This window comes from Streptomyces sp. 3-6 (assembly GCF_056323165.1).
Map to the genome: position 1 here is coordinate 173,015 of NZ_JBWHZP010000002.1, position 57,092 is coordinate 230,106.

48 protein-coding genes and 1 pseudogene (2 of these 49 running past the window's edge) are annotated in these 57,092 nt (G+C 74.8%); 21 read left to right on the top strand and 28 right to left on the bottom strand.

Translation table 11 applies throughout. The annotated features are described in order from the left end of the window. Both AC02VZ_RS04965 and AC02VZ_RS04970 read left to right on the top strand, forming a co-directional pair. Nucleotides 1–573, top strand: partial view of an ABC transporter permease gene (locus AC02VZ_RS04965; RefSeq protein ID WP_432058143.1) — the 3' portion only. Its footprint begins 93 nt before the window's first position; only the last 573 of its 666 coding nucleotides appear in the window; its start codon lies beyond the left edge, outside the window; the stop codon is at nucleotides 571–573. Nucleotides 574–730: 157 nt separating this feature from the next. Next, nucleotides 731–1,687: an ABC transporter substrate-binding protein gene (locus AC02VZ_RS04970; RefSeq protein WP_476474611.1), complete on the top strand. Its 957-nt coding sequence runs from the start codon at nucleotides 731–733 to the stop codon at nucleotides 1,685–1,687. Between the two features lie 112 nt (nucleotides 1,688–1,799). Here AC02VZ_RS04970 and AC02VZ_RS04975 read toward each other — a convergent pair whose 3' ends face one another. From AC02VZ_RS04975 to AC02VZ_RS04995, 5 genes are all read right to left on the bottom strand, one after another. Then, nucleotides 1,800–2,396 carry a GTP-binding protein gene (locus tag AC02VZ_RS04975; RefSeq protein ID WP_432058145.1) on the bottom strand — a complete coding sequence of 199 codons (597 nt, stop codon included), beginning with the start codon at nucleotides 2,394–2,396 and terminating at the stop codon, nucleotides 1,800–1,802. After that, the gene (locus tag AC02VZ_RS04980) at nucleotides 2,383–2,742 is read right to left on the bottom strand and encodes a DUF742 domain-containing protein (protein WP_432058146.1); all 360 of its coding nucleotides are present in this window, start codon (nucleotides 2,740–2,742) and stop codon (nucleotides 2,383–2,385) included. Before AC02VZ_RS04980 ends, AC02VZ_RS04975 begins: the two co-directional genes overlap by 14 nt. 1 nt (nucleotide 2,743) lies before the next feature. Further along, nucleotides 2,744–3,175: a roadblock/LC7 domain-containing protein gene (locus AC02VZ_RS04985; protein WP_362097525.1), complete on the bottom strand. Its 432-nt coding sequence runs from the start codon at nucleotides 3,173–3,175 to the stop codon at nucleotides 2,744–2,746. Between the two features lie 39 nt (nucleotides 3,176–3,214). Then, nucleotides 3,215–5,911, bottom strand: a complete 2,697-nt coding sequence (locus tag AC02VZ_RS04990) for a sensor histidine kinase (RefSeq protein WP_476474612.1) — start codon at nucleotides 5,909–5,911, stop codon at nucleotides 3,215–3,217. A 132-nt stretch (nucleotides 5,912–6,043) separates the two neighbouring features. After that, a complete protein-coding gene (locus AC02VZ_RS04995) occupies nucleotides 6,044–7,054 on the bottom strand; it encodes a substrate-binding domain-containing protein (RefSeq protein WP_432058149.1) in 1,011 nt (336 codons plus the stop codon). Nucleotides 7,055–7,823: 769 nt separating this feature from the next. On the opposite strand from AC02VZ_RS04995, the gene AC02VZ_RS05000 reads away from it, so the two are divergent. From AC02VZ_RS05000 to AC02VZ_RS05025, 6 genes are all read left to right on the top strand, one after another. Continuing rightward, nucleotides 7,824–8,471 (top strand): ScbR family autoregulator-binding transcription factor, encoded by a 648-nt coding sequence (locus AC02VZ_RS05000; protein WP_362097533.1) that lies wholly within the window; start codon nucleotides 7,824–7,826, stop codon nucleotides 8,469–8,471. Nucleotides 8,472–8,518: 47 nt separating this feature from the next. After that, on the top strand, nucleotides 8,519–9,700 hold the full coding sequence (locus tag AC02VZ_RS05005; RefSeq protein ID WP_476474613.1) for a damage-control phosphatase ARMT1 family protein: 1,182 nt from the start codon (nucleotides 8,519–8,521) through the stop codon (nucleotides 9,698–9,700). A 237-nt stretch (nucleotides 9,701–9,937) separates the two neighbouring features. After that, nucleotides 9,938–12,307, top strand: coding sequence for a germacradienol/geosmin synthase Cyc2 (gene cyc2 / locus AC02VZ_RS05010; protein ID WP_476474614.1), 2,370 nt, complete (start codon nucleotides 9,938–9,940; stop codon nucleotides 12,305–12,307). A gap of 273 nt (nucleotides 12,308–12,580) precedes the next feature. Next, nucleotides 12,581–13,147, top strand: a complete 567-nt coding sequence (locus AC02VZ_RS05015) for a PDZ domain-containing protein (RefSeq protein WP_476474615.1) — start codon at nucleotides 12,581–12,583, stop codon at nucleotides 13,145–13,147. Nucleotides 13,148–13,259: 112 nt separating this feature from the next. Further along, nucleotides 13,260–14,387: an aminopeptidase P family protein gene (locus AC02VZ_RS05020; protein ID WP_476474616.1), complete on the top strand. Its 1,128-nt coding sequence runs from the start codon at nucleotides 13,260–13,262 to the stop codon at nucleotides 14,385–14,387. A gap of 49 nt (nucleotides 14,388–14,436) precedes the next feature. After that, nucleotides 14,437–15,387 carry an aminoglycoside phosphotransferase family protein gene (locus AC02VZ_RS05025; RefSeq protein ID WP_476474617.1) on the top strand — a complete coding sequence of 317 codons (951 nt, stop codon included), beginning with the start codon at nucleotides 14,437–14,439 and terminating at the stop codon, nucleotides 15,385–15,387. A 324-nt stretch (nucleotides 15,388–15,711) separates the two neighbouring features. On the opposite strand, the gene treZ is transcribed toward AC02VZ_RS05025, so the two are convergent. Continuing rightward, nucleotides 15,712–17,457 carry a malto-oligosyltrehalose trehalohydrolase gene (gene treZ, locus AC02VZ_RS05030; RefSeq protein ID WP_432057881.1) on the bottom strand — a complete coding sequence of 582 codons (1,746 nt, stop codon included), beginning with the start codon at nucleotides 17,455–17,457 and terminating at the stop codon, nucleotides 15,712–15,714. 178 nt (nucleotides 17,458–17,635) lie between these two features. On the opposite strand from treZ, the gene AC02VZ_RS05035 reads away from it, so the two are divergent. Together AC02VZ_RS05035 and AC02VZ_RS05040 are read left to right on the top strand one after the other, a co-directional pair. Beyond that, complete coding sequence (locus tag AC02VZ_RS05035) at nucleotides 17,636–18,187, top strand: FHA domain-containing protein (protein ID WP_476474618.1); 552 nt, start codon at nucleotides 17,636–17,638, stop codon at nucleotides 18,185–18,187. A gap of 200 nt (nucleotides 18,188–18,387) precedes the next feature. After that, nucleotides 18,388–18,894 carry an SSI family serine proteinase inhibitor gene (locus AC02VZ_RS05040; protein WP_476474619.1) on the top strand — a complete coding sequence of 169 codons (507 nt, stop codon included), beginning with the start codon at nucleotides 18,388–18,390 and terminating at the stop codon, nucleotides 18,892–18,894. Nucleotides 18,895–18,924: 30 nt separating this feature from the next. On the opposite strand, the gene AC02VZ_RS05045 is transcribed toward AC02VZ_RS05040, so the two are convergent. The 3 genes from AC02VZ_RS05045 to glgX form a co-directional block, all read right to left on the bottom strand. Then, complete coding sequence (locus AC02VZ_RS05045; protein WP_476474740.1) at nucleotides 18,925–20,175, bottom strand: M14 family zinc carboxypeptidase; 1,251 nt, start codon at nucleotides 20,173–20,175, stop codon at nucleotides 18,925–18,927. A 135-nt stretch (nucleotides 20,176–20,310) separates the two neighbouring features. Continuing rightward, on the bottom strand, nucleotides 20,311–22,704 hold the full coding sequence (treY, locus tag AC02VZ_RS05050) for a malto-oligosyltrehalose synthase (protein WP_476474620.1): 2,394 nt from the start codon (nucleotides 22,702–22,704) through the stop codon (nucleotides 20,311–20,313). A 91-nt stretch (nucleotides 22,705–22,795) separates the two neighbouring features. Further along, nucleotides 22,796–25,084: a glycogen debranching protein GlgX gene (glgX, locus tag AC02VZ_RS05055; RefSeq protein WP_476474621.1), complete on the bottom strand. Its 2,289-nt coding sequence runs from the start codon at nucleotides 25,082–25,084 to the stop codon at nucleotides 22,796–22,798. A gap of 406 nt (nucleotides 25,085–25,490) precedes the next feature. Between glgX and AC02VZ_RS05060 the strand changes: the two genes are divergently transcribed. Together AC02VZ_RS05060 and AC02VZ_RS05065 are read left to right on the top strand one after the other, a co-directional pair. After that, nucleotides 25,491–26,729 (top strand): SAV2148 family HEPN domain-containing protein, encoded by a 1,239-nt coding sequence (locus AC02VZ_RS05060; protein ID WP_432057887.1) that lies wholly within the window; start codon nucleotides 25,491–25,493, stop codon nucleotides 26,727–26,729. A 220-nt stretch (nucleotides 26,730–26,949) separates the two neighbouring features. Then, nucleotides 26,950–27,681: a 3'-5' exonuclease gene (locus AC02VZ_RS05065; RefSeq protein WP_432057888.1), complete on the top strand. Its 732-nt coding sequence runs from the start codon at nucleotides 26,950–26,952 to the stop codon at nucleotides 27,679–27,681. Between the two features lie 128 nt (nucleotides 27,682–27,809). Here AC02VZ_RS05065 and AC02VZ_RS05070 read toward each other — a convergent pair whose 3' ends face one another. Further along, entirely contained in the window at nucleotides 27,810–28,673 is an 864-nt protein-coding gene (locus tag AC02VZ_RS05070) for a phosphotransferase enzyme family protein (RefSeq protein ID WP_476474741.1), read from the bottom strand. Between the two features lie 147 nt (nucleotides 28,674–28,820). Here AC02VZ_RS05070 and AC02VZ_RS05075 point away from each other — a divergent pair, with 147 nt between their 5' ends. The 4 genes from AC02VZ_RS05075 (at nucleotide 28,821) to AC02VZ_RS05090 (ending at nucleotide 32,383) form a co-directional block, all read left to right on the top strand. Continuing rightward, the gene (locus tag AC02VZ_RS05075; protein WP_476474622.1) at nucleotides 28,821–30,023 is read left to right on the top strand and encodes a glycosyltransferase; all 1,203 of its coding nucleotides are present in this window, start codon (nucleotides 28,821–28,823) and stop codon (nucleotides 30,021–30,023) included. A 562-nt stretch (nucleotides 30,024–30,585) separates the two neighbouring features. Continuing rightward, complete coding sequence (locus tag AC02VZ_RS05080) at nucleotides 30,586–31,134, top strand: DUF1697 domain-containing protein (protein WP_476474623.1); 549 nt, start codon at nucleotides 30,586–30,588, stop codon at nucleotides 31,132–31,134. After that, nucleotides 31,127–31,501, top strand: coding sequence for a nuclear transport factor 2 family protein (locus AC02VZ_RS05085; protein WP_432057892.1), 375 nt, complete (start codon nucleotides 31,127–31,129; stop codon nucleotides 31,499–31,501). Before AC02VZ_RS05080 ends, AC02VZ_RS05085 begins: the two co-directional genes overlap by 8 nt. Before the next feature lie 252 nt (nucleotides 31,502–31,753). Next, nucleotides 31,754–32,383, top strand: a complete 630-nt coding sequence (locus AC02VZ_RS05090; RefSeq protein WP_432057893.1) for a mycothiol-dependent nitroreductase Rv2466c family protein — start codon at nucleotides 31,754–31,756, stop codon at nucleotides 32,381–32,383. Nucleotides 32,384–32,480: 97 nt separating this feature from the next. Here AC02VZ_RS05090 and AC02VZ_RS05095 read toward each other — a convergent pair whose 3' ends face one another. The 16 genes and pseudogenes from AC02VZ_RS05095 to AC02VZ_RS05170 all read right to left on the bottom strand — a co-directional run bounded on the left by AC02VZ_RS05095 (nucleotide 32,481) and on the right by AC02VZ_RS05170 (nucleotide 49,628). Then, nucleotides 32,481–33,218, bottom strand: a complete 738-nt coding sequence (locus AC02VZ_RS05095; RefSeq protein ID WP_476474624.1) for a sirohydrochlorin chelatase — start codon at nucleotides 33,216–33,218, stop codon at nucleotides 32,481–32,483. Between the two features lie 8 nt (nucleotides 33,219–33,226). Beyond that, nucleotides 33,227–34,117: an ABC transporter permease gene (locus AC02VZ_RS05100; protein WP_432057895.1), complete on the bottom strand. Its 891-nt coding sequence runs from the start codon at nucleotides 34,115–34,117 to the stop codon at nucleotides 33,227–33,229. Continuing rightward, nucleotides 34,104–34,919 (bottom strand): ABC transporter ATP-binding protein, encoded by an 816-nt coding sequence (locus AC02VZ_RS05105; RefSeq protein ID WP_476474625.1) that lies wholly within the window; start codon nucleotides 34,917–34,919, stop codon nucleotides 34,104–34,106. Before AC02VZ_RS05105 ends, AC02VZ_RS05100 begins: the two co-directional genes overlap by 14 nt. Before the next feature lie 34 nt (nucleotides 34,920–34,953). After that, nucleotides 34,954–36,057: an aliphatic sulfonate ABC transporter substrate-binding protein gene (locus AC02VZ_RS05110; RefSeq protein WP_476474626.1), complete on the bottom strand. Its 1,104-nt coding sequence runs from the start codon at nucleotides 36,055–36,057 to the stop codon at nucleotides 34,954–34,956. Between the two features lie 252 nt (nucleotides 36,058–36,309). Beyond that, nucleotides 36,310–37,644 carry a sulfate adenylyltransferase subunit 1 gene (locus AC02VZ_RS05115; RefSeq protein WP_476474627.1) on the bottom strand — a complete coding sequence of 445 codons (1,335 nt, stop codon included), beginning with the start codon at nucleotides 37,642–37,644 and terminating at the stop codon, nucleotides 36,310–36,312. 2 nt (nucleotides 37,645–37,646) lie between these two features. Further along, nucleotides 37,647–38,600, bottom strand: a complete 954-nt coding sequence (cysD, locus tag AC02VZ_RS05120) for a sulfate adenylyltransferase subunit CysD (protein ID WP_476474628.1) — start codon at nucleotides 38,598–38,600, stop codon at nucleotides 37,647–37,649. Further along, a complete protein-coding gene (gene cysC, locus AC02VZ_RS05125; protein WP_476474742.1) occupies nucleotides 38,597–39,133 on the bottom strand; it encodes an adenylyl-sulfate kinase in 537 nt (178 codons plus the stop codon). Before cysC ends, cysD begins: the two co-directional genes overlap by 4 nt. 26 nt (nucleotides 39,134–39,159) lie before the next feature. Continuing rightward, nucleotides 39,160–39,870: a phosphoadenylyl-sulfate reductase gene (locus AC02VZ_RS05130; RefSeq protein WP_432057901.1), complete on the bottom strand. Its 711-nt coding sequence runs from the start codon at nucleotides 39,868–39,870 to the stop codon at nucleotides 39,160–39,162. Next, nucleotides 39,867–40,046, bottom strand: a complete 180-nt coding sequence (locus AC02VZ_RS05135; RefSeq protein WP_476474629.1) for a hypothetical protein — start codon at nucleotides 40,044–40,046, stop codon at nucleotides 39,867–39,869. The genes AC02VZ_RS05130 and AC02VZ_RS05135 overlap by 4 nt, the downstream gene beginning before the upstream one ends. After that, on the bottom strand, nucleotides 40,043–41,740 hold the full coding sequence (locus AC02VZ_RS05140; protein ID WP_432057903.1) for a nitrite/sulfite reductase: 1,698 nt from the start codon (nucleotides 41,738–41,740) through the stop codon (nucleotides 40,043–40,045). Before AC02VZ_RS05140 ends, AC02VZ_RS05135 begins: the two co-directional genes overlap by 4 nt. Before the next feature lie 232 nt (nucleotides 41,741–41,972). Continuing rightward, nucleotides 41,973–42,056, bottom strand: coding sequence for a putative leader peptide (locus AC02VZ_RS05145; protein WP_360594463.1), 84 nt, complete (start codon nucleotides 42,054–42,056; stop codon nucleotides 41,973–41,975). 127 nt (nucleotides 42,057–42,183) lie between these two features. Then, complete coding sequence (locus AC02VZ_RS05150; protein ID WP_432057904.1) at nucleotides 42,184–42,756, bottom strand: GNAT family N-acetyltransferase; 573 nt, start codon at nucleotides 42,754–42,756, stop codon at nucleotides 42,184–42,186. A gap of 212 nt (nucleotides 42,757–42,968) precedes the next feature. Further along, entirely contained in the window at nucleotides 42,969–44,318 is a 1,350-nt protein-coding gene (locus AC02VZ_RS05155) for a hypothetical protein (RefSeq protein ID WP_476474630.1), read from the bottom strand. 202 nt (nucleotides 44,319–44,520) lie between these two features. Then, nucleotides 44,521–45,726 carry a calcium:cation antiporter gene (locus AC02VZ_RS05160; protein WP_432057906.1) on the bottom strand — a complete coding sequence of 402 codons (1,206 nt, stop codon included), beginning with the start codon at nucleotides 45,724–45,726 and terminating at the stop codon, nucleotides 44,521–44,523. 545 nt (nucleotides 45,727–46,271) lie between these two features. After that, nucleotides 46,272–47,537, bottom strand: a pseudogene (locus AC02VZ_RS05165) (helix-turn-helix domain-containing protein); the annotation flags it as partial. 456 nt (nucleotides 47,538–47,993) lie between these two features. Further along, entirely contained in the window at nucleotides 47,994–49,628 is a 1,635-nt protein-coding gene (locus AC02VZ_RS05170) for an acyl-CoA dehydrogenase family protein (RefSeq protein ID WP_476474631.1), read from the bottom strand. Nucleotides 49,629–49,791: 163 nt separating this feature from the next. Between AC02VZ_RS05170 and AC02VZ_RS05175 the strand changes: the two genes are divergently transcribed. From AC02VZ_RS05175 to AC02VZ_RS05185, 3 genes are all read left to right on the top strand, one after another. Next, a complete protein-coding gene (locus AC02VZ_RS05175; RefSeq protein WP_432057908.1) occupies nucleotides 49,792–50,958 on the top strand; it encodes a YihY/virulence factor BrkB family protein in 1,167 nt (388 codons plus the stop codon). A 137-nt stretch (nucleotides 50,959–51,095) separates the two neighbouring features. Beyond that, the gene (locus tag AC02VZ_RS05180; protein WP_476474632.1) at nucleotides 51,096–52,070 is read left to right on the top strand and encodes an AraC family transcriptional regulator; all 975 of its coding nucleotides are present in this window, start codon (nucleotides 51,096–51,098) and stop codon (nucleotides 52,068–52,070) included. 213 nt (nucleotides 52,071–52,283) lie between these two features. Then, nucleotides 52,284–52,979 carry an AraC family transcriptional regulator gene (locus AC02VZ_RS05185; RefSeq protein ID WP_476474743.1) on the top strand — a complete coding sequence of 232 codons (696 nt, stop codon included), beginning with the start codon at nucleotides 52,284–52,286 and terminating at the stop codon, nucleotides 52,977–52,979. A 170-nt stretch (nucleotides 52,980–53,149) separates the two neighbouring features. Here AC02VZ_RS05185 and AC02VZ_RS05190 read toward each other — a convergent pair whose 3' ends face one another. After that, on the bottom strand, nucleotides 53,150–53,557 hold the full coding sequence (locus AC02VZ_RS05190) for a VOC family protein (RefSeq protein WP_476474633.1): 408 nt from the start codon (nucleotides 53,555–53,557) through the stop codon (nucleotides 53,150–53,152). Nucleotides 53,558–53,900: 343 nt separating this feature from the next. Between AC02VZ_RS05190 and AC02VZ_RS05195 the strand changes: the two genes are divergently transcribed. Then, nucleotides 53,901–55,454, top strand: coding sequence for a carboxylesterase/lipase family protein (locus AC02VZ_RS05195; protein WP_476474634.1), 1,554 nt, complete (start codon nucleotides 53,901–53,903; stop codon nucleotides 55,452–55,454). Between the two features lie 125 nt (nucleotides 55,455–55,579). On the opposite strand, the gene AC02VZ_RS05200 is transcribed toward AC02VZ_RS05195, so the two are convergent. After that, complete coding sequence (locus AC02VZ_RS05200) at nucleotides 55,580–56,143, bottom strand: dihydrofolate reductase family protein (RefSeq protein WP_476474635.1); 564 nt, start codon at nucleotides 56,141–56,143, stop codon at nucleotides 55,580–55,582. A 259-nt stretch (nucleotides 56,144–56,402) separates the two neighbouring features. Between AC02VZ_RS05200 and AC02VZ_RS05205 the strand changes: the two genes are divergently transcribed. Further along, a protein-coding gene (locus AC02VZ_RS05205) for a hypothetical protein (RefSeq protein WP_476474636.1) crosses the window boundary here: on the top strand, nucleotides 56,403–57,092 show its 5' portion. Its footprint extends 240 nt past the window's final position; 690 of the gene's 930 nt are visible here — the first part of the coding sequence; the start codon lies at nucleotides 56,403–56,405; its stop codon lies off the right edge, out of view.

The window sequence follows — 57,092 nt, forward strand, 5'->3', positions numbered from 1 at the left end:
CAGTACACGCTGCTCGCCCTCGCCGTCGCCGCCGCGATCGGGCTGCCCGTCGGCCTGCTCACCGGCCACACCGGGCGCGGCGGGAACGCGGTCGCCTTCGTCGCCAACGCCGCCCGCGCCCTGCCCAGCTTCGGCCTGCTGGTGCTGGTCGTGCTGCTCATCGGCTTCGGCCTGCTGCCCGTGATGATCCCCCTGGTGGTGCTCGCGGTGCCGCCGATCCTGGTGACCACCTACGAGGCGGTGCGCTCGGTCGACCCCTCGCCGGTGGACGCCGCCCGGGGCATGGGCATGCGGGAGTCGCGGATCCTCTTCCAGGTCGAACTGCCGGTGGCGCTGCCGCTCGTCCTCAGCGGACTGCGGTCGGCCGCCATCCAGATCGTGTCGACGGCCACCATCGCCGCCTACGTCAGCCTCGGCGGCTTCGGCCGGTACATCATCGACGGGCTCTACCAGCGCGACTACACCAAGGTGGTGGGCGGCGCCACCCTGGTCGCCGTGCTGGCGCTGGCCACCCTCGCGGTGTTCTGGGCCGCCGGCCGCCTGGCCGTCTCGCCCGGGGTGCGGCGGCGCTGACCGTCCGCACCCGCCGCCCGTCCCGCCCCGCGCCGCGCGGTGGATGACGGGCCGTCACCCCCGGAGTCCCGGGGTCCGCACACCCGCCGGGACGGGTGCCGGAAACCGTGACCACGACGTAGTTGACCGCACCTGAGCGGCTGGATTGGATCGGTGAATGACTTCTACCGCGCAGAGCAGTTGGACGAGGACGAGGCACACCGGCGTGACGACCGTCGCGCTCGCCGCCGCGGCGGCGCTGCTCGCGGGCTGCTCCTCCGGGGACACCGGCGACAACCCCCTGGCGGGGGAGAAGGCGGAGGCCGGGACCGTCGTCGTCGGCTCGAACAACTTCGCCGAGAGCACCCTGCTCGCCGACATCTACGGCGAGGCCCTGCGGGCCCGGGGCATCAAGGTCACCTACAAGCACAACATCGGCAGCCGGGAGACCACCTACGGCCTGATGAAGAACGGTTCCATCACCGTCCTGCCCGAGTACAACGGCTCGCTGCTCGCCTACCTGGACCCCGAGGCCGAGCAGCGGACGGCACAGGACGTCGCCACCGCCGTCGAGGCGGAACTGGACCAGGGCCTGACGCTGCTGGAGTCGTCCCCGGCCGAGAACAAGGACTCGGTGGCCCTCAACGCGCGGACGGCGAAGAAGTACGGCCTCACCGAGGAGTCCACCCTCGCCGACCTCCGGAAGGCGGCACCGGAGCTGGTGATCGGCGGTTCGCCCGAGTTCCAGACCCGCAAGCAGGGGCTGAAGGGCCTGAAGGACGTCTACGGGCTGGAGTTCAAGTCCTTCAAGGCGCTCGACGCGGGCGGTCCGCTGACCCAGGAGGCGCTGATCCGGAACACCGTGCAGGCGGCGGACATCTTCACCACCGACCCGACCATCGTCAAGGAGAAGTTCGTCGTCCTGAAGGACCCGGAGAACCTCTTCGGGTTCGCCAACGTGACCCCGCTGGTCAACGAGGACGCTCTGCCGAAGGAGGGCGTCGACGCCCTGAACGCGGTCTCGGCGGCGCTGGACACCGAGACGCTGCTCGACCTGGACGCCCAGGTGCAGCTGGAGAAGAAGGACCCGCTGGACGTCGCCAGGGCCTGGCTGAAGTCGGCCGGCCTGGACTGAGCGGACTGAGCCGAACGGGACGCCCGGAGCACGTCCGCGCGGGTCAGGGAGGCGGAGTGCGGGGGCGGAGTGCGGGGGGCGGATTCCGGGGAGCGGGGACAGGGCGTCGGGGTCAGGGTGCCGGGGCGGCTGCCGCGATCAGCCGGTCGATCAGGGCGATCAGCACGTCCCGGCACGACTCCCGCTCCCGCGCGTCGCACAGCAGCACCGGCACGTCCGACGGCAGGGTCAGCGCCTCCCGGATGTCCTCCGCGGGGTAGGGGTGCTCGCCGTGGAAGCCGTTCACGGCGATCACGAAGGGGATGCCCCGCCGCTCGAAGAAGTCGATCGCGGCGAAGCTGGACCGCGGCCGGCGCACGTCCACCACGACCACCGCCCCCAGCGCGCCGAGGGCCAGGTCGTTCCACATGAACCAGAACCGCTGCTGGCCCGGGGTGCCGAAGAGGTACAGCACCAGGTCGTCCGAGACCGTGATCCGGCCGAAGTCCAGGGCGACGGTGGTGGCACGTTTCTCCTCGATGCCGTCCAGGTCGTCGACGTCCAGTCCGGCCAGGGTCAGCGGCTCCTCGGTGCGCAGCGGCACGATCTCGCTGACCGAGCCGACCAGGGTGGTCTTGCCCACGCCGAAGCCCCCGGCGATCAGGATCTTGACCGTGTCGGGTGCCCGGCGCGGGTGCGGTGCCTCGGCGGTGGCGTCAGAGGCGGCCAAGTCCGTCCCTCACTTTCTGCAGCAGGTCCAGGTCCGGGGTGGTGCGGGTGACCGGGTGCGGGGGCCGCGCGGTGATCCGGCCCGCCTCCAGCAGGTCGCAGAGCAGGATCACCACCACGCTCACCGGCAGGTCCAGCCGGGCGGCCACCTCCGCCACCGCGACCGGCTCCGCGCACATCCGCAGGATCCGGGTGTGCTCCGGCTGCGGGCGGGCGCCCGTCTCGGGCTGCGGATCGACCGCCGTGACCGTGGTGATCAGCGTGAAGTCGGCCCGGCTGGGCCGGGTCCGGCCGCCCGTCAGCGTGAACGGGCGTACCAGCCGGCCCGCCGGATCGCCTCCCTCCACCTCACACGCCGGGGTCGACGGCGGGCCCCGCGGTGCCCCTCGGCGCCGCGCTGAGGTGCTCACCGATCTTCTTCACCAGCATGTTCATCTGGTACGCCACCACCCCGACGTCCGCACCCGGACCGGTCAGCACCACCAGGTGCGCGCCGGGGCCGGCCGCGGTGAGGATCAGGTAGCCGTTGGCCATCTCGATGAGCGCCTGGCGCACCGGCCCGCCCCGGAAGTCCATGCTGACGCCCTTGCTCAGGCTCATCAGGCCGGAGGCGGTCGCCGCGAGGCGTTCGGCGTCGTCCCGCAGGAAGCCGGTCGACTTGCTCACCACCAGCCCGTCCTCGGAGAGCACCACGGCCTGGTTGACGTCGGCGACCCGCTCCACGAGTCCGGTGAGCAGCTGGTCGAGCTGGGTGTGCGTGGCGGGGATGGGGCGTGTCATGGCGGTGTTCCTTCGTGAACGGTGGTCGGCGATCGTCGGTCAGCGATCGGCGGGAGGGGTCGTGAACTCGGGGGTGGCGGCGGGCGGGTGCTCCGCCACGGGGTCGGTGTCACCCGGGCGCGTGCCGTCGGTGCCACCGGTGCCGTCGGTGTCGTCGACGGCACCGGCGTCGGACGACCGGCCGTTGTCGGACGACCGGCTGTCGCCGGATGACCGGCTGTCGTGGCCGTTCGCGTGCTGCCGGGCCGGCCGATCCGGTCGGTCCGGTCGGTGCTGCCGGTCGCCCTGGTGGTCCGGCCGGTCGTCCTGGGGGCCCGGGTCGGCTTCCGCCTTCCGGTCCCGATCCGGCCCGTCGTCCCGGTCGTGCCCGTCGTCCCGGTCCGGCAGGCCGTCCCGGTCGTTTCGTGCGCGGGACGTGCCGTGCTGGAAGCCGGACAGGGAGGAGGCGGCGCGCTCCGCCGTGAAGTCCTGGTCGGCGGACGTCTCGCCGGACTCCGGTACGGCCTCCTCGCGCAGTTCCGCCGCCAGGCTGGTCTGCGGCACGCGGCGGGGGAGCGGGGTGAGCCCGCCCCGGCGGTCGGCGCCCCCGGTCGCGTCCGCGCGGCGCGCGGGAGCCGGGGCGGGGGCGCGGCGGGACGGGCCGCCGCCGGGGGCGGGGCCGGGTTCCCCGGACGCGGTGTCGCTGTCCGGGGCCGTGGCGTCCGGCGCTGTGGCGTCCGGCGCGTCCGGTCCCTGCGGGGACCGGGACGGCGTGTCCGGGGCCGTGGCGGTCGTCCCCGCGCCCGGAGCGGCGGGGCGGTCCTCCGGGGACTCCCGGACCACGATGTCGTGCGGGACCAGCACGATCGCGGTGGTCCCGCCGTAGGGCGAGGGGCGCAGGGTGACGGCGATGCCGTGCCGGTGCGCGAGCTGGGAGATCACGAACATGCCGAGCCGCAGGTCGTCCGCGAGGGCCACCACGTCGAACTGCGGCGGGGTCGCCAACTGGGCGTTGAAGGAGGCGTAGTCCTCCTCCGACAGCCCGAGCCCCCGGTCCTCGACCTCGACCGCGAGGCCCTTGGCCACCATGGCCGCCCGCACCACGACCGGGCTCGGCGCCGGCGAGTAGGCCGTCGCGTTGTCGATCAGCTCGGCCAGCAGGTGGATGACGTCGGCCACCGCGGGCGGGGCGATCGCGACGTCCTCCTCCTCGGTCTGCACCTCCACCCGCTGGTACTCGGCGACCTCGCCGACGGCGCTGCGCAGGATGTCGATCAGGGCGACCGGCCGGCTCCAGGTGCGGCCCGGCCGTTCCCCGCTGACGATGACCAGGTTCTCCTCGTAGCGGCGCAACTGGCTGGCCGTGGAGTCGAGTTCGTACAGGCCCTTGAGGACGTCCGGGTCGGTGTGCCGGCGTTCCAGCGCGTCCAGCTTGCTCAGCTGGAGGTTCACCAGGTTCTGGCTCTGCCGGGCGATGCCGAGGATGATCTTCTGGAAGCCCCGTCGAGCGTCGGCGAGTTCGACCGCCGTGTGCACGGCCGTGCGCTGCGCGGTGTTGAACGCCTGCGCCACCTGGCCGAGTTCGTCGTGGCCGTAGTCCAACGGCGTCGTCGCGGACTCCGGGTCGACCTTCTCGCCGCGCTCCAGCCGGGCCACCACGTCCGGCAGCCGCTCCTCGGCCAGGCTCAGCGTGGCCATCCGCAGACCGCGCAGCCGCCGGGACAGGGACCGGGTGATCCGCCAGGACACGCCCACGCACACCAGCAGGGCCGCCAGCCCGCCCGCGCTCAGCGCGGCGGCCGTCAGCAGCAGACCGCGGGCCTCGTCGGCGCTGCGGGTGAGCAGCCCGTCGGTCTCCTCCCGGATCAGCGCGGTGTACTGCGCCGACACCTCGTCCCAGGCCGCGTCCCACCGGCGCTGCGCGTCCGGCAGGGCGACGCGGCCGTCCTCGCCGGAGGGACGCCCGGTGAGCACCTCGTCCTCGATCTCCTCCAGGGTCCGCCACTCGGGGCTCGCCAGGATCCTCTCCGTCCGCGCCCTGGCGCCGTCCCGCAGCGACGGCAGGATCTGGTCCTGGACGAGCCAGCGGCGGGTGCTCACCAGCGTCGCGAAGTCGGACCGCTCCCCGCTGTCCAGGTGCCCGGCCGGCCACGCCAGGGTGAGCAGCGTGTCGCCCCGGGACATCAGTTCCGCCGCCTGTTCCATCGACACCAGCGGTCCGGCCTGCGAGGTGAGGTCGCCGTCGTCGACCTGGGACAGCTCCCGGAAGGCGTGGATCTGCTCCTCGATGATCGACGTGTAGTGGTCGAGCGCCTGCTCGGGCGTGATGTCACCGGGATCGTCGATCTGGTCCCGGTAGTACTCCAGGCTGCCCACCGAACCCAGCACCGAGTACATCCGGTCCGACACCCGCGCCGGGGCGTCGGCGATCGCGTCCGCCCGGCCGACGAGCCCGGCCACCGCCCGGTCGGTCCGTTCCCGCTGGGCGTCGAGCGCGCCGCGGGACGATCGGGGCGAGGCCAGCCAGGCGGCGGTCAGGCCGCGCTCCCGCTGCAGGGCGAGCGCCGCCTCGGTGCCCATCGCGCCCGTCGAGCGGCTCAACTCCGTCTGCGCCCGCAGCCGCAGCCCCTCCGAGAACATCTGCGTCGTCGTCACACCCCACATCGCGGCGAGGGTGACGCCCGGCACCAGTGCCAGGAGCACCAGCGAGAGACGTATGGAGCCGAGTCGGCGCCGGGCACCTGTCCGTGGAGACATCGTCGTCCTAGAGCGGTCGGGTCGAAGGGGGCGGAGGCGGTGCGCAGGATGCTATCCGCACGGGTGAGCGCGCGTCCCGGGCGGTACCGAAAACTTTCGACACGTTCCGGCGGACCCGGCGGGCCCGGAGGGTCAACGGGTGCCGTCGGCCGCGAACTTCGCGACCGAGGCGACATTGGCCTTGGTGACGAACGCCGGACCGGTGAGCACGGGCGCCGCCCCGCCTCCGCTGATGTTGCCGTTCGTCCGGTACAGCCACAGCGCGTCGACGGCCAGATAGCCCTGCAAGTAGGGCTGTTGGTCCACGGCGAACCGGACGTCACCGCGACGCACCGCGTCCACCAGGTCCGCGTCGACGTCGAACGTGGCGACACCGGCCTTGCTGCCCGCCTCCTTCACCGCGTCGACCGCGGTGACGGCGTACTGGGCGCCCAGGGTGACGACGTGGTCGATGGAGCGGTCCTGGCGCAGCCGGGCGGCGACGATGCCGGAGAAGGCGCGCATGTCGGTGCCGTCCACGTACAGGTTGTCCGTCGTCCCGGCGAACGTCTTCCGCACGCCGGCGCAGCGCGCCTCCAGGGCGACGTTGCCGCGTTCGTGGACCACGCACAGGGTGTGCCGCGCCTTCAGGCCGTTCAGCTTCTCGCCGACCGCCCGGCCGGCGACGCTCTCGTCCTGCCCGAAGTACGCGAGCAGTCCCGCCGGCTTCCAGGCGTCGATACCGGAGTTGAGCCCCACGACGGGGAGGCCGGCGGCCCGCGCCTCGTTGACGGGCCCCTTCATCGCCTGCGGTTTGGCCAGGGTCACGGCGATGCCGTCGACCCCGTCCTCGACGGCGTCGCGCATCAGCCGGGCCTGGCCGGCCGGGTCGGCGTCGCTCATGTACGTCAGTTCGATGCCGTCCTTGGCCGCCGCCGCCTCGGCGCCCTTGCGCACCAGGTCCCAGAAGGCGTCGCCCTCGCCGCCGTGCGCGATCAGGGCCACCTTCATCCTTGCCTCGCCGCCCGCCCCGTCGGCGCCCCGGGAGTCCTCCCCGCCGAACGCCGAGCAGCCCGCCGCCAGCAGGACGACGGCGACGGCCAGAACGGCGAGGCGGGCGGGGCGTCTTCCCGGGGTGCGGTGGAACCGGGAGGGAGTGTTCATGGGAACGCGGACCTCGCTGTACGGCAGAGCAAGAGCAGGGGGAGAGCGGGGCCGGAGCAGCACGGGCGTACCGGCCGGGTGACTCTCACTGGCCCGGAGCCAACCCTGTACCGCCACCGGTCGTCAAGTGACCGGCCACGGGAAGTGAGGCGCCGCTGCCGCATTGTGATGAACCGTGACACCCGAGGTGGGAGGGGGTCCGGCGCCTCCGGTGAAGGAACCGCGCGGACGGTACGGTCCGAGCGCACGCACCCCGTGCGGACCCGGTGGCGAGGGCCCGGTGGCCGCGGTGACGTGCGGGGGAGGCCCCCGCTCGGGGGAGAGGGAGCCCGGTGGCGGCCCCTCCGTCCCGGCCGCCACCGGCGCCGCACCGAGGGTGTCGCGGGGGCGGAACGAGGGTTTCCCCCGTATCCCGGCGGCCCCCGGGCTGCCTATCGTTCGAGCGCGGCCGAACCGGCGGGTAACCCCCGTTCGGTTCCCGGCACCCCGCACGGCGGGGTCCCGGTCGGGGCCGCCACCGGCCGGCGGGCCGGCCGGGCGCGGATGGGGCCCCGGCCGGCCCGCCGTTTCACGTGCGCCCGCGCGGATCCGGCCGTTGAATACCGGACGTGCTGTTTCCTGTCGCCGTTTCCCTCCCGGTCCGCCGGATGTGTGCCAGGTGGGACCCGACAGGGGTGACTCCCGCCGCCGGACGGTGAGTTATCGTGTACACCGGGTGAGAAACAAACGGCATGACCCGTTCCTTTTTCCGGGCTCAGGAGTGCAGTCGATGGCCAGGCAGGTACGCGCCGAGCAGACACGTTCGACGATCATCACGGCGGCCGCCGAACTGTTCGACCGGCAGGGCTACGAGTCGACCAGTCTCAGCGACATCGTCGAGCACGCCCATGTCACCAAGGGGGCCCTGTACTTCCACTTCGCGGCCAAGGAGGACCTGGCGCACGCGATCCTGGAACTGCAGTCCCGTACCTGCCGCACCCTGGCCCGGGAGACCGAGGCGCGGGGGCACACCTCCCTGGAGGCGCTGATGCGCCTCACCTTCTGCATAGCCAGGCTCTCCGCCGACGACCCCGTCCTGCGCGCCGGACTCCGGCTCGCCACCGGCGGCACCCGGCCCCGCCCCCCGCTCACCCACCCCTTCACCGAGTGGCTGGACATCGTCACGGCCCGCCTGCTCGGCGCGGTCAAGGAGGCCGACGTCCACCCCGACGTCGACATCGACGTCGTCGCCCACTCCCTGGTCTGCTTCTTCATCGGCACCCGCGTGGTGGGCCGCTCCCGCGAACCCGTCGCCCGGCAGCCGCGCCGCACCGCCGAGATGTGGCAGATCCTCATCCGCGGCCTGGTGCCGGTCACCCGCCGCGCGCGCTACCTCAGCCTGGCCGCCCGCCTGGAACGCGAGATCGCCCCGGTCTGAGACCGGCCACCGGGCCCGGTGCCGCCGCGCGCGTTACGGTGAGGCACATGCCCCACACCCCCGCCGCCGACGTGATCCTCGGCAACGAACCCGGCTCGTTCCCCCACAGTGTGCTGGCGGAACGGCACCCGGCGATCATCCGGCAGGTGCGCGAGGCCTTCCCGTACGAGCCCGAGCAGCACCGCGCCCTCGACGCCCTGCTGCACGGGTGCACCGAGGGCGTCGTCGAACCCCTCCCCGCCGACGCGCCCGACCGCCACCACTGGCTCGCCTGGGGCATGGAGAAGTACGCCGGCCAGTCCTGGTTCGACGTGCCCTGGCTGTGGTCCGAGAGCTGGTTCTACCGGCAACTCCTGGAGGCCGTGGGCTGGTTCGGCCCCGGCCCCTGGCAGGGCATCGACCCCTTCCGCCCGTCCAAGCTGGCCGAACTCCACTCGCCCGCGACCGACGAGGAACTGGCCGCCCTCGACGACCTCGCCGACCGCACCCCCGCCGAACGCGACCGGGCCCTGCTGCACGGCTCGTTGTGGGGCAACCGCGCCGACCTCGGCTTCCTGCTGTCCGCCGAGGGCGCCGACCCGGCCGACGCCGCGCCCGGCCTGGTCGCCGACGACAGCGCGCGCCTGTGGGCGCTGCTCGACGCCGCCCCCCGCGCCGGCACCCTCGCCCTGATCGCCGACAACGCCGGCCGCGAACTCGTCCCCGACCTGCTGCTGGTGGCCCACCTCCTCGCCCACGGGCGCATCGGCCGCGCGGTGCTGCACGTCAAGCCGTACCCCTACTACGTCTCCGACGCCACCACCGCCGACGTCGTCGACGCCCTCCGCCGGCTGCGCGACGCCGGGGGAGCGGCGGCGGAGTACGGGCGCGAACTGTGGACCGCGCTCGCCGACGGCCGTCTGCGGATCGGCGCGCACGCCTTCTTCTGCTCCCCGCTGCCGTACGCGGAGCTGCCCGGCGACCTCCGTGCCGAACTGGCCGCCGCCGACCTCACCGTCGTCAAGGGCGACCTCAACTACCGTCGCCTGGTGGGCGACCGGCGGTGGCCGCCCACCACGCCGTTCGCGGACGTCACCGCCCACTTCCCCGGACCGGTGGCCGCGCTGCGCACCCTGAAGTCCGACGTGATCACCGGTCTGGACCCGGCCACCGAGGACGCCCTGGTCGCGGCGGAGGACCAGCGGTGGCGGACCAGCGGCACCCACGCCCTCATCCAGGTACGGGAGTAGAGCGTGAGGGTCCGGTCCCGCCCGGCTCGGGAGGAGCGCGTGAGGGTCCGGTCCCGGCACGGGAGTAGGGCATGAAGGTCCGGTCCCGGCATGAGAGGAGCGCGTGAAGGTTCGTTCCCGGCACGGGAGTAGGGCATGAGAGCGCCCCGGACCGCCGCATCACCACCGGTTCACGCGATGGTGTGATCATGTCCGGGCCGGTGGATGCCGCCGGAGGGCCACGGGTAGGGCCCGGCCATGACGCAGCCGTTCGAACTCCCGCACTTCTACCTGCCGCACCCCGCGCGGCTCAACCCGCACGTCGACGAGGCCCGGGCCCACTCGACGGCGTGGGCGCGCGAGATGGGCATGCTGGAGGGCTCCGGAGTCTGGGAGCAGGCCGACCTCGACGCACACGACTACGGCCTGCTCTGCGCCTACACCCATCCCGACTGCGACGGACCCGCGCTGTCCCTCATCACCGACTGGTACGTGTGGGTCTTCTTCTTCGACGACCACTTCCTGGAGAAGTACAAGCGCACCCAGGACCGTCCCGCCGGCAAGGCCCACCTCGACCGGCTCCCGCTGTTCATGCCCGCCGACCCCGCGACCCCGGTCCCGGAGCCGGAGAACCCGGTCGAGGCCGGCCTCGCCGACCTGTGGGCGCGCACCGTGCCCGCCATGTCCGCCGACTGGCGCCGCCGGTTCGCCGTCGCCACCGAGCACCTGCTCAACGAGTCCCTCTGGGAACTGTCCAACATCAACGAGGGCCGGATCGCCAACCCCGTCGAGTACATCGAGATGCGCCGCAAGGTGGGCGGCGCGCCCTGGTCGGCGGGGCTCGTCGAGTACGCCACCGCCGAGGTGCCCGCCGCCGTCGCCGGGACCCGGCCGCTGCGCGTCCTGATGGAGACCTTCTCCGACGCCGTCCACCTGCGCAACGACCTGTTCTCCTACCAGCGCGAGGTCGAGGACGAGGGCGAGAACAGCAACGGCGTGCTCGTCGTCGAGACCTTCTTCGACTGCACCACCCAGGAGGCCGCCGACATCGTCAACGACGTCCTCACCTCCCGGCTCCACCAGTTCGAGCACACCGCGTTCACCGAAGTGCCCGCGATCGCCCTGGAGAAGGGGCTCGCACCGCACGAGGTGGCGGCCGTCGCGGCGTACGCCAAGGGGCTCCAGGACTGGCAGTCCGGCGGCCACGAGTGGCACCTGCGGTCCAGCCGCTACATGAACGAGGGCGCGCGGACCACCGCCCCGTGGAGCGCCCCGGGCGTGCCCGGCGTGCCCGGTGTCCCGGCCTGGCCGGGCGGCCCCGGCGCCTCCGCCGCCGACGTGCGGGCGCTGCTCACCGCCGCGGGCGCCCAGCGGCTGCGCGCCCACACCCACGTGCCGTACCAGAAGGTCGGCCCGTCGGTGATCCCCGACATCCGCATGCCGTTCCCGCTGACGCTCAGCCCCCACCTCGACGGCTCCCGCGCCCTCCTCACCGACTGGTGCCGGCGCATGGGCATCCTCGCCGAGGGCGTCTGGGACGAGGACAAGCTGGACGCCTACGACCTGGCGCTGTGCTCCGCCGGCATCGACCCGGACGCCACCCCCGAGGCGCTCGACCTCAGCGCCCAGTGGCTCGCCTTCGGCACCTACGGCGACGACTACTACCCCCTGGTCTACGGCCACCGCCGCGACCTGGTCACCGCCCGGGTGACGACCGCCCGCCTGTCGGACTGCATGCCGCTCGACGGCGAACCGGTGCCGCCCCCCGCCAACGCGATGGAGCGCTCCCTGGCCGACCTGTGGGCGCGCACCACGGCCGCCATGACCCCCGAACAGCGGGTCCCGCTGAAGAACGCCGTGAACGTCATGACCGAGAGCTGGCTGTGGGAGCTGGCCAACCAGATCCACCACCGCGTGCCCGACCCGGTGGACTACCTGGAGATGCGCCGCCAGACCTTCGGCTCGGACCTCACCCTGAGCCTGTGCCGGACCGGCCACGGCCCGGCCGTCCCGCCCGAGGTCTACCGCAGCGGCCCGGTGCGCTCCCTGGAGAACGCGGCGGTCGACTTCGCCTGCCTGCTCAACGACGTCTTCTCCTACCAGAAGGAGATCGAGTACGAGGGCGAGGTCCACAACGCGATCCTCGTCGTGCAGAACTTCTTCGGCTGCGACTACCCGTCCGGCCTGCGGGTCGTCCACGACCTGATGAGCCGCCGCCTGACGCAGTTCGAGCACGTCGCGCAGCACGAACTTCCCGTCGTGTACGACGACTTCGAGCTGTCCGGGGAGGCCCGGGACATCATGCGGGACTACGTGGAGGACCTGCGCAACTGGATGGCGGGCATCCTGCACTGGCACCGCAGCGTCGACCGCTACAAGGACGAGTGGCTCTCCGGCCGGGCCCACGGCTTCCTGCCGGACCGCCCGCCCGTCCTGTCCCTCCCGACGGCTCCGTCGGTCCCCTCCGTCCCGTCGGGCTCGTCCGCCGCCTCCCTCCCGTCCGTCCTGTCGGTCCCGTCGGGCCCGTCCGCCGTGCCGGGACGGTCGCGCACTGCGGTGCCGTCCCTTCCGTCCACGGGCCCGTCCTGGCGGACCGGGGCACCCGGCGGGGCCGCTTCCCCCGTCTGACCGCCCGCCAGTCTCACTCGTTCGTGGCTCGTCGGCCGGCCGCCCGCCGGGTAGCTCTCCCGACGGAGGCGATCGATGGAACAGACAGCGTTGCGGCCCCGGCCGATGCCGGGCCGGGAACCCGGCGGCGAACGGACGGGCGGGACCGGCGGCAGCCCGGAGCCGGACCGCGGACCGCGGACGACGGGAGAGGAACGGAGGGACGGCCCCGGCACCGGCCCCGCTCCCACGCGGACCCGGCCGCACGCCACCCGTCGGCGCGGGCGGCGGCTGGTGTCCGTACTGGTCACCGTGGTCGTCGGTACGGTGCTGGTCCTCGCCGGGGTCGCGCTGGGGGCGACGGGCGCCGCCCTCATCGGGGCCGACGGCCTGGCGGAGCTGCGGCGGCAGGCGGGCCTGCCGGTCACCGTGCCGTCCCCGGCCTCCCGCCCCGACCCGGAGAACGTGCCTGAGAACGTTCCGGAGAACGTGCCCGAGAACGCTACGGAGAACGTTCAGGGGGACGCCCCGGCGACGGTTCCGGAGGGCGCCCCGGCGCCCGGGGCGCGCCCCGCCCCGCCGGCCGCCGCCCCGGGCGTCGCCGGGCTCGGCCTGGAGGTGACGGACGACCGCCGGCCGGGCGCCCTGGTCGTCGGCGTGCACGTGCCGGGGCCCGGGTACGCGGCCGGCCTCGTCCGGGGCGATGTCCTGCTCGCCCTCGACACCACCCGCGTCGACACCGCCGCGGACCTGGCCCGCGCCGTCGCCCGGGCCCGCCCCGGACGGGCGGTGACCCTGACCGTGCGCCACCGCGACGGCTCCCACCGGCAGCTGACGGCCGTGCCGGGCATCGTCACATGACGCCCGCCCGGCCCGGCCGGCCGCCCGCCGGACCCCGCGAACCGGCTCGCGCCGCCGCCCCCGGACGGGCAGGATGCTGCCGTGACCCTCACGCCCACCCCGGGAGGCCCGGATGAACGGCACTGCCCCCGCGCCCTTCACCGCCGACGACCACCGGGCCCGCATGGAGCGTGCGGTGCGCCAGGCCGCCGACGCGGGACTGGCCGGCCTGCTGGTGGCCCCCGGGCCGGACCTGACCTGGCTCACCGGCTACACCCCGCCCGCCGACACCGAACGGCTCACCCTGCTGGTCCTGACGCCGGACCGCGACCCCGTCCTGGTGGCCCCCGCCCTGGAGGCCCCCGACGCCGAGCGGGCCCCCGGCGCCCCGGCCCTGACCCTGCGCGACTGGACCGACGGCACGGACCCCTACACCGCCACCGCCGCCCTCCTGGACCCCGTCGGCCGCTACGGCGTCAGCGACAACACCTGGGCGCTGCACCTGCTGGCCCTCCAGCGGGCGCTGCCCGACACCACCCACGCCTCCCTCACCGAGGCCCTGCCGATGCTCCGCGCCGTGAAGGACCCGGCCGAACTGGAGCTGCTGGCCGCCGCCGGAGCCGCCGCGGACGCCGCGTTCGAGGAGATCCGCACGGTGCCCTTCGCCGGGCGCCGGGAACGGGACGTGGCCGCCGACCTCGCCGCCCTCCTGCTGCGCTTCGGACACCAGCGGGTCGACTTCACCATCGTCGCCTCCGGCCCGAACGGCGCCCACCCGCACCACGAGGCCGGCGACCGCGTCATCGGGCACGGCGACATGGTCGTCCTGGACTTCGGCGGGCTGAAGGACGGCTACGGCTCCGACACCTCCCGCACCGTCCACGTCGGCGAGCCCACCGCCGAGGAGCGCCGGGTGCACGACCTGGTGCGCGCGGCCCAGGAGGCCGGGTTCCGCGCGGTGCGCCCCGGCGCCGCCTGCCAGGACGTCGACCGGGCCGCCCGCGCCGTCATCGCCGACGCCGGGCACGGGGCGCACTTCATCCACCGCACCGGGCACGGCATCGGCGTCACCACCCACGAGCCGCCCTACCTGACCGAGGGCGAGGAACAGCCGCTCGTGCCCGGCATGTGCTTCTCCGTCGAACCCGGCGTCTACCTGCCCGGCCGGTTCGGCGTCCGCATCGAGGACATCGTCACCGTCACCGCGGACGGCGGGCGGCGGCTGAACGACACGGTCCGGGAGCTGGTGACCGTGGAGTGAGGCCACCGACGCCCCCGCCCCGCCCTCTCCGAACGACAACGGCGCGACCATGACCCAGGCACCGACACCCACCGCGGACAGCGTCCGCGAACTGCTGCGCACCCTGCTGAAGGACGACGGGGACGGACGCGACCGCCCCGCCGCCCCCGACCGGGTCCGGCCCGTCGCCGAGGGCGACCGGTCCGGCACCTGGTGGGTGGGCGACCGCCACGTGCTGCGGCTCGCCCCCGACCGCGAGGCGAGCCTCCGGCAGCGCCGCGAACTCCGGGTGCGCGACCTGGTGCGCCCGCACGTCCCGGTCGCCGTCCCGGTCAGCGTGGCGCGCGGCGAGTGGGCGCCCGGCCTGAGCTGCACCCTCGACACCCGCGTGCCCGGCGGCTCCGCCGAGGACCACCGGGTGTCCGCCGTGGGGGAGACGGACCTCGCCGGACTGCTGACCGGGCTGCGCGACGTGCCCGCCCGGCAGGCGGAGACGTTCGGCGTGCCGCGCGTCGCCCCGCGTTCCCTGGAGTCGCTGCGCGAGGCCGCGCGCGCCGCCGCCGAACGGCTCGGCGTGGCCGACGAGTTCGACCCGGTCCGGCTGCGGCAGCTCACCCAGCCCGCCGCGGTCCAGCTCGCCGCCCAGTCCGGCCCGCCCGTGCTCACCCACCACGCCCTCACCGGCGACCACCTCGTGGTCAGCGCCGAGGGCCGGGTGCGCGGCGTCCTCGGCTGGGGCGGCACGGCGGTCGGCGACCCCGCCGAGGACATCGCGGGCCTCGCCGTCGCCGTGGGCGCCCCCGCCGCCGTCCGCGCCGCCACCCTCGCCGGGTACGGCGCCCGCCCCTGCCTGCGCGGCCTGTGGCTGGCCCGCTGCGACGCCGTCCTGCACCTCGCCGGGGCGCTCGACGGCCGCCCGGTTGCCCCGCTGCCGCTGCTGCGCGTCCGGCTGCGCCGCGCCTGGGAGGCGATCCTCCTGGAGCGCGTCACCGACCTCCGGGGCCCGGACGAGCCCGTCTGACCAGGACGAGTCCGCCTGACCCGGCCGCGGAACCCGGATCCGGCCGCGGAACCCGGCCCCTGACTCCGGGGCCGGCCGTGAGCCACCGGAGGCGCCCGGCCCGGACCGTCCAGCCCGCCGGACGGCCCCCGGGCACCCGGCCCGCAGGACGTGCCCGCGGGGCCGCCCGGCCCACCCGACCGCCCGCCACCCGACCGCCCGCCGCCCGGCCCACCCGACCGCCCGGGACACCCGTACCGCCCGGCCGCCTGGGACACGCGCACCGACTGCCCGGCCGCCCGAACCACCCGCACTGTGCGGCCCGCCGCACACCGAGCGGCGCCCTCAGTCCTGGAGCAGCACGACCGCCGACTCGGCGGGCACGTGCAGCACACCGTCCGGCCCCGGGGCGTCGACCGGTTCCCACGCGGCCAGCACCCGCGCGTGCGGGGCGCCCAGGGCGATCGCGGCGGGCTCGTCGGCGAGGTTCACGGCGACCAGCACGTCACCGCGCCGGAACGCCAGCCAGCGGCGTTCCTCGTCGAAGGCCACCTTGGTGTCGGCCAGGTCGGGGTCGGTGAGGTCCGGCTGTTGTCCGCGCACGGCGATCAGCCGCCGGTACCAGTCCAGCACCCGCGCGTGCGGCTCGCGTTCCGGCTCGGACCAGTCCAGGCACGAGCGCTCGCGGGTCGCCGGGTCCTGCGGGTCGGGCACCTCCCGCGCCGTCCAGCCGTGCGCCGCGAACTCCCGCCGCCGGCCCTCGCTCACCGCCTGGGCGAGCGCGGCGTCGGTGTGGTCGGTGAAGAACTGCCAGGGCGTGCCCGCCGCCCACTCCTCGCCCATGAACAGCATGGGCGTGAAGGGCGCCGTCAGGGTGAGCGCTGCCGCCACGGCCAGCCGCCCCGGGGACACCAGCGCGGCCAGCCGGTCGCCCCGGGCGCGGTTGCCGACCTGGTCGTGGGTCTGGCTGTAGCCGAGCAGCCGGTGCCCGGCGACCCGGGTGCGGTCCAGCGGCCGGCCGTGGTGGCGGCCCCGGAAGCTGGAGTACGTGCCGTCGTGGAAGAACCCCCCGGTGAGGGTCTTGGCGAGGGCGGCGAACGGGGCGCGCGCGAAGTCGGCGTAGTAGCCCTGCGACTCGCCGGTCAGCGCGGTGTGCAGGGCGTGGTGGAAGTCGTCGTTCCACTGCGCGTGCACCCCGAGGCCGCCGTCCGGGCGGGGCGTGATCACCCGCGGGTCGTTCAGGTCCGACTCGGCGACCAGGAACAGCGGACGGCCCGTCTCCGCGGCGAGGGTGTCCACGGCCTGGGACAGCTCCTCCAGGAAGTGGTACGCCCGGGTGTCCACCAGGGCGTGCACCGCGTCCAGGCGCAGCCCGTCGATCCGGTAGTCCCGCAGCCACGCCAGCGCGCTGTCGGTCAGGTAGGCGCGCACCTCGTCCGAGCCGGGGGCGTCCAGGTTGACCGCCGAGCCCCACGGGGTGTGGTGCGTGTCCGTGAAGTACGGCCCGAACTCGGGCAGGTAGTTGCCGGACGGCCCGAGGTGGTTGTGCACCACGTCCAGGACCACGCCCAGGCCCAGCGCGTGCGCCCGGTCGACGAAGCGTTTCAGCCCCTCCGGGCCGCCGTACGGCTCGTGCACGGCCCACAGCGACACGCCCTCGTACCCCCAGCCGTGCCGTCCCGGGAAGGGGCACACGGGCATCAGTTCCACGTGCGTGACGCCCAGCTCCGCGAGGTGGCCGAGCCGGTCCGCGGCGGCGTCGAACGTGCCCTCGCGCGTGTACGTGCCCACGTGCAGCTCGTACAGCACGGCTCCCGGCAGCGGGCGTCCGCCCCACGGCGTCCGCCAGTCGTACCGGTCGTGGTCGACGACCGCGCTGAGCCCGTCCGGGCCGTCCGGCTGGCGGCGCGAGCGCGGATCGGGCCGCACCGGGCCGCCGTCCAGCGAGAAGCCGTACCGCGAGCCGTCCCGCGCGTCGGCCTCCCCCCGCCACCACCCCTCCCGCCGCGCGTCACGCTCCAGCGCGTGGGTGACGCCGTCGCACTCGAGCGTCACACGGCCGGCCTGTGGTGCCCACACCTCGAACTGCACGGACGGTTCCCCTTCGTCTGCTCACCGTGACGTAGCCCGTCCATCGTGCGGTATCCGCGATCAATCCGCCGGTGGATTCGCCCTTTTGCGGCCGGTGTCGCCGAACGGCGGGCCCCTGCCGGGCGTCCGTCCCCCGCTTTCTGGACAGGCGGGGCCGCGCTGACCGACAATTCCGTGCGTGACGTCGTCCTTCGAGTTCAACACGTACCCCGCGCGGTTGTCCGACGCGGAGCGCGACCAGGCGCTGAAGGTGCTGCGGGACGGCGCCGCCTCCGGCCGGCTGTCCCACGACACCTTCGTGCGGCGCATGGAACTCGCCCTCGCCGCCCGCCGGCCCGAGGAACTCGCCGTGCTCACCGCCGACCTGCGGACCGAGGGCCGGGTGTCCCGGCTGGTGTTCGGCACCGTGGAGGCGGTCTCCGGGTTCGGGGTGCGGCTGCGCCGGGCCTGGCAGGCGGAGCGGCTGCCCAAGCTGCTGCTGCCGCACCCGCGGACGGGCCACCCGCTGCGCATCGGCCGCGACCCCGCCAACGGGCTGCGGCTCAACCACGAGACGGTCTCCCGCGTGCACGCCGAACTGCGCCACCAGGGCGGCCTGTGGGTGCTGCGGGACCTGGGGTCGACCAACGGCACCACGGTCAACGGGCGGCGGGTCGTCGGCGCGGCCGTCGTCCGCGAGGGCGACCAGGTCGGCTTCGGGCGGATGACGTACCGGCTCTCGGCGGACTGACCGCGCCGTCCGCCCGGGGCCGACTGACGCCGCGCGCCGTCGGCCCTCCGTTACCGGCCGAGGCCGTGCCGTCCGTCTTCCGCGACCGGCCGGGGCCGCGCCCTCCGCACTCCGGGGCCCGATGCCCGCGCCGCTCACCGGAGCCTCCCGTTCGGGTGACCCGGGTGCGGTCGGAGCCCCCTCGTGCCGATGCATCGGGCATGACGCACATCTCAGCCCACACGCGACGCGCCACCGGAGCGGCACACCAGACCGGGCCGACCGGGCCGACCGGGGCGGGCCGCGGCCCGCGGCCCGCGAGGGGCGCGCGAGCGCTGCGGGGCGCCCTGCTCGCGGCGGTCGCCCTCCTCACCTGTGCCACCCCCGTCCAGGCGGCCCCCGCCTCCGCCGTCCCCGACAACTGGCTCTACCTCACCGTCGAACCGGGCGAGGCCCCCACCGCCGCCGCCCCGGGCACCCTGCTGCTGTGCGACCCGCCCCGGGGCCACCGGCGGGCCGCCGACGCCTGCGCCGAACTGGACGCCGCGGACGGCCGTATCGCCGGCATCCCGGCCAAGGACGTGATGTGCACGATGGTCCACGCCCCGGTCACCGTCCAGGCGCACGGCAGGTGGCGGGGCCGCCCGGTGGCGTACACCGAGACCTTCCCCAACGCCTGTGTGATGGCCGCCCGGACGGGCTCGGTCTTCACCGCGGACGGGCCGTAGGCCCCGGGGCGCAGGAGACCGCGGGCGCTCTCAGAGCGCCCGCTCGCGCGCGTGGAGGGCCGCCGCCACCACGGCGCGCGACTGGTGCTCGACCTGGTGCTCCACGGGCACCCAACGGGCCCGGAACCGCACGGCGAAGGCGTCGCTCCACGACGCCACCAGGTGCTCCAGCCGGGCCGCCGCCCGCGCGTCGCTGTCGCGCAGCGCCCGCAGCAGCATGGCCGCCGCCCGCAGCGGCACCCGCCGGGCGAACGCGTCCACACTGCCGACGTACGCCCGGGTGCCGTCGGCGGGCGGGGTGCGCACCAGGTCGGCGGCCAGCCCCGGCACCAGCTCCAGTCCCCACGTCGCCGCCCGCAGCAGCGGGCCGCCGCCGGACTCCGGGCGGGGCCGCGCCTGCTCCAGGACCCGCCGCACCGTCTCCGCGTCCCGCAGCAGCCGGTGCGACAGGTGCCGCAGCGCCGCCGCCGGCGCCGGGTGCGGCGCGGGGTCGTCCACCAGGTCGCTCGCCCACATCGGCACCTCCACCACGGCGGTCAGGCCGCCGTACCGGTGGGCGTGGTACCAGGTGCTGTGCCGGGCGTCGTCCGGCAGGCTCGGATACGCCGGGCCGGCCTCCACCGCCGGCATCACGTGCACGCCCGGTCCGGAGGCCGGCCAGCCCGCGGCGTCCGAGGCGCCGGTCTCCACCGGAATGTGCAGTTGGGCCGCCGACTTGCCGAACGGCTCCGACAACCCGGGCAGGTCCCGCGTCAACTGCACCCAGCTGCCGCCCAGTTCGGTGCCGTGCAGCGACACCTGGAGGTAGGGCCGCAGCTCGTCGATGACACCGGTCAGCGCCCGGGTCTCCGGCGGCAGCCGGTCCGGCGGCAGCAACGAGGGCGCCCACTCGGGCTGTTCGGGGCCCGCCGGGCGGAAGAAACCGAGGTGGTAGTCGTACAGGCTGCGCGGCGGCGAGGTGACGTGGAGGCTCGCCCCGTCCGGGTCGGCGCACAGCAGGAAGTGCCAGGACGTGCCGTCCCGCAGCTCCGCCTCGGCCAGCACCCGCCGCGCCAGGGCGAGCAGCGTGCCGCCCCCGGCCGGTTCGTTGGCGTGGGCGCCGGCCACCACCAGGACGGCGGGCTCGGCACGGCCCACGGACAGCAGGTACAGCGGCCGTCCCCCGCGGGACACCCCCACCTGCCGCAGGGCGCACAGACCGGGCCGCCGGCCGGCCAGCAGGCGGGCGGCCGACTCCAGTTCGGCCACCGTCGGGTAGCGCAGCTCCGGCAGCAGACCCACCCCCCGTCGCATCCGCCCGACCTCGCAATCCGCAGTACCGCACGGTCACGGACCGCTGTCAAGGGTGGGCCCGGCGGAGTGCTCCGGGGCGCTCGGAGCACTCCACCGGGCGCGTCCCGCGACCCCGCGCGGACGTCACGCCCCGCCGCCCGCGTCCCCTCCGTCCGGCGCGCCGTCGACCCGCTCCAGCAGGGCCACCGGCCACCGCTCGAAGAGGTCGGCCGCGCGCACCTCGCCCGTGAACTCCCGCCCCGGCGCGAGCAGATCCGCCCACCGGCCCGGCGGCAGCGGCAGCCGGGTCTCCCGCCAGCCGCCCGCCTCCGCCAGCCGCAGCGACAACCGGGTCACGGCGGTGAGCACCCGCCCGGAGCGCACGAACGCCACGCAGTGCGCGGCGGCCGGCCCGTCCGCGGCCAGCGGCTCGTACGACGCCCGGTCGCCGAACACCTCCGGCCGCCGCGCCCGCACGTCCAGCGCCGCCCGCGTCACCGTCTCCTTCGCCCCCTCGGGAGGCACCGGACCGGCGGGGAAGTCCACCGTGCGGCGGTTGTCGGGGTCGACCAGGGCCCGGTACTCGGCCTCCGTCCCCTGGTAGACGTCCGGCACGCCCGGCATCGTCAGGTGGACCAGGGCGGCGCCCAGCACGTTGGCCGCCACGTGCGGTTCCAGCGCCTCCCGGAAGGCCGTCACCCGCTCGCCGGGCACCCCGCAGGGGCCCTCCGTCACGAACCGCCGCACCGCCTCCTCGTAGGGCGGCTCCTGCTCGGTCCAGCTGGTGTACATCCCGGCCTCGCGGACGTGCTTCAGCAGCGCCCCGTGCACCCGGTCCGGATCCGCCGGGCCCAGCCCGAAGACCGTCTGCCAGGCCGCCCACGCCAGCTGCGCGTCCGGCACGCCGGAGCCCGTACGGGAGACCTCCGCCAGCACGTCCGCCCAGCGCTCCGGGCACTCGGTCAGCACGTTCAGCGCGGCCCGTACGTCGGCGCTGCGCTTGGTGTCGTGGGTGGAGACGACGGTGCCGGTGGCGGGCCAGTCGCGCTGCAGCCGCGCGCAGTACGCGTGGAACTCCTCCGGGGACACCGCCGGACGCCCCGGTTCGCCGCCCACCTCGGTCGCCGACAGCAGCGGCACATAGCGGTAGAACGCGGTGTCCTCCACGGACTTGGCCCGCAGCGCCGACGCGGTCTGCGCGAACCGCGTACGGAACTCCACGTGCGCGGGCCCGTCCCCGTACCGTCCGAGCACCAGGTCCCGTACGACGTCCACCGCCCCGGCCTCCTCGGGCACCGTGAACGCGAGCCGGGCCTCGGCCGCGGCCTCCTCGGTGACGACCCGGGCCGCGTCCGCGGAGCCGTACGGACGGTACACCTCCAGCCGGACCAGCAGCTCCCGCAGCGCGGTGCGCAGCGCCCAGGGCGCGCGGTCGCGCAGGGCGGGCTCGGGGGAGGTCCCGCACAGCCGGACCGCCACCCGGGTGAGCCGGTCGACCTCGGCGGCCAGCTCGTGGGCGAGCACCGTGTAGGCGGCGCGCCGCACCGTCGCGGCCCAGTCGCCGCCCCGGTCGGTCTGCGGGGCCGCGAACCGGCGGTACCGGGCGAGCAGTTCGCCGAACCCGGCCGGGTCGGTGAACAGGCCGTCGATCCGGCGCAGCGCGTCGTAGCCGGTGGTGCCGGCGACCGGCCAGGAGGCGGGCAGCGGCTCGTCGTCGGCGAGGATCTTCTCCACGACCGTCCACCGCCCCCCGGACGCCTCGTGCAGCCGCCGCAGGTAGCCGTCCGGGTCGGCGAGTCCGTCGGGGTGGTCCACGCGCAGCCCGTCGATCACCCCCTCGTGCAGCAGTGCGAGGATCTTCGCGTGCGTGGCCTCGAACACCTCCGGGTCCTCCACCCGCACCCCGATCAGCTCGGAGATGCTGAAGAACCGCCGGTAGTTCAGCTCCGTGCGGGCCAGCCGCCACCAGGCGAGCCGGTACCACTGGGCGTCCAGCAGCTCCGGCAGCGGCAGGTCCCCGGTGCCCTCGCGCAGCGGGAAGGCGTGGTCGTGGTAGCGGAGCACGTCGCCGTCGGCCGTGAGGCCGTCCAGCTCCTCGCCGAGCGGGCCGCCCAGCACCGGCAGCAGCACCCGGCCGTCCTGGGCCTGCCAGTCGATGTCGAACCACCGGGCGTACCGGGAGGTGGGGCCCTCGCGCAGCACGTCCCACAGGGCGCCGTTGTGGCGCGGCGCCATCGCCATGTGGTTGGGGACGATGTCCACCACCAGGCCGAGGCCGTGCTCGCGCGCGGTGCGGGACAGGGCCCGCAACCCCTCCTCCCCGCCCAGTTCCCCGCGCACCCGCGCGTGGTCCACGACGTCGTAGCCGTGCGCCGAGCCCGGCACGGCCTCCAGGACGGGGGACAGGTGCAGGTGGGACACGCCGAGCGAGGCCACGTACGGCACGGCGGCCGCCGCGGCCCCGAACGGGAAGTCCGGCTGCAGCTGCAGCCGGTAGGTCGCCGTGGGCAGCACCGGATCAGGTCGCTGAGGGGTCATGCACAGCTACGTACCCGGCCCGGCGGTTTTCCTGTCATCCGCGCCGCCGCTCGGGCCACCCGTCGCCCCGTACGGGTGGCCCGGGGCGCGGCTACGCGGGCCGTTGCAGCACGGTCAGGCTCCGTTCGGGCAGGGTCAGCCGGTCACCCGCGTCGGCCGTCGCCCCGGTGCCGGGAGGGACGCCGTCCGCGCGGGCGGTGTCGACCACCACCTGCCACTGCCGCCCGTGGTCGACCGGCACCACGAAGTCCAGCGGCTTGGGGGAGGCGTTGAACATCAGCAGGAAGGAGTCGTCCGTGATGCGCTCCCCCCGCTGGCCGGGCTCGGAGATCGCGTTGCCGTTGAGGAACACGGTCAGCGCCGACGCCCGCGCCGAGTCCCAGTCCCGCTGGGTCATCTCCGCGCCCTCCGGAGTGAACCAGGCGATGTCGGACAGGTCGTCGTGGGTGCCCTCCACGGGGCGGCCGTGGAAGAAGCGGCGCCGCCGGAAGACCGGGTGGTCCTTGCGCAGCCACACCATGGCCCGGGTGAACTCCAGCATCTGCCGCCGCAGGTCGTCGGCGGGGTCGGTGCCGTCCGTGCCGGCCGTCGTGTTCCCGGAGTCCGCGGTCCCGTCGACCTCCCCGGTGCCACGAAAGCCGTCCGGGCCGCCCCGGTCCCGGCCGCCCCCGGCGTCCGGGGTGTCCGGGGTGTCCGGGGCGCCCGGGGTGGCTCCGGAGCCGTCGGTGTCCTGCCCCGGCCAGTCCAGCCAGGCGATCTCGTTGTCCTGGCAGTAGGCGTTGTTGTTGCCGCGCTGGGTGCGCGCCAGCTCGTCGCCGTGACTGAGCATCGGCACGCCCTGGGACAGCATCAGGGTGGCGATGAAGTTGCGCATCTGCCGGGCCCGCAGCCGCAGCACGTCCGGGTCGTCGGTGTCGCCCTCGGCACCGCAGTTCCAGGACCGGTTGTGGCTCTCGCCGTCCCGGTTGTCCTCGCCGTTGGCCTCGTTGTGCTTGTCGTTGTACGACACCAGGTCGTGCAGCGTGAAGCCGTCGTGACAGGTGACGAAGTTGATCGAGGCCAGCGGCCGGCGCCCGTCGTCCTGGTACAGGTCGGAGGAGCCGGTGAGCCGGGAGGCGAACTCCGCGAGCGCCCGCGGCTCGCCCCGCCACAGGTCCCGGACGGTGTCGCGGTACTTGCCGTTCCACTCGGTCCACAGCGGCGGGAAGTTGCCCACCTGGTAGCCGCCCTCGCCCAGGTCCCACGGCTCGGCGATCAGCTTGACCTGGGAGACCACCGGGTCCTGCTGCACCAGGTCGAAGAACGACGACAGCCGGTCCACCTCGTGGAACTGCCGGGCCAGCGTCGCCGCCAGGTCGAACCGGAAGCCGTCCACGTGCATCTCGGTGACCCAGTAGCGCAGCGAGTCCATGATCAGCTGCAGCACGTGCGGGGACCGCATGAGCAGCGAGTTCCCGGTTCCCGTGGTGTCCATGTAGTACCGCGGGTCGTCGGTCAGCCGGTAGTAGCGGGGGTTGTCGATGCCCTTGAAGGACAGGGTCGGGCCCAGGTGGTTGCCCTCGGCCGTGTGGTTGTAGACCACGTCGAGGATGACCTCGATCCCGGCCTCGTGCAGCGCCTTCACCGCCGACTTGAACTCCAGCACCTGCTGGCCCCGGTCGCCCCAGGACGCGTAGGCGTTGTGCGGTGCGAAGAAGCCGATGGTGTTGTAGCCCCAGTAATTGTTCAGACCCATGTCGACCAGCCGGTGGTCGTTGACGAACTGGTGCACCGGCATCAGCTCCAGCGCCGTCACCCCCAGCTCGGTCAGGTGCTCGATCACCGCCGGGTGCGCCAGCGCCGCGTAGGTGCCGCGCAGCTCCTCCGGCAGCCCCGGGTGGCGCATGGTGAGGCCCTTGACGTGGGCCTCGTAGATCACCGTGTGGTGGTACTCCGTCCGGGGGCGCCGGTCGTCGCCCCAGTCGAAGTACGGGTTGACCACGACCGACGTCATGGTGTGCGGCGCGGAGTCGAGATCGTTGCGCCGGTCGGGGTCGTCGAAGTGGTAGCCGTAGACCTCCTCACCCCAGTGGACCGCACCGCTGATCGCACGCGCGTACGGGTCGAGCAGCAGCTTCGCCGAGTTGCAGCGCAGCCCCCGCTCGGGGGCGTACGGCCCGTGCACCCGGAAGCCGTAGCGCTGCCCGGGCATGATCCCCGGCAGGTACGCGTGCCGCACGAACGCGTCGCTCTCCCGCAGCTCGATCGCCGTCTCGGAGCCGTCGTCGTGCAGCAGACACAGCTCTACTCGGTCCGCGGCCTCCGTGAAGACCGCGAAATTGGTGCCGGCGCCGTCGTACGTGGCACCGAGTGGATACGCTTCGCCAGGCCAGACCTGCATGGATACGACTCTTTCCGGTGTACGGCGCCGAGGGCGGCGCCTGGCTCCGAGTCTCCCCGAGTCTCCTTCGAAAATGAGGGAACCCTGCGACCTGTCGGACAGGCCCCCAGACATATGCCCACTCCGGGCCCGCCCGTGCATCCTCCGATCGGAGCGTCCCGGACGGGTCCGCACCGCACACGTGTGCGTCCGTGGCGCCGGTGACGCGAGGGGCGGCCGGGATCCCGGCCCGCGTGCCACTATGAGCCGGATCACTCACGGTCGGTCCGCAGGTACGGAACGATCGTGCGGAGTGCGGAAGTTGGGAAACGACCCGGCCCATCGGGCTGCACCGCGCGCCGCTTGCGGAGTAGTCTCCTTGATCGTCGGGACGGGGAGTCCCGGGGGAGCGGAAGGCGGTGCACGGGTGGGCTCGGGAGGGCTGGAGCTGCCCCCTGGTGACGAGGGTCACGAGGGGACCTCCACGGACGCCCCGCCGGGCGCGGTGTCCCTGGCACGGCCGATGGACGCGGGGTCGATCGGACCGGAGCTGGACTGGGACGGGGACGCCTGGCGGGAGGTCCGCACCCGCGCCCAGCGGGCGGGCCGCGCCTACATCTGGCTGAACCTCGTCGAGCAGCGGCTCCGCGCGGTCGTGGCCGCCGTCCTGCGGCCCGTCTACGAGCCCGTGCACGGCGACGAGTGGGTGGTCGCCGCCGCCGGCCCGGCCGGCCAGGAGTGGGTGCAGCGCGCGGTGGCGGTGCGCGAGGTCAGCCGCCGCAAGGGCTACCTGCTCGACCCGGCGGACGACAACGTGCTCTCCTTCCTCACACTGCCGCAGCTGCGCGAGCTGATGGTGCAGCACTGGCCGTGCTTCGAGCCGTACTTCGACGACCGGCGCGACGTCGAACTCGCCCTGGACGAGCTGGAGGTCACCCGCAACGTGGTCTCCCGCAACCGCGCCCTGTCCGAGGCCGTGCTGAACCAGGCGGAACGGGCCTCCGCCCGGCTGCTGGAGATGCTCGGCACCGGCGGCGACGTGCCCTCGGCGCGCCGGCTGCCCGTCGACGCGGTGGAGGACCTGGTCGGCGACCGGTACGCCGACGTGGTCGCCGTGCACCCCGACCGGGTGCGGCTGCTGCGGCAGTTCCCGGCCGAGGACATCTTCGGCGGTGCCCGCCGCCTGGACGCCCTGGGCATCGGCCTGAACCTGCTGGTGCAGAACTTCTCCGGCCGCCGGCTGGTGCGGCTGGCCGAGTCCGGCTGCCGGGTGCGGCTGCTGTTCCTCAACCCCGCCTCCAGCGCGGTCAAGCGCCGGGAGCGTGAACTCGGCCTCAAGCGCGGCGAACTGGCCCGCTCGGTCGAGATGAACATCCTGCACATGCGCCGGGTGCGGTCCCGGCTGCGGGACCCGGGCGCCTTCGAGATCCAGGTCTACGACGAGACCCCGCGCTGCACCGCCTACCTGGTGGACGGGGACGGCGCCGACGGCATCGCCGTGGTGCAGAACTACCTGCGCCGGGCCCGCGGGATGGAGGCGCCGGTGGTCGTCCTGCGCAACGGCACCAAGGTGGTCAAACCGGGCGAGGCGGAGGAGGCGGGCCTCTTCCCCACCTACCGCGAGGAGTTCGAGCAGATGTGGGCGGACTCGCGACCGGTGTCCTGAGCCCCGGACCGGCCGGGTGCCGTCGGGGGGAGGGCCCGTCGCCGTCGCCGGGGGGCCGGCCCGGGTGGGCCCGTGAAGCCGCCCGGGAGGGCCCGTCGCCGTCGCCCGGGTGCCGTCGGGGGAGGAGGGCCGGTGGCGGAGGGCGGACCTCCGGTTGTCAGTGGCGCGTGCGAGGGTGATGACCACTGGGGGAACGCACCACACAGAAGGGGGGCAGCCCATGGGCTGGCACCGGGAGCTGCTGATCGGCTTCGACCTGGAGACGACGGGGACCGACCCGCGCGAGGCACGCATCGTCACGGCCGCCGTCATCGAGGTCCGCGACGGGGAGCCGAGGGGCCGCCGCGAGTGGCTGGCCGACCCGGGGGTGCCCATCCCGCCGGACGCGGTCGCGGTGCACGGCATCAGTGACGCCCGCGCCGCCGCCGAGGGGCGTCCGGCCGACCAGGTCGCCGACGCCGTGGCCGACGTCCTCACGGGCTACTGGGAGACGGGCGTCCCGGTCGTGGCGTACAACGCGGCCTTCGACCTCAGCCTGCTCTCCGCCGAACTGCGCCGGTACGGCCTGCCGTCGCTGCGCGACCGGCTCGGCGGCAGGGACCCGGCGCCGGTCATCGACCCGTACACCATCGACCGCGCCGTCGACCGCTACCGCCGGGGCAAGCGGAACCTGGAAGCCGTCTGCGCGGAGTACGGCACAGCCCTCGACGCGGCCCACGACGCCACCGCCGACGCCCTCGCCGCCGCCCGGCTGGCCCGCGCGATAGCCGTCCGCCACCCCAAGGTGGCGGCGCTCGGCCCGGCGGAACTGCACCGCCGTCAGATCCGGTGGTACGCCGAGTGGGCGGCCGACTTCCAGGACTTCCTGCGCCGCAAGGGCGACGCGACGGCGACCGTGGACGGGACCTGGCCGCTGCGCGAGCCGGCCGGACAGCCGGTGCCGGGCGTCTGAGACACCGTGGGGCCGGCGGCCGTGCCGGGGCGGACGGGGGCGGTGCCGGGGCGGGCATCCGTGCGGCGGTGTGGCTCCGTGCCCGGGGCGGACGGCGGTGCGGGGGCGCGCGTCGCTGCCGGGGCGGGTCAGAAGGGGTACCAGCGGACGGTCGGGTCCCCGTCGCGCAGGGAGGCCACCCGGCGCCGGAACTCGGCCAGGGCCTTCGGGTTCTGCGGCGCGTGCTGGGCCACCCAGGCGCAGCTGGCCGTCTCCCGCGCGCCCCGCAGCACCGTGCACCCCTCCCACTCCCGCACGTCCCAGCCGTAGGTGCCGGTGAAGGAGAGGTACTCCTCCTCCGGCAGCGCGTACCGGTCGTGGGAGAGGGCCATGACGACGAGGTCGTGCTCCCGAAGGTCGCACGAGAAGGTCTCCAGGTCCACCAGCACCGGGCCGTCGGCCGAGACGTGCACGTTGCGCGGCAGCGCGTCCCCGTGGATCGGACCGCGCGGCAGACGGGGGGTCAGCCGGGCGGCGGCGGAGGCGAAACCGTCCCGCCGCTCGCGCAGGTAGGCCGCGTCCGCCGGGTCGATCGCGTCGCCCGCCAGCCGGAGCCAGCGCTCCACCCCGCCCAGCAGGTCCCGCGGCGGCAGCGCGAAGGGCGGTGCGGGCAGGGCGTGCACCAGCCGCAGCAGCTCCGCCACGTCGCGCGGGGCGGCGGGCCGTACCGGCTTGGGCAGCCGGTGCCACACCGTGACGGGATGGCCCTCCACCAGCCGGGCCCGGGGCTCGGCCGGACGCACCGCCGGCACGCCCTGCTCGGCCAGCCAGAGGGCGATGTCCAGCCCGCGGCGCGCCCGCTCCAGGAGCTCGGCGTCGCGGCCCACCTTGACGACCAGGTCACCGGCGCCGAACACCGCGTTCTCGCCGAGGGCCAGCAGCGTCGCGTCCCGTCCCCCACCGGGGAGCGTCTCCGACGCGGCCAGCACCTCCCGCGCCCGTGCCTCGTCCACCATCCGCCTCCGTGTCCGTTCTCGTGCGGCCCCGTGCGGCCGTCCGCACGGCGGCCAGTGTCGCATTGGCACAGGTCGCGCCGTGGACGCGGTACCCCGCACCCGAAAGACTGGACGAGACGTATCGTCTCGTGTAGCGTCGCGGTCATGACGCCACCCGCCGCACACATCGCCATGTTCTCCATCGCCGCCCACGGGCACGTGAACCCGAGCCTCGAGGTGATCCGCGAGCTCGTGGCACGGGGCCACCGGGTGACCTACGCGATCCCGCCGCAGTTCGCGGAGAAGGTCGCCGCGGTCGGCGCCGAACCCAAGGTGTGGAACAGCACGCTGCCGGGGCCCGACGCCGACCCCGAGGCGTGGGGCACCACCCTGCTCGACAACGTGGAGCCCTTCCTGGACGACGCCGTGCAGGCCCTCCCGCAGCTGACCGCCGCCTACGAGGGCGACACCCCCGACCTCGTGCTGCACGACATCGCCGCCTACCCGGCCCGTGTCCTCGCCCACCGCTGGGGCGTCCCCGCGGTCTCCCTCTCCCCGGCCATGGTCGCCTGGGAGGGATACGAACAGGAGGTCGCCGAGCCGATGTGGGCGGAACCGCGGAAGACCGAACGGGGCCGCGCCTACTACGCCCGCTTCCACGCCTGGCTGGAGGAGAACGGCATCACCGAGCACCCCGACTCCTTCGTCGGCCGCCCCGAGCGCTCCCTCGTCCTCATCCCCCGCGCCCTCCAGCCGAACGCCGACCGGGTCGACGACACGGCGTACACCTTCGTCGGGGCCTGCCAGGGCGACCGCAGCGGGGAGGGGGAGTGGCAGCGGCCCGCGGGCGCCGAGAAGGTGGTGCTGGTCTCCCTGGGGTCGTCCTTCACCAAGCAGCCCGCCTTCTACCGGGAGTGCGTCGAGGCGTTCGGCGGCCTGCCCGGCTGGCACCTGGTGCTCCAGATCGGCCGCCACGTCGACCCCGCCGAACTGGGGGAGCTGCCGGACGGCGTCGAGGTGCACTCCTGGGTGCCGCAGCTCGCGGTGCTGAAGCAGGCCGACCTGTTCGTCACCCACGCGGGCGCGGGCGGCAGCCAGGAGGGGCTGGCCACCGCCACCCCGATGATCGCCGTCCCGCAGGCCGTGGACCAGTTCGGCAACGCCGACCTGCTCCAGGGGCTCGGCGTCGCCCGGCACCTGCCCACCCAGGAGGCCACCGCCTCCCGTCTGCGGGCGGCGGCCCTGGAGCTGACCGGTGACCCGGAGGTCGCCCGGCGGCTGGAGCGGATCCGCGCGGAGATGGCCGAGGAGGGCGGCACCCGCCGCGCCGCCGACCTCATCGAGGCCGAACTCCCGGCCGGACGGTAGGCGCCGCGCGGCAGGCGGCGGCAGGCGGCGGGAGGGGCGCCGGAGGGAACGCCGGGGCGGACCCCGGCAGGGAGCCCCGGCCCGGACCTCTCCCGCGCCCGTACCCCGGCGCGGGGGCGGGGGTGCGGGGCCGAACCCCGTCCCGGGCCCCGCTGCGGCCCCTGACCCGGAACCGAGCCGCGGCCCGGGCATCCGCCCCGCCCACCGGCCTGCACCCGGACACGGGCGGGGCACGGCGCACCGGCCGGCACGCGGACAGACGGGACCCGGGGCACCGGCCGGGCCCCACCCCTTCCGCTCCCGGTCAGGCCCCGTCCGGGTCGTCCTGCACGCCGGACGCCCGCGGGCGCACGTCCTCCCCCCCGGCGCTCGTCGTGCGTGAGGTCGGGCAGCCGTCTCAGCCGCCTCGGCAGGTACCAGGGTGCACTCGCCCAGCAGGGCCATGACCGACGGGCGCGACGACGCCCGGATGACCGTGGCGTCGATCAGCACCGCCGCCGCGCGCGGACGCGACCGTCGTGCCCACCCCCACGCGGCACGACGGCCGCTCTATCGTGGGGGCATGGTGACGACGTACGCGGCGCTGCTGCGCGGGATCAACGTGGGCGGCGGCCGCAAGGTGCCGATGGCCGAACTGCGCACCCTGCTGGAGGGCCTCGGCCACACGGCCGTCCGCACCTACCTCCAGAGCGGTCAGGCGGTCTTCACCGCCGCCCGCGGCGACGAGGACTTACTCGCCGCCGAACTGACGGAGGCCGTCGAGGAGCACTTCGGCTTCCCCGTCGACATCATCGTCCGCGACCACGCCTACCTGCGCTCGGTGGTCGACGCCTGTCCCTTCCCCGCCGAGCGGCTGGAGGGCCGGCAGCTCCACGCCACCTACTTCTCCGCGCCCCTCGACCCCGAACGCCTCGCCGGCCTCGACGCCGAGGCCCATCGTCCCGAGGAGTTCCGCCTGGGCGACCGCGTGCTGTACCTGTACGTGCCCGACGGGCTGGGGCGGTCGAAGCTGGCGGAGCAACTGGCCCGGCCGCGCGTCACCCGCGGCGTGATCGCCACCACCCGGAACTGGAACACCGTCGTCAAACTCGTGGAGCTCACCCGTGCCTGAGCAGGACACCGCCGTGGACGCCGCCATCGAGGGCGAACTGAGGCTGCTGGACCCCGAGGTGCGCAGTTCGCCCGAACGGGTCGACGCGTTGCTGCACCCGGAGTTCTTCGAGTTCGGGGCGTCCGGGCGGGTCTGGGACCGCGCCGCGATCATCGAGGCGCTCACCCAGGAGGGCGACTCGGGGGCCCCGGCCGCCACGGTGTCCGCCATGAAGGCCGTCGAGATCGCCCCCGGCACGGTCCACCTCACCTTCGACACCGACCACAACGGCCGCCGCGCCCACCGCAGTTCGCTGTGGCGCCGCACGGAGCAGGGCTGGCGCCTCTACTTCCACCAGGGGACGCTGTTCCCGCCCGACGGCGACTGACGGCCTCCCCCGGGAGCGGGTCGGCGGTGGCGAAGAAGGAGGCCGGGACCGGCGGCCCGGCGGAACCGGATCGCCATCCGCCCCGGCGGCCGGGAAGGTGACGAGCGCCGTCAGGCGAGGGGGGACGGGGACGGCCCTGCGGACGGGCCGGACGGCCGGGCGGCCCCGACGACGCGTCACCTCAAGTGGACCGGGAAACGGATCCGGAAGTGGCCCGGGAGCCGGCGCCGTCCGGTGCCTACCGTCGACGGCATGACGCACACGACGCCCACCCCCGCCCCGACCCGGGTCGACTGCTGGTTCGACCCGGCCTGCCCCTTCGCCTGGATCACCTCCCGCTGGCTGCTGGAGGTGGAGCGGCACCGCCCGCTCGACCTGCGGTTCCGGGTGATGAGCCTGTACCTGCACAACGTGGGCAACGAACTGCCCGACTGGTACCGGGATCTGGTCGACCGGTCCCTCGGACCGGTCCGGGTGGCGGTGGCCGCCGCCGAGCGGCACGGCGAGAAGGTGCTGCGGGACCTGTACACCGCCTTCGGCACCCGGATCCACGAGCGGGGCGCGAAGGACTTCGACGCGGTGGTCGCAGAGTCCCTCGCCGAGCTGGGGCTGCCCGACGACCTGGCGGCGGCCGCCCACGACCCGGCCCACGACGACGCCGTCCGGCGCAGCCACGAGGCGGGCGTCGAACCGGAGTCGGGCGGCTACGTGGGCACGCCCACCCTGCACGTCGACGGAACGGTGTGGTTGGGGCCCGTGCTGCGGGCGGTCCCGCGCGGCGAGCGGGCGGTGGAGCTGTTCGACGCCTTCCAGGTGCTGGCCCGCGACCCGGACGTCTTCGAACTGAAGCGGACCCGCACCGGCGGCCTGTCCTTCGCCTGACGGCCCTCCCCCGGTCGGGAGCGCGATCAGCGGGGGCGCGCCTCCGGGGGCGCGAGGGGATCCGGCGGCCCGGGGTGCCCGGCGCCGGGGCCGGGTCTCAGGCCCCCAGCGCCGAGGGCAGCGGCGCCCGCGCCGCGTCGTACCGCTCCAGCAGCACCCGGGCCACCTCCGGGGCCGGGCCCAGCACGTCGGCCAGGACGTCCGCCCCGGCCGCGCCCCGCGCGATGCGGTCCGGCAGGAAACCGGGGGCCAGCACGTAGGGGGCGACCGCGACCCGGGCGTAGCCCAGCTCGCGCAGTTCCCGCACCACGTCCTCGGTGCGGGGCAGGGAGGCGGAGGCGAACGCAGGCCGCACGGCGCACCAACCGGTGTGCCGCCACTCCCGCGCGATGTCTGCGATCACTGCGATCGCCTCCGGGTCGGAGGACCCCGCCGACGCCAGGACGACGCCGGTCGAGGACCGGTCGGCGGGCCGGACGCCCGCCTCGTGCAGCCGCCGTTCCAGGGCCCGCAGCAGCAGCGGGGACGGGCCGAGCACGTCGGCCCGGTGGACGCGCAGCCGGGACGGCGCCTGGGCCAGCGCCGCCGGGAGGTCCGTCTTGGCGTGGAAGGCGCGGGTCAGCAGCAGCGGCAGGGCGACGACGTCCCGCACGCCCTCCGCGTCCAGCGACGCCAGGGCGCCCGGCACCGAGGGGACGTTGAACTCCAGGAACGCGGTCTCCACGCGCAGCCCGGGCCGCAGCGCCCGCACCCGGCGCACCAGGGCGTGCACGGTCGCGGCGTGCCGCGGGTCGCGGCTGCCGTGCGCGACGACGAGCAGGACGGGTCGGTGCATGACGTGCCTCAGCCCTTCACCAGCAGACCGCGGCTGCGCAGCACCCACCGCTCCAGCGGACTGAAGATCAGCAGGTCGATGGCGATGCCCACGGTCAGGATCAGCAGGATGGCCTCGAACACCATGGCCATGTCGCTGGCGTTGCGGCCGTTCTCCAGCAACTGGCCCAGGCCCACGCCCAGGTCGGGGAACGAGGCGATGATCTCGGCGGCCATCAGCGAGCGCCAGGAGAACGCCCAGCCCTGCTTCAGGCCCGCCACGTAGCCGGGGAGCGCCGCCGGCAGCACGACGTGCCAGGTGCCCTTGAGCCCGGTGGCGCCCAGGGTGCGCCCGGCCCGCAGGAACAGCGGGGACACCTGGTCCACTCCGGAGACCAGCCCGTTGGCGATGGAGGGGACCGCGCCGAGCAGGATCACCGCGTACATCATCTGGTTGTTCAGGCCCAGCCAGATCACGGCCGGCGGCACCCAGGCCACCGACGGCAGCGACTGCAGCCCGGACAGGATGGGGCCGATGGCCGCGCGCACGAACCTCACCCGCGCCACCAGCAGGCCCAGCGGGGTGCCGATCAGCAGCGCGAGGAGGAAGCCGAGCAGACCGCGCGACACACTGGTCCAGATGTAGCCGAGGAGTTCGCCCTCCAGCCACGCCCGCTCCAGCACCTGCCACACCGCGCCCGGCGAGGGCAGCTTGGTCGGGTCGTCGACGATCCGGAACGAGACCAGCGCCTGCCACACCGCCAGCACCAGGGCCACCGCGATCACCGGCGGGAGGATCTTCTCCCTGAACGTCTGCCGGAACGGCTTGCGGCCGGTCTGCACCGTCTCCAGCGCGTCGAGCCCGGCCTCCAGTCCGGCGAGGTCGCTCCCGTCCTTGGCGGTGGTGTCAGTGCTGGCCATGACGGCGGATCTCCCCACGGAGTTCTTCGGTGATCTCGACGGACAGTTCCGCGACGGCGGTGTCCTCGATGCGGCGCGGGTGCGGTATGTCCACCGTCCACTGGCGGGCGATCCGCCCCGGCCGGGAGGACAGCAGGACGACCCGCTGGGCGAGGCGCACCGCCTCGCGCACGTTGTGCGTGACGAACAGGACGGACAGCGGTCCGGTGGCGGAGCCGCCGGTGTTGGCGGTCCGCCAGATCCGGGTCAGCTCGTCGTGCAGCACGTCCCGGGTGATGGCGTCCAGCGCCGCGAACGGCTCGTCCATCAGCAGCAGCCGGCTCTCCTGGGCGAGTGCCCGCGCCATCGCCACCCGCTGGCGCATGCCGCCGGACAGCTCGTGCACCCGCTTGCCGTGCGCGCCCTTCAGCCGCACCAGTTCGAGCAGTTCCTCGGCCCGCTCCCGGCGCTCGGACTTCGCCACGCCCCGCAGCCTGAGGGCCAGTTCGATGTTCTTGCCCGCGGTCAGCCAGGGGAACAGGGCGTGTTCCTGGAACATCAGCGCGGGGCGGCCGTCGGTGGTGATGGTGCCCGCGCTGGGCCGGTCGAGACCGGCGACCAGGTTGAGCAGGGTGGACTTGCCGCAGCCCGAGGCACCCAGCAGGGTGACGAACTCGCCCGGCGCGACATCGAGGCTGATGCCGTCCAGCACGAGCTGCCGCCCTGCCGGGTTCGCGAACGACTTCGAGACGTGCTCGATCCGGGCGGCGTGCGTCGCCGTCACGGTGCCGTCGGCGGCCCTGGCGAGCGTGGTCGTGGCCATGGTCGTCACCTCCTGGGAGTGGTCGGGGTCGGGGTCACGGGGCGCCGAGTCCGGCGTCGTCGACGGTGGGGGCGCCCGTGTCCGCCAGGACCTTGTTGAGGGGCGCGAGGTCGTAGATGCCGTCCAGGCGGGCCGATTCCAGCAGGCCCGCGTCGACGGCGTGGCGGGCCTGGGTGGAGAGGGTGGCGGCGAGCGGGTCGTCGGTGAACCGGATCGACGCCCACGCCGGGTCGAGGACCTCGGCCGGGAGGGCCTTGCCGACGTCGAGGGCCAGCTGCTCGTTCGCGGCCTTCTTCGCCTCCCGCGGGTGGGCGTTGATCCACCGGTTGGCCGCCACCGACGCGCGCAGCACCGCCTCGACGGCCGCCGGGTGCTCCCGCAGGAACTCCTGCCGCACGACGATGTTGGTGATGACGAACTTCTCGTCCGGCCACAGCGACGCCTCGTCCAGCAGCACCTTCCCGCCGTCGGCGACCAGCTGGGAGGCGGTCGGTTCCGGCACCCAGGCTCCGTCGACCGAACCCGACCGGAAGGCGTCCGGGGTGACCTTGTTGTCGCTGCGGACCACCGTCACGTCGCCCTTCCCGCTCAGCGGGTCGACCGTCCAGCCGCGCCCGGCCGCCCAGTCGAGGAAGGCGACGTCCTGCGTGTTGCCGAGCTGCGGGGTCGCGATCCGCTTGCCCTCGACGTCGTCCAGGGAACGGATCCGGTCCGGGTTCACCACCAGCTTCACCCCGCCGGACGCCGAACCGCCGATGATCCGCAGGTTCCTGCCCCTGGCCTTGACGTAGCCGTTGACGGCGGGGGAGGGGCCGATCCAGCCGATGTCGACGGAGCCGGAGTTCAGCGCCTCGATCTGGGAGGGTCCGGCGTTGAACACCGCGTACCGCGCCCGGGTCGCGCCGAGTTCCTTCTGGAAGAAGCCCTTGCGGTGGCCCACCAGCGCGGTCCCGTGCGTGAGGTTCCCGAAGTAGCCGATCCGGACGGAGTCGAGGCCGTCGGTCTTCTGCGCCCCGGCCGCGATCTCGGCGGTGCCGCGGTCCTTGGCCTGCGAGCCGTAGCCGCAGGCGGCCAGGGCGAGCAGGGGGAGCACGGCCAGCACGGTGAGCGCGCGGCGCGGGACGGATGTGGCAGACACGGGAGGTGTTCCTCTCGAAGGGCCCGGCGGTCGCGCGAGGCTCAGGTCGCGGCCGGGTGGTCGGCGGGTTCTCGCCGGTGACGGCGGGGGCGGTGGGCGCGCGGGCGGCGCGCGTACGTCATCGCGCACATCGCGCGACCCCGCCCTGTCCTCCGCCGAACTCCGTCCGGGGGGACCTCCGGCCCGGGGCCCCGTTGCGGGCCGGCCGGCCCTGCTCGGCGCGTGGGGCGCGGACGTCGGTGCCGTTCATGGTCAGAAGTCCCACCCGTCGTCCTCGGCCGGGTTCTTGACCGGCTCGGGTGCGGCGAAGGACTCGCCGACCATGCCGGCGGTCAGCGTGGTGCCGTCGGCGGGGTCGATGAGGATGAAGGAGCCGGTGCGCCGGGAGTCCGAGTAGGAGTCGGCCGGCAGCGGCTCGGCGGTGCGGATCCTCACCCGGCCGATGTCGTTGGCGGCCAGCGTGCCGGGGTGCGGGTGCAGGGACAGGTCGTCCAGGGCCAGCCGCGACGGGATGTCCTTGACGATCGCCTTGACCGTGCGGGTGCCGTGCTTGAGCAACACCCGGTGGCCGACGGTGAGCGGCTGGTCGGCGACGTGGCACACGGTGGCGTCGAGGTCCTGCGTGGTGGCGGGGGCGTCCTCGGCGGGCACCAGCAGGTCGCCGCGGGAGATGTCGATGTCGTCGGCCAGCAGCAGGGTCACCGACTGCGGTGTCCAGGCCGCCTCGACGGGCTCCCCGAGCAGGTCGATCCCGGTGATCGTGGTCGACCGTCCGGAGGGCAGCACGGTCACCGCGTCGCCCACCCGGAACGTGCCGGCGGCGATCTGGCCGGCGTAGCCCCGGTAGTCGGGGTGCTCGGCGCTCTGCGGCCGGATCACGTACTGCACCGGCAGCCGGGCGTGGCAGTGCGTCAGGTCGTGGCTGACCGGCACGGTCTCCAGGTGTTCCAGGACCGTCGGGCCGCCGTACCAGTCCATGTGCGAGGACGGCTCCACCACGTTGTCGCCCACCAGCGCCGAGATCGGCACCGCGGTCACCTCGGGCACGCCCAGCTCGGTCGCGTACGCGGTGAACTCCTCGGCGATGGCGGCGAACACCGGCTCCCGGTAGCCGACCAGGTCCATCTTGTTCACGGCGAGCACCACGTGCGGCACCCGCAGCAGGGCGGCGATCGCCGCGTGCCGCCGGGTCTGCTCGACCACGCCGTTGCGGGCGTCGACCAGGATCACCGTCAGCTCGGCGGTGGACGCGCCGGTGACCATGTTCCGGGTGTACTGCACGTGGCCCGGGGTGTCGGCGAGGATGAACCGGCGCCGGGGCGTGGCGAAGTAGCGGTAGGCCACGTCGATGGTGATGCCCTGCTCCCGCTCGGCCCGCAGGCCGTCGGTGAGCAGCGCCAGGTCGGGCGCCTCCTGGCCGCGGCTCGCCGACGCCCGCTCCACGGCCTCCAGCTGGTCGGTGAGGACCGACTTGGAGTCGTGCAGCAGCCGGCCCACCAGGGTGGACTTGCCGTCGTCGACGGAACCGGCGGTGGCGAACCGCAGCAGGGTGGTCTCCGCGAGCGCCTCGGACGTGATCGTGCTCATCTCTAGAAGTACCCCTCGCGCTTGCGGTCTTCCATCGCGGCCTCGGAGAGCCTGTCGTCGGCGCGGGTGGCGCCGCGCTCGGTGAGCCGGGAGGCGGCGATCTCCGTGATCACCTTCTCGATGGTGTCGGCGTCGGAGTCGACGGCGCCGGTGCAGGACATGTCGCCCACCGTCCGGTACCGCACGGTCCGCTTCTCCACCGGCTCGTCGTCCTTCGGGCCGCCCCACTCGCCGGCCGTCAGCCACATCCCGGCCCGCCGGAACACCTCGCGCTCGTGCGCGAAGTAGATCTCCGGCAGCTCGATGCGCTCCCGGGCGATGTACTGCCACACGTCCAGCTCGGTCCAGTTGGACAGCGGGAACACCCGGACGTGCTCACCGGGGGCGTGCCGGCCGTTGTACAGGTTCCACAGCTCGGGGCGCTGGCGGCGCGGGTCCCACTGGGAGAACTCGTCGCGCAGCGAGAACACCCGCTCCTTGGCCCGGGCCTTCTCCTCGTCGCGCCGGCCGCCGCCGAACACGGCGTCGAACCGCTCGGCGGCGATCTTCTCGGTGAGCGGCAGCGTCTGCAGCGGGTTGCGGGTGCCGTCGGGGCGTTCCTTGAGCACCCCGCGGTCGATGTAGTCCTGCACGGACGCGACGTGCAGCCGCAGTCCGTGCCGGGCGACGGCGCGGTCGCGGTAGTCGAGGACCTCGGGGAAGTTGTGCCCGGTGTCCACGTGCAGCAGGGCGAAGGGCACCGGCCCGGGCGCGAACGCCTTGAGCGCCAGGTGCAGCATGAGGATGGAGTCCTTGCCGCCGGAGAAGAGGATCACCGGGTTCTCGAACTCTCCGGCCACCTCGCGGAAGATGTGCACCGCCTCCGACTCGAGCGCGTCGAGGTGGGAGAGGGCGTACGGGCCCGGGGACCCCTCCGCGCCACCGGTGTTCTCCGTGACCGTTGCGACGGTCGTCATGCCAGTCCCCTTTCACTCAGCAGGGTGTGCACCGCCGCGGCGGACTCCTGGACGGTCTGGTGCTGCGACTCGATGCGCAGGTCGGGCGCCTTGGGCTCCTCGTACGGGTCGTCCACGCCGGTCAGTCCGCTGAGTTCGCCCGCGGCCTGCCTGGCGTACAGGCCCTTGACGTCCCGCACGGAGCACACCTCGACCGGGGTCGCCACGTGCACCTCGACGTAGGGCGTGCCGTCGGCCGCGTGCCGCCCCCGCACCGCTTCCCGGCTGTCGGCGTAGGGCGCGATGACGGGGACGAGGACGGTGACGCCGTTGCGGGCGAGCAGTCCGGCGACGAAGCCGATGCGCTGCACGTTGGTGTGCCGGTCCTCGCGGCTGAAGCCGAGGCCCGCCGAGAGGAACTCGCGGATCTCGTCGCCGTCGAGCACCTCCACGCGCCGGCCCGAGGCGCGCAGCCGCCCGGCGAGTTCGTGGGCGATGGTGGTCTTGCCGGCGCTCGGCAGACCCGTGAGCCAAACGGTGGCTCCGGTCGTCACGGTGGTCTCCTGAAGGTTCGTCATGGTCAGCCGTGCAGCCCGCACTCGGTCTTGCCGCGGCCCGCCCAGCGGCCGGCGCGGGCGTCCTCGCCCTCCAGCACGCGGCGGGTGCAGGGCGCGCAGCCGACGGAGGCGTAGCCGTCGGTCAGCAGCGGGTTGGTCAGCACGCCGTGCTCGGCGACGTAGGCGTCCACGTCGTCCTGGGTCCAGCGGGCGATCGGCGAGACCTTGACCTTGCCCCGCTTCTCGTCCCAGCCGACCACCGGGGTGTGGGCCCGGGTCGGGGACTCCTCGCGGCGCAGCCCGGTCGCCCACGCCTGATACTCCGTCAGGCCCTGTTCCAGCGGCAGCACTTTGCGCAGCCGGCAGCACAGGTCGGGGTCGCGGTCGTGCAGCCTCGGGCCGTACTCGGCGTCCTGCTCGGCCACCGTCTGCCGCGGGGTGAGCGTGATGACGTTGACGTCCATCACGGCGTCGACCGCGTCCCGGGTGCCGATGGTCTCCTCGAAGTGGTAGCCGGTGTCCAGGAACACCACGTCCACGCCGGGCATCGCCCGGGAGGCGAGGTGGGCGACGACCGCGTCCTCCATCGAGGAGGTCACGCAGAAGCGCCGGCCGAACGTCCCCGCCGCCCAGCGCAGGATCTCCAGCGCGGGGGCGTCCTCCAGCTCCCGCCCGGCCCGCTCGGCGAGCCCTTTCAACTCCTGCGCCGTGTAAGCGTCCTGACGTACCGTCATGCCGCGTCCCCTCCCGTGTCCGCCTGCCGGGTCCCGCGGGCCAGCAGCCCGAGGAACTTCAGCCGGAAGGCCCGGTTGCAGGCGGCGCACTCCCAGGCCCCCGGTCCGTCCTCGCCGGGACGCAGGTCCTCGTCGCCGCAGTAGGGGCAGTGGAACGGGGCCGCCCGCTCGCTCACGACAGGGCCTCCTCGGAGGCGCGCGCGGCCCAGACCGCGAACCGCTCGCCGTCCTCGCGCTCCGCCTGGAAGCGCTTCAGGACCCGCTCGATGTAGTCCGGCAGTTCGTCGGAGGTCACCTTCAGACCGCGCACCTTGCGGCCGAAGGACGGCTCCAGGCCGAGGGCGCCGCCCAGGTGCACCTGGTAGCCGCCGACCTGACGGCCCTCGGCGTCGGTGACGAGCTGGCCCTTGAGACCGATGTCCGCGGTCTGGATGCGGGCGCAGGCGTTGGGGCAGCCGTTGAGGTTGATGGTGAGGGGTTCGTCGAAGTCCGGCAGCCGGCGCTCGAGTTCGTCGATGAGCTCGCTGCCTCGCTCCTTGGTCTCCACGATGGCCAGCTTGCAGAACTCGATGCCGGTGCAGGCCATGGTGCCGCGCCGGAACGGAGAGGGGGTGACCCGCAGGTCCAGCGCCTCCAGCCCGTCGACGAGGGAGTCGACCCGGTCCTGCGGCACGTCCAGGACGATCATCTTCTGCTCGACGGTGGTGGAGACCCGTCCGGAGCCGTGCTCCTCGGCCAGCGCGGCGACCTTGGTGAGCAGCGAGCCGTCCATGCGGCCCACGCGCGGGGCGAAGCCCACGTAGAAGCGGCCGTCCTTCTGGCGGTGCACGCCGATGTGGTCGCGCCACTGCCGGGCGGGCATCTCGGGCGCCGGGCCGTCGATCAGCTTGCGGCCGAGGTAGTCGTCCTCCAGGACCTGGCGGAACTTCTCCGCCCCCCAGTCGGCGACCAGGAACTTCAGCCGGGCGCGGTTGCGCAGCCGGCGGTAGCCGTGGTCGCGGAAGATCGTGGTGACCGCCTCCCACACGTCCGGCACGTCCTGCTCCGGCACCCACGCGCCCAGCCGCACACCGAACTTGGGGTTGGTGGACAGCCCGCCGCCGACCCACAGGTCGAAGCCGGGCCCGTGCTCGGGGTGGACCACGCCGACGAACGAGATGTCGTTGATCTCGTGCGCCACGTCCAGCAGCGGGGAGCCGGAGACGGCCGTCTTGTACTTGCGCGGCAGGTTGGAGAAGCGCGGGTCGCCGATGTAGCGGCGGACGATCTCGTCCAGGGCGGCGGTGCCGTCGATGATCTCGTCCTCGGCGACGCCCGCCACCGGGGAGCCGAGCATGCCGCGCGGGCAGTCGCCGCACGCCTCGGTGGTGGACAGGCCGACCGCCTCCAGGCGTTCCCAGATCGTGGGCACGTCCTCGATGCGCACCCAGTGGAACTGGACGTTCTGCCGGTCGGTGATGTCCGCGGTGCCCCGGGCGTAGGTCTCGGAGAGTTCACCGATCACCCGCAGCTGCTCGGTGGTCAGCCGTCCGCCGGTGATGCGGACCCGCAGCATGAAGTACTCGTCCTCCAGCTCCTCCGGCTCCAGCACCCCGGTGCGCCCGCCGTCGATGCCGGGGCGGCGCTGGGTGTACAGCCCCCACCAACGGAAGCGCCCGCGCAGGTCGTTGGGGTCGATGGAGTCGAAACCGCGCTTGGAGTAGATCGTCTCAATACGTGTCCGTACGTTGAGACCGTCGTCGTCCTTCTTGAGCTGCTCGTTGCCGTTCAGCGGGGTGTGGTGACCCGCCGCCCACTGACCCTCGCCGCGGTGACGGCTCACCTTGCGGCGGACAGACGCGGCGGCGGACTTCGGCGGGGTGGCGGCCATGGGGGGTACGTCCTTCGGACAGCGGTGGATGATGTCGGCGCGCGGCGCCGACGGGTGCGTGGCGGGGTCGGACGGCAGGTGTACGGCCCTGACCGGCGCTTTCGCGGCGTGCGGCAGACCTGCGCGTCATTGCGCGGGCACGGGCGCGGGAGAGCGGAGGGAGGCCGAGGGCCTCGGAGGGAGGAGAACCGGTGGTGCTGGAGCCCGTGGCCGAGGGGCCACTGAGGGGGCGTCAGCGCATCGGACAGATGGCGCTGGACATGCGGCCGAGGTCGACGTGCCGCCGACTCACCAAGGCGATTCCAGTTCCAGGCATGGCGGAAGCGTGGCACGGCGCTCGGGAGCCAGTCCAGCTTCATCCAAAATGCGGACACCCTTGTCTCGTTGTGCGAGACAAGGGTGTCCTTGGTCACGTTTGGCGCGGACGGTCTTGCCGACGCCGGTCAGGCGGGGTAGGCCCCCGGCCACGGGCCCGGGGTCACCACGTCGGGCTCCTCCTCCACCGTGGTGTCGAACAGCCGGAAACCGCGCCGCAGGTAGTTGTCCATGGCGTGCTCGCCGTCCTTGCTGCACGTGTGCAGCCACACCCGGCGGGTCGGTTTCAGGCCGGGCCACCGCTCCGCCAGGTCCCACGCCCGCGCCACCCCGTACGACAGCAGGTGGCCGCCGATGCGGCGCCCCCGGAAGGCGGGGATCAGCCCGAAGTAGACGATCTCCACCACACCGTCGTCCTGGGCCTGCAGCTCCACGTACCCGGCGGGCGTCCCGCGGTCCTGGGCGACCCACGTCTCCACACCCGGCTGCCCCAGGTGCTCCGCCCACTGCGCGTACGTCCAGCCCAGCCGGTCGGTCCAGCGGATGTCACCGCCGACGGACGCGTACAGGAAGCGGCTGAACTCCGGCGAGGGCACCTCGGCGCGGACGATCCGCACGTCCCCCTCCGGCACGGCGGCCGGCCGGAGGTCGGCGGGCGCCGTCTGCTCCAGCGACCAGGTGGTCACGGTGATGGTCTTCATGTCCGAAAGAGAACCATCCCCGACGGGCCCCTGTCGAACGTCCGGCCGCCTTTCCGGACACTGCGACCGGCGTCCGGCGGTGCTCCCCGGCGGCCCCGGAGCAATCCGACGACCGGCGTCCCCGGCGCCGTCGTCCGGCCGACCGCGCCCCCGGGACGGCCCCGGGGCGGCCCCGGACGGGCCGGCCGGCCGGACCGCGGGAGGCGACCGGATCAGTCCAGGGAGCGGTCCACCGAGTCCAGCGGCAGCGCGAACAGCATCCGGCCGGACTGCGACCACACCTCACCGGTCTCCTGCCAGTGGGACAGCGAGCCCGCGTCACCGCTCCAGCAGCGGTACGTGTCGTCCGCCCCGCAGCGGACGGGGCGCGCCCCCTCCGTGTCCTGCCGCCACAGCGTCCCCCGCTCGTCGGGCGTCCCGGTCACCCGTCCCAGGTACCAGCCCGACCGGTGGGACAGCACGCTGCGCACGTCGGTCAGCCGGGTCTCGTACGCCGCGACCGCGTCGACGCGCGACGCCGGGTCCGTCGCCAGGAGACCGGACCGCAGCGGGTCCACGCTGAACGCGTACCGCCACAACCGGGTCGGCCCGTCGTCGTCGCCCTCGGGCCGCGCCTCGTGCGCCACCAGGCTGTCCGGCGTGGTGCTGCGGTCCAGCGAGATACCGCCCGGCAGCGGGGCGTCGGCGCCCGTCGTCCGGTACGCGCCCACCGCCGGGAGCACGTACCGCGCCCCGGCCGCCGACCAGCCGTCGGCCACCCGGCCCACCGACGGGCCCGACACGGAGGCCCGCTGCACCCGGTCGATGTCGTAGACGTACAGCGCGCTGCCGTCCTGCCGGTCGGCGGTCACCAGCAGTTTGTCCTGATACCAGACCATCCCGGACACCGACGACGCCAGCGCCCGGTAGTCCCGGCCCTCCTGGACCGGTACGGCCAGCAGCACCCAGGTGTAGCTGGGTCCGCCGGCGGCGTCCCGGTCCACGAACGCGACCCGCGCCAGGCCGTCCCGGCCGGTGGTGCCGTCGGCGCCGTCCGGCGAGCCGTCCGCCGACGCGTCCCCCGGGCCGCCGCTCACCGGACCGGACCGGCTCCAGCCGGACAGGATCACCCGGTGCGGGCCCCAGCGGCCGTCGTCGTCGGCGTCGCCGGACGTGGTGACCGCGCCCGCCTCCCAGCCGCTGGTGTCGGCACCGTCCCAGCAGTACGCGCGGGTCGCCTCGGGCTCGACGGGCAGCGCCCGCCGGTCGTCCGCCGGACAGGAGTCCGCCTCCCGCAGCACCCCGTCCGCGTCGGCGAGCACGGCGTCCATCGGGACGGCCGGGCCCATCCCGTCGGACAGCCGGTCCAGCCAGTCCCGCGGCACCGGGCGCTCGGTCAGCCGCAGCGGTGCCGTCGCTTCGGCGGAGGTGAGGGACTCCAGCGCCCCGGGATCGTCGGCCACGGTGGCCTGCGAGGTGCTGATCATCGTGGCGGCGGCGGTCAGCGCCAGGGCCGTCCCGGCCAGCGCCGCCCGCAGTGCTCTGCCCCGCCGACGACGGCGGTGTCTGCCGCGATGCTTCATACCGTCCTCCCGAGGCGAGCCAACTGCGTCCCGCGATCCTTGCGTTGACACGGGGCAGGGTGGGGTGGCCCGGAAGGCGATGCTACGACAGCCGCACCCGGCCCGGGGCGAGGACCCGGCAAGTGCGCGGAAACCGTGACCGTCGGGGTGCCCCGCGGCCGACCGGGACCGGCGGCGGGCGCCGGGACGGGGCATCCGCGCGTCACGCGAAGACGGCCAGCCCGTACAGGACGAACACCATCAGGTGCGCCGGCCCGTGCAGGGCGGTGACCCGCCGCCCGGTGAAGGTGACGGCCGTCAGCAGCAGGCTGACCCCCAGAAGGACGAGGTGGGTCGTGCTCTCGGCGAGGACCACCCGCTGCCCGGTGACCAGTCCGATCGTCAGCACGGCGGGAATGGTGAGCCCGACCGTGGACACCAGGGCTCCGTGGCACAGGTTGCTCACCCGCTGCATCTCCCCGCCCAGGGCGGCCCGGAGCGTGGTGATGGTCTCGGGCAGGAAGACGATCATCGCGATGACGACACCGGACAGCGCCACCGGCGCGCCCGCGCGGGCCAGGCCGTCGTCGAGCAGGGCCGCCATGTCGTGGGACAGCAGCACGATCGGCACCACCGTCGCCACCAGCAGCAGGGTCCGGGTGACGACCTCCGCACGCCGGCCGGCCGACGGCCCGGCCGCCTCCCGGTGTGAGGCGTGGGGGCCGGCGGCCGGGGCGGGGCGCGCGGCCGTGTCCGGGCCCGGGTCCGTGGCACGACCGGGGGCCGTGACCGGGCCCGGGAGGGGGACGACCTCCTGGAAGTCGGCGCGCTGGGCCCCCGTCTGGCGGAGGAGGAAGAACCCGTAGAGGACGACGGTGAGCGCGCTCAGGGCGACCGCCTGCCCCGGCCGGTAGGCGCCGTCGGTGCCGATGAGCCCGGGGAACGCGAACGCCACGGCCAGCAGCACCACCAGGAGCGCCAGGTAGGCCGAGACGCCGGTGCGGTTGGGCCGGAGGTCGTCGTGCCGGAGACCCCCGGCCAGCAGGGCCGCGCCGACGACCAGGTTCAGGATGATCATCGACACGGCCATCACGGAGTCCCGGGCGATGGTCGCGTGTTCGCCCGGGCCCAGCATCACGGCGGCGATCAGCACGACTTCGATCAGGACGATGGAGAGGGTCAGCACCAGCGTCCCGTAGGGGTCGCCGAGCCGCCGGGCCAGGTGCTCGGCCTGGGCGACGACGCCGAAGGCGCAGACCACGATCACCGCGACGATCGCCGCGAGCACCGTCCACAGCACGGGGGCCGACAGATGTCCGGAGAGGAAGGGGCGGGCGGCCAGGGTGGCGAGGAAGGCGCCCCAGCCGAGGGCCGGCCGGGCGAGCGCGGAGGGGGTGAGGACCGTTCGCAGGAGGGAGGGTGTGGGCACGGATGTCTACACGTTCTGCCGGGTCGTCCCTGCTCGTACCGCACCGGCGGGTCGTCCCGACGGCGTCCTTCCCCCTCACTGTACCCGGCGCCCCGGCCCCGCCGACGCACCGGGCGCACCTCCCGCGACCTGGGACGACACGACCCGTAGCGGCAGCACCCGCCACCGGGCGTCACCGGGCCGGCACGGCTCCGGGACCCACCGGCGGGCCCCTGTCTCCGGGTGTCTCCGGGCGGCCACCGCTCCGGGACCCACCGGCGGGCCCCTGTCACCGGGTGTCTCCGTGCGGAGGGCGTCCGCCGGGGCGGTCACCCCGGCCGGGAACCGTGACCTCAAGGCTCCGTGGCCGGAGCCGGGTGACGGGTCCCGCCCCGGCCGCCCGGACGCGGCTCCGGCACCGGGGCCGCCGCGTGCGATCCGGCCGCCGCGACCGGAGCCGGGCCCGCACCCTCCGCGCGCGGGTCCGCCCCCGCTGCCGCTGTCGCTGTCGCCGCGCGCGGGTCCGCCCCGGCGGTCACGGTCGCCGTCGCCGTGCGCGGATCCGGCTCGGCAGTCGCCGCCTGCCGCCGGGCCACCTCGGCCGCGGCCCCCGTGAACAGGCCCCGCGGGTCGTCCGGCAGCAGCACGTCCACCTCGACGTCCTCCGCGAACCGGTACGGGCGGTGCTCCAGCAGCCCGCCGAGGTACCTCCGCACCCGGGACATCTCCGCCCGCACCGTCACCGTGCGGCCGGGATCGCCGAACATCTCCTCCGCCAGTTCCGCCGCGCTGCGCCCGGACCGGTGCACCGCCAGCGCGTACAGCAACTCCGCGTGCCGCGGGCTCAGTTCCCGCGACCAGGCGCTCGCGCCGCCGGACACCGCGACCGACCAGCGGCGCGGCTCCCGCAGGTCCAGCTCGACCCGTCGGCCCGGGCAGGGCGCCGGCTCGTCCGCCGCCCGCACCAGCCAGCCCCCCGCCAGCGGCTCCACCGTCGACCGGCCCAGCACGGGCAGCCACCGCACCCCGGCCGACAACGACTTCGGCAACGCCAGCCGCCGCACGTACGGCATCCCCGTGACCGCAGCCGTCCACCCGTGCCGGTCGACCACCACGGCCCGCCCGTCGATGCGGGCCAGGACCGGCGCGGCCACCGCGCGCAGCCGTTCCAGGGACTGCTGGTGCAGGTCCCGCAGCCGGGCCTCCGCCAGCTTCGCCACCGAGTCGACCCAGGCCAGCGTCGCCGGGTGCATCGTGTCCAGCGGCCCGCTCACGTCGACCACGCCGATCAGCCGGCCGTCCCGCGGGTCCGTCACCGGTGCGCCGGTGCACGTCCAGGTCGCGTGGGAGCGGACGAAGTGCTCCGAGGCGAACACCTGCACCGGCCGCCGGGTGACGGCGGGCGTGCCCACCCCGTTGGTGCCGACGACGCTCTCCCGCCAGTCCGCGCCCACCTCCAGGCCCAGCACGTCGGCCCGGCGCAGCACCGGCGCGCTGCCCTCCCGCCACAGCACCCGGCCGTCGGCGTCGGCGACCACCATGATGTGCCGGGCGACGTCCGCCACCGTCAGCAGCCCGTCCCGCAACACCGGCAGCACGTGCCGCAGCGGCGACGCCTCGCGGCGGCGCCGCACCTCCTCCGGGGACAACAGCCGTGCCCGCACGTCGCGTTCGGGGTCGACGCCGCTGCGCAGCATCCGCGCCCACGACTCGCCGATCACCGGGCGCGGTGCCAACGGGGCCCGCTGCCCGGCCAGGGTGGCCGAGCGGACCTCGTCCAGCACCCGCGCGGCGCGCGTCGCGTCGACGGCGGCCAGATGCGTCATGTCCATCGGCGAGAGCGCCACTGGTCCTCCTGGGGGGAGAACTCGGGGAGTGGCCCGAGCGGCCGGCCGGCCGCGCCCCCGAGATCCGTTCTGACAGTTTGTCTCATGGTGCCGTCCGCGCCGGGCGGACGTCGCACTCCCGTCACACACAGCAGCATGTTGCAACCCCCTGCAACCCTGGTGAACACCCGCCCCACCGAGGGAGACTCCAGTGACGCCGTACTGAGCGGCGTCCGCGGTTCCCTGACCGGACCCGTGCGGCGGGGGTGGTGCCGTGTCGGCGCAGCACCACCCCCGCATGGGAGAGCCCCGGAGCCCTCCCCTCCGTCGCCTTCCCCTCCACCGGGCGCACCGGGTGAACCGAGCGGACCGGGTGAACCGAGCGGACCGGGCGAACCGGTCCCGGTCGGCGTGCCGGCCCGGCGGGTCCGTCGGCCGGGTTCCCCGCGCCCCCGGCCGTGGTCAGCGCGTCGGCCGCGCCCGGTCCACCAGCGACGCCAGGTCCAGGGTGTGCGGCAGCGTGCCGAAGACCGCGCCCCCGTCGCCGCCCAGCCGTCCCGCGCAGAACGCGTCCGCCACCTCCGGCGGCGCGAACCGCACCAGCAGCGACCCCTGGAGCACCAGGGCCAGCCGCTCCACCAGCCGCCGCGCCCGGCCCTCCACGCCGTCCAGGTCGGCCAGTTCGGTCAGCAGTCCCTTGACCGCCCCGTCCAGCCGGTGGTCCGCCCCGCGCGCGAGTCCCACCTCGCGCAGATACGCGTCCAGCGCCCCAGGCTCCCGGCGCAGGGCCCGCAGGACGTCCAGCGCCTGGACGTTGCCCGCGCCCTCCCAGACCGAGTTCAGCGGCGACTCCCGCACCAGCCGCGGCATCCCGGACTCCTCCACGTAGCCGTTGCCGCCCAGGCACTCCGCCGCCTCCACCACCAGCGGCGCACAGCGCTTGGTCACCCAGAACTTCGCCGCGGGCACCGCGATCCGCAGCAGCGCCCGCTCCTGCTCGCCGTCGTCGTCGTACGCGGCGGCCAGCCGCAGCGCCAGCGTCGTCGCGGCCTCCGACTCCAGGGCCAGGTCGGCCAGGACGTTGCGCATCAGCGGCTTGTCGATCAGCTTCCCGCCGAACGCCTCCCGGTGCGCGCAGTGGTGCACCGCCTGCGCCACCGCCTGCCGCATCAGTCCCGCCGAGCCGAGGACGCAGTCGAGCCGGGTCGCCGCCACCATCCCGATGATGGTGCGCACCCCCCGGCCCTCCTCGCCGACCCGGCGCGCCCACGTCCCGGCGAACTCGACCTCCGCCGAGGCGTTCGAACGGTTGCCCAGCTTGTCCTTCAGCCGCTGGATCAGGAACGTGTTGCGGGTGCCGTCCTCCAGGACCCGCGGCACCAGGAAGCAGGTCAGCCCGCCGGGTGCCTGCGCCAGCACCAGGAACGCGTCCGACATCGGTGCCGAGCAGAACCACTTGTGCCCGGTCAGCGCGTACGTGCCGTCCTCGGCGAGCGGGCGGGCCGCGGTGGTGTTCGCGCGGACGTCGCTGCCGCCCTGCTTCTCCGTCATCCCCATCCCGAACAGCGCCCCGGCCTTCTGCCCGGCCGGCCGCAGCCCGCGGTCGTAGACCTCCGACGTCAGGCGTGGCTCCCACACCGCGGCCAGGGCCGGATCGGTGCGCAGCGCCGGCACCGCCGCGTGCGTCATCGACAGGGGGCAGCAGTTCCCCGCCTCCACCTGCGTCCACACGACGAACGCCGCCGCCCGCCGCACGTGCCCGCCGGGCCGCCCCCAGGCCGACGTCAGGCCCGCGGACACCCCCTTGCCGAGCAGCCGGTGCCAGGACGGGTGGAACTCCACCTCGTCGATCCGGTGGCCGTAGCGGTCGTGCGTCCGCAGCCGCGGCGGATGCTCGTCGGCCAGCACCCCCCACTCCTGCACCTGCGCCGACCCCGACGTGCGGCCCAGGCCGGTCAGCTCCGCCTCGGCCTCCTCGCGCACCTGCGGATCCAGATGCCGTCCGACCGCCTCCACCAGGGCCCGGTCGGCGCCGAACACGTCGTACTGCACGAGGGGCGGAGCCTGGTTGGTCACGGTGTGCGTGGTGCCTGCCATGTCAGCGAACCTACCCCCAACCTCGGGCGCCTCACCCCGCACCGGCGGGCGGGGCCCGCCGGAACCGCCCGGTGCCGCCCGGTGCCGTCCGCCGGTGCCGTCCGGTGCCGGACGAATCCGCCGGTGGGTGAGTGCGAGCAGGCACGACGGATACCGTTAGCACGTGCAGCCAGCAAGAGACACCACCGACGAGCCGTCCGGTCGCCTCCACCGGGCCAGGGCCCTGTACCGGAACGTATCCAAACGCAGGACCGCCTGGCTGCTGCTCAAGGACACGGTCAACTCGTGCATGGAGTACCGCATCCTGGGCCTGGCCGCCGAGGCCGCGTTCTTCACGCTGCTGTCGGTGCCCCCGCTGCTGCTCAGCATGATCGGGCTGCTCGGCTACGTCGACACCTGGACCGGCGCCGACACCATCGCGAGCCTGCGCACCAACCTCCTCGACGCCTCCCGCACGGTGCTGTCCGACCGCGGTGTGGAGCAGATCGCCCAGCCCATCCTGGACGACGTGATGAAAGGAGGCCGCCCCGACGTCATCTCCATAGGCTTCCTGTTCGCCCTGTGGTCCGGCTCGCGCGCGGTGAACGTCTTCATCGACACCATCACCGTCATGTACGGCCTCGACGGCGTCCGCGGCATCGTCAAGACCCGCCTGCTGGCCTTCCTGCTGTTCCTGGTCGCCCTGCTGATCGGCTCCGTCGCGCTGCCCCTGATGGTGGCCGGACCGGACGCCGTGGTGCGCGTCGTGCCCTGGTCGACCACCGTGGTGCAGGTCCTGTACTGGCCCGTCGTCATCCTGCTGTCGGTCGCCTTCCTCACCACGCTCTACCACGTGTCGGTACCCGTGCGGTCGCCCTGGATCGAGGACGTGCCGGGCGCGCTGGTCGCCCTCGCCATGTGGGTCCTCGGCAGCTTCCTGCTGCGCCTCTACCTGAGCAACACCGTCGAGGGACCCACCATCTACGGTTCCCTCGCGGCGCCCGTCGCCGTGCTGCTGTGGATCGGTGTGTCCGCGTTCGCGGTCCTGGTCGGGGCCGCCGTCAACGCCGCCATCGACCGGGTCTGGCCGGCCGCCGCCACGGCCGCCGCCCGCGAGGCCAACGAGCGGATGCGCCAGGCGCAGGTCGCCGAGTACGTCGCCCGCACCACCGCCACCGTCGACGAGGACGGCGAGGCGGACCCCGACATGCCCTCCGAGTTCCCCGAACGCTGGTCCCGCTTCCTCCCCCCGGAGGACGTCACCGCCCGGCTGCGCACCCACGCCAAGTCCGGCCACCCCCCGAAGAACGGGAGCGACGCGGACGACGACGACACCCCGCCCGGCCGCTGAACCGGCCCCGGCAGGGGAGGCCGCCGGGCGCCGGTCAGTCGCGCTCCCGGTCCTCCGGCGGGCCGTGGCGCTGCCCCGCCCGGAGACGGTCGTCGGGGCGGGGCCGCCCGGCGGGCCGCGCGTTCTACGCTGACGGCATGGACGTCCTCACCGGTCTGCTGGAAGGTCCGCGCGCCCGCGGGGCGTTCCTGATCAGGGCCTGTTTCGACCCGCCCTGGGCGGTCCGGATCGAGGACCGCGCCCCCCTCACCGTGATGCTCGTGGTGCGCGGTGACGCCTGGATCGTGCCGGACCGCGGCCCACGGCTGCGGCTCCGCCCCGGCGACCTCGCCCTCGCCCGCGGCCCCGCCCCGTACACCTGCGGCGACGACCCGGACACCGCACCGCAGGCGCTGATCCTGCCCGGCGGCGAGTGCCACCACCCCGACGGACGCCCCCTCAACGGCGTCATGGACCTCGGCGTGCGCACCTGGGGCGACCGGACCGACGGCGCCACGGTCATGCTCATCGGCACCTACGGGCGGCGCGGCGAGCTCGGCGGCCGGCTCCTCGACGCGCTCCCTCCGCTGCTCTCCCTCGCCGCCGACGCCTGGGACTGCCCGCTCACCCCGCTCCTCGCGCAGGAGATCGTGCGCGACCGCCCCGGCCAGGAGGTCGTCCTCGACCGGCTCCTCGACCTCCTGGTGATCGCCGCCCTGCGGGCCTGGTTCGACCGCCCCGGGGCGGAGCCCCCCGCCTGGTACGCGGCCCTCGCGGACCCGGTCGTCGGCCCGGCGCTGCGCCTGCTCCAGAACGATCCCGCCCGCCCGTGGACGGTCGCCGACCTGGCCGCGAAGGCCGGCGTCTCCCGCGCCTCCCTGTCCCGCCGCTTCACCGCCCGCGTCGGTGGACCCCCGATGGCCTACCTCACCGGCTGGCGCCTGGCCCTCGCCGCGGACCGGCTCCGCGACACCGACGACACCCTCGGAGCCATCGCCCGCCGGGTCGGCTACGGCAGCGCGTTCGCGCTCTCGGCCGCCTTCAAACGCGCCTACGGCGTCAGCCCCCAGGACTGGCGCACGGCGCGGGGCGGACCGGCGGACGCCGGAGACCCCCTGACCGCAGGGGAGTGAGGGCCCGAGCGGCGCGGTCGTGCGGCGCGCGGGGCCCGGGGACGCGGGAGAGGGCCGGGTGCCCCGTTGACGACGGTATGCGCGGGCCCGACGCCCGTCAGCCGACAGGCGGGCGGGTGCTGACCAGGGGTCGCGGGGGAGCCGTCCGATCCCGGCCGCGGGTTCGGCGTGCGTCCGGCGCGTAAGGTGAACGGCGAGTGGGAGGTGGCGCACGTGTACCGCGAACGGGCGTCGCGGCTGCCGGGGGCGGTCGTGTGGCGCAACACCCTCTCCGGTGACGCGGACGGCGGCCGGGTCCTGCCGGACGGCTGCATGGACCTGCTCTGGCACGAGGGGCGCCTGCTGGTCGCCGGTCCCGACACCCGCGCCCACCTCACCGCCGGCGGACCCGGCACCTGGGCCGGCATCCGCCTCCGGCCCGGCACCGCCCCCGCCCTGCTCGGCGTCCCCGCCCACGAACTGCGCGACCGGCGCGTCGAGCTCGCCGACCTGTGGGGTGCCGCCGAGGTGCGCCGGCTCACCGCCCGGGTACGGGCAGCCGCCGATCCCGTGACCGGCCTGGAGGACCTGGCCCTGCGCCTGGCGGCGGCCACCGACCCGCCCGACCCGGCCCTGCGGGCCCTGGCGGCAGCCCTCGGCGCGGGCCGGCCGGTCGGCGCGGTGGCCGGTGACCTCGGCATCGGAGCCCGTCAGCTGCACCGCCGGTCCCTCGTCGTGTTCGGCTACGGCCCGAAGACCCTCGCCCGCATCCTCCGCCTGCACCGCGCCCTCGCCCTGGCCGGCACCGGCACCCCGCCGGCCGAGACGGCCGCCCGCACCGGCTACGCCGACCAGGCCCACCTGTCGCGCGAGGTACGGGCGTTGACGGGGCTGCCGCTGCGCGAACTGCTGCGTGGGAACGGTCGATAGACGGGCGGGAGCAGCGCAGACGGCGCCCTCGCCGGCGGTCTGCGGTGTGCGGATTGCGGTCTGCGGTCTGCGGGCCGGGTCCGGCCTGACGCCGGGCGCGCAGCAGGACTGCGCCGGGCCGGGGTGGACACCGGCGCCCGGAAACGGCGCGATGTCCCAGGGGTCGCCCCCTACGCCGCCCCGCCGCCCTCGGACGGTGCGAAGAGGTCGACCCCGTTGCCGTCCGGGTCCTGCACCACGGCGTACCGCTGGCCCCAGACCGCGTCCCACGGCTTCAGCTCCCCGTGGTACCCCTCGGCGACCAGGTCCCCGTAGAGCGCGTCCACCTCGGCCGGGCTGTCGCACCGCAGCGCCAGCGAGGCCCGCCCGCCCCCGGCGGGTGCCTCGTACCCGGGGTGGAACGAGCGGACCACCTCCTCCGTGTCCAGCAACAGCCGCAGGCCGCCCGGGAGTTCCGCCTCCGCGTGCCCCTGCTCCTCGGCCCCCTCGGGGAAGGCGAAGCCGAGCCGGCGGTAGAAGGTGACGGAGGCCGCCATGTCCGAGACGACCAGTGCGATGGCATCGAAACGTGCAGTCATGCGTCCCACGGTAGGGACGGGTCCGGAGCCGGTCTTGAAGGAATCGGACACCGAGAGGTGCGGGCGGCGGGAGCGGCCGGAGCCTCCCGGCGGCCCGGGTCACGCGAGTGGCGGGCAGGTCGCGGAGCCGCCCGGAGGCCACGGCCGGCCGCCTGTGCCGCTCCCTGACGAGCGTGACGACGACCGTCGCGGGACGGCGGGACGGCGGGAGAGCGGGACGGTGGCAGGGGAGGCCGGGGGAGCGCGGGGCCGATACGGGCGTGCGGCGGGGCCGGTCCTGTGTTACCGGTGGGTTCAGAGGCGCGAGGGCGCGAGCGCGGCGCGGTGAAGGGCTGGTGGGTGGATGACGGCAGACCGGGCACACCCCGTGACCGACACGCCCCACGGTGCCGTGCGCGGCCGGTGGGAGCGCGGTGTCGCCGTGTACCGGGGCATCCCGTACGCGGCACCCCCCGTCGGCCCGCGCCGGTTCCGGCCCCCGGTGCCGCCGGAGCCGGGGGACGGGGTGCGCGACGCCGGGGCGTTCGGGCCGACGGCCCCGAAGCCGCCGTACTCCGAGGCGTTCGCGCGGTACCTGTCCGACCCGTTCGTGGCGGGCGACGGCTGCCTCAACCTCAACGTGTGGACGCCCGACCCGTCCCCGCGCGCCCGCCTGCCCGTCCTGGTCTGGCTGCACGGCGGGGCCCTCACCCGGGGCTCCTCCGCCGTCCCCGTGTACGACGGCCACGCCTTCGCCCGGGACGGCGTGGTGTGCGTGTCGGTCAACTACCGCCTGGGGGTGGAAGGGTACGGACTCTTCCCGGACGCCCCCGCCAACCCCGGCCTGCGCGACCAGCTCACCGCCCTGCGCTGGGTCCACGAGGCCATCACGGCGTTCGGCGGCGACCCGTCCCGCATCACCCTCGCGGGACAGTCCGCCGGCGCGATCAGTACCGGCGCGCTCCTCGCCGCACCCGGGGCCCAGGGGCTGGTGCGGCGCGCCGTCCTGCAGAGCGGGCCGCCCGAGGCGTCCGACCGGGACAAGGTGCGGCGGATGGTGCGCCGCATGGCGGCCCGCCTGAAGGTGCCCGCCACGGCGGAGGCGTTCGCCGCGGTGGACCCGGCCCGCCTGCTCCGCGCCCAGGCCGAGGCGGGCCGCCTCAGCAGCCCGGTGCTCGGCGGCCCCGCCTTCGGCGTCGTCGTGGACGGTGACCTCGTCCCGGGCGACCCCCTCGACGCGCTCACCGTCGGGGGCGCCGCCCGCGGTGTGGACCTCCTCATGGGCTGGACACGCGACGAGTACCGCCTGTGGCTGGTCCCCGGCGGACTGGTGGACCGCGTCGACCGGCTCGGCCCGGTCGCCCTCGCCGGCGCCACGGCCCGCTGCCGCTGCGGCGGCGAGGTGCCCCGGGGCTACCGCGAGCTGCTCCCCGGTGCCGGAACCGCGGAGATCGTCGGCCAGATGGTCACCGACCACCTGCTGCGCGTGCCGCTGCACCGCCTCGCCGACGGCCGGACGGGCCCCTCCTACGTCTACGAGTTCGCCTGGCCGTCCGGCCTGCCCGGCATGGGCGCCTGCCACGCCCTGGAACTGGGCTTCGTCTTCGACACCGGCGACCGGCCCGAGGCGCGGAAGCTCGCCGGTGACGAGGCTCCCGCCGACCTCGCCGACGCGATGCACGGGGCCTGGGTCCGCTTCGTCACCGACGGCACCCCCGGCTGGCCCCGCTGGAACGCCGACCACCCCGTCCACGTCTTCGGCGACGGCCCCCCGCACACCGTCCACGGCCCCCGCGACCGGGAACTCGCCCTGTGGGCCGCCTCCGGGGGCGACACGCCCCCCGCTCCCGCCGAGTCACCCGAACTGCGCCGCGTGGTCGGCCGGTTGCGGCGCATCGGCGTATCGCGGCGCACCTGACACCCGCCCGGCCACGACGCCCCCGGCGGCAGTCGGGGGCGGACCGGGCGGTGGCCCGCGACGGGTTGCGCCGGTGCTCGCCGTATCGATCCACAGCGGCCGGAACCCCGAAGCGACGGCGGGGTCTACCGCCGCACGCGGTAGCGCAGCAGCACGAACTTCGAGCCGAAGGGGCGGGTCTCGACCAGGTCGAGGTCCACCCGGCGCTCGTCCCGGGCGAAGTAGGGCAGGCCCCCGCCGACCAGGACCGGGTACACCATGATCCGGTACTCGTCGATCAGTCCCGCGGCGGCGGCCTCCGCGGCGAGCGTCGCGCCGCCGATGGCGATCTCCCCCTCGCCCGGTTCGGCCCGCAGCCGTTCGATCTCTTCCGCCACGGTGCCGGTGGCCAGGCGGGCACGGCCCCGGACGTCCGAGAGCGTGGTGGAGAACACCACCTTGGGCAGCGGGTTCCACAGTTCGACCCACTCGCGCTGGGCGGCGTCGAGCGACGGATCCTCGGCCGCGGTCTCCCAGTACAGCATCGTCTCGTACAGGTTCCGGCCGAGCAGGTGGACGCCGACGGTGCGGATGTCGTCCAGCCAGTAGCGGAAGACCTCCTCGTCCGGCTCCGACCAGTCGAAGCCGCCGTCCGGTCCGGCGATGTAGCCGTCCAGGGAGACGTTCATGGAGTAGGTCACGTCGCGCATGGGGAATCCTCCTCGGTTCCGGGTCCGACCCTATGACCGCGGAGCGCCTCCGAATTCATCGCCACGCGACCGTCCCGCCGGGCGGTAGCCCCCGAGGGGGCGCCGGGCGGGCCTGCCGCACGGGCGCCGAGGGACCGGCCGGCGGGTGCGGCGACCGCCGCCCACCGCCGAGGAAGTACCCGAGGACGTACCGGGAGCCCTCGAGAAGCCGCCGGACCGGGCAGGTGCATGATGAGTTCGACGACAACAGGGGGCGGGAATGGCGCAGTCGACCATGCCATGGGACGGGACGAGACCGGCGGGGGCCGGAGGAACCGGGAAGGCCGCCGGCGCCGGGGGCTGGATCGCCGCCTGGCTGACGGGGGCCGTGGCGCTGGTGGCGGAGGGCACGCTGGCCCTGATCGTTTTCGGGATCGTGGCCCTCCAGGGGGAGGACGCCTACTTCGCCGGGGCGGGGGCGCCCCTCGGATGGATCCTCGGAGCCGTGCTCGGCGTGGTGGCCGCCGCACTGGCGGGGCTGACCGGCTCGGCGGCGGTGGTCCTGCCGGTGCTCCGGCTCTCCCGCCGGTCCGCCCGCCGGGCCGGACGGGCGGACACGGCGCTGCGGTGCCTGGCCGTGTGCGCGGTGCTCGCCGTGGTGACCGGGGCGGTCGCCGGCGCGGTGGGCGCGGTCCGTGGCGACGACGCGGCCCGGCTGCTGCTCGTGGCCCCGGTGGTCTTCCTCGTCCTGAGCCCGGCCGTCCTGTGCGCGCGGGCCGCGACCGTCGTGCGCGGCCCCGGTGCCCGGGTCGCGGTGCCCGCGGTCGTCGGCGCGGCGGGCGGGGCCCTGTCGGCCGTCGCCCTGGCGGCGGGCGTGGTGGCGTACGCGACCGGGACGCTGGAGCTGTACGAGCCGCCCCGCCTCACCGAGGAGCAACTCGTCGGCACCTGGACGGACGACCGGGGAGGC

Coding starts and splice junctions, on each gene's coding strand:
- AC02VZ_RS05075 (WP_476474622.1), top strand. CDS start 28,821: ATGACGCCACCCGCCGCACACATCGCCATGTTCTCCATCGCCGCCCAC.
- AC02VZ_RS05020 (WP_476474616.1), top strand. CDS start 13,260: ATGAACGGCACTGCCCCCGCGCCCTTCACCGCCGACGACCACCGGGCC.
- AC02VZ_RS04985 (WP_362097525.1), bottom strand. CDS start 3,175: ATGACACGCCCCATCCCCGCCACGCACACCCAGCTCGACCAGCTGCTC.
- AC02VZ_RS04990 (WP_476474612.1), bottom strand. CDS start 5,911: ATGTCTCCACGGACAGGTGCCCGGCGCCGACTCGGCTCCATACGTCTC.
- AC02VZ_RS05005 (WP_476474613.1), top strand. CDS start 8,519: ATGCCCCACACCCCCGCCGCCGACGTGATCCTCGGCAACGAACCCGGC.
- AC02VZ_RS05115 (WP_476474627.1), bottom strand. CDS start 37,644: ATGAGCACGATCACGTCCGAGGCGCTCGCGGAGACCACCCTGCTGCGG.
- cysD (WP_476474628.1), bottom strand. CDS start 38,600: ATGACGACCGTCGCAACGGTCACGGAGAACACCGGTGGCGCGGAGGGG.
- treY (WP_476474620.1), bottom strand. CDS start 22,704: ATGACCCCTCAGCGACCTGATCCGGTGCTGCCCACGGCGACCTACCGG.
- AC02VZ_RS05000 (WP_362097533.1), top strand. CDS start 7,824: ATGGCCAGGCAGGTACGCGCCGAGCAGACACGTTCGACGATCATCACG.
- AC02VZ_RS04995 (WP_432058149.1), bottom strand. CDS start 7,054: ATGAACACTCCCTCCCGGTTCCACCGCACCCCGGGAAGACGCCCCGCC.
- AC02VZ_RS05105 (WP_476474625.1), bottom strand. CDS start 34,919: ATGGCCACGACCACGCTCGCCAGGGCCGCCGACGGCACCGTGACGGCG.
- AC02VZ_RS05180 (WP_476474632.1), top strand. CDS start 51,096: ATGGACGTCCTCACCGGTCTGCTGGAAGGTCCGCGCGCCCGCGGGGCG.
- AC02VZ_RS04970 (WP_476474611.1), top strand. CDS start 731: ATGACTTCTACCGCGCAGAGCAGTTGGACGAGGACGAGGCACACCGGC.
- AC02VZ_RS05065 (WP_432057888.1), top strand. CDS start 26,950: ATGGGCTGGCACCGGGAGCTGCTGATCGGCTTCGACCTGGAGACGACG.
- AC02VZ_RS05190 (WP_476474633.1), bottom strand. CDS start 53,557: ATGACTGCACGTTTCGATGCCATCGCACTGGTCGTCTCGGACATGGCG.
- AC02VZ_RS05195 (WP_476474634.1), top strand. CDS start 53,901: ATGACGGCAGACCGGGCACACCCCGTGACCGACACGCCCCACGGTGCC.
- AC02VZ_RS05100 (WP_432057895.1), bottom strand. CDS start 34,117: ATGGCCAGCACTGACACCACCGCCAAGGACGGGAGCGACCTCGCCGGA.
- AC02VZ_RS05150 (WP_432057904.1), bottom strand. CDS start 42,756: ATGAAGACCATCACCGTGACCACCTGGTCGCTGGAGCAGACGGCGCCC.
- AC02VZ_RS05130 (WP_432057901.1), bottom strand. CDS start 39,870: ATGACGGTACGTCAGGACGCTTACACGGCGCAGGAGTTGAAAGGGCTC.
- AC02VZ_RS05025 (WP_476474617.1), top strand. CDS start 14,437: ATGACCCAGGCACCGACACCCACCGCGGACAGCGTCCGCGAACTGCTG.
- AC02VZ_RS05155 (WP_476474630.1), bottom strand. CDS start 44,318: ATGAAGCATCGCGGCAGACACCGCCGTCGTCGGCGGGGCAGAGCACTG.
- AC02VZ_RS05080 (WP_476474623.1), top strand. CDS start 30,586: ATGGTGACGACGTACGCGGCGCTGCTGCGCGGGATCAACGTGGGCGGC.
- cyc2 (WP_476474614.1), top strand. CDS start 9,938: ATGACGCAGCCGTTCGAACTCCCGCACTTCTACCTGCCGCACCCCGCG.
- glgX (WP_476474621.1), bottom strand. CDS start 25,084: ATGCAGGTCTGGCCTGGCGAAGCGTATCCACTCGGTGCCACGTACGAC.
- AC02VZ_RS05145 (WP_360594463.1), bottom strand. CDS start 42,056: ATGCCTGGAACTGGAATCGCCTTGGTGAGTCGGCGGCACGTCGACCTC.
- AC02VZ_RS05040 (WP_476474619.1), top strand. CDS start 18,388: ATGACGCACATCTCAGCCCACACGCGACGCGCCACCGGAGCGGCACAC.
- AC02VZ_RS05200 (WP_476474635.1), bottom strand. CDS start 56,143: ATGCGCGACGTGACCTACTCCATGAACGTCTCCCTGGACGGCTACATC.
- AC02VZ_RS05090 (WP_432057893.1), top strand. CDS start 31,754: ATGACGCACACGACGCCCACCCCCGCCCCGACCCGGGTCGACTGCTGG.
- AC02VZ_RS05170 (WP_476474631.1), bottom strand. CDS start 49,628: ATGGCAGGCACCACGCACACCGTGACCAACCAGGCTCCGCCCCTCGTG.
- AC02VZ_RS05095 (WP_476474624.1), bottom strand. CDS start 33,218: ATGCACCGACCCGTCCTGCTCGTCGTCGCGCACGGCAGCCGCGACCCG.
- AC02VZ_RS05140 (WP_432057903.1), bottom strand. CDS start 41,740: ATGGCCGCCACCCCGCCGAAGTCCGCCGCCGCGTCTGTCCGCCGCAAG.